43 protein-coding genes are annotated in these 41473 nt (G+C 70.7%); 27 read left to right on the top strand and 16 right to left on the bottom strand.

Annotated features, from left to right (window positions below; genetic code table 11):
• Positions 1-31 precede the first annotated feature (31 nt).
• The gene (locus tag E1218_RS14580) at positions 32-472 is read right to left on the bottom strand and encodes a MerR family transcriptional regulator (RefSeq protein ID WP_233712229.1); all 441 of its coding nucleotides are present in this window, start codon (positions 470-472) and stop codon (positions 32-34) included.
• A 69-nt stretch (positions 473-541) separates the two neighbouring features.
• Here E1218_RS14580 and E1218_RS14575 point away from each other — a divergent pair, with 69 nt between their 5' ends.
• The 4 genes from E1218_RS14575 to E1218_RS14560 all read left to right on the top strand — a co-directional run bounded on the left by E1218_RS14575 (position 542) and on the right by E1218_RS14560 (position 5082).
• Entirely contained in the window at positions 542-1705 is a 1164-nt protein-coding gene (locus E1218_RS14575; RefSeq protein ID WP_132320280.1) for an acyl-CoA dehydrogenase family protein, read from the top strand.
• 246 nt (positions 1706-1951) lie between these two features.
• Entirely contained in the window at positions 1952-3481 is a 1530-nt protein-coding gene (locus E1218_RS14570) for an acyl-CoA carboxylase subunit beta (RefSeq protein WP_132320278.1), read from the top strand.
• A 70-nt stretch (positions 3482-3551) separates the two neighbouring features.
• On the top strand, positions 3552-4325 hold the full coding sequence (locus E1218_RS14565) for an HpcH/HpaI aldolase family protein (RefSeq protein WP_132320276.1): 774 nt from the start codon (positions 3552-3554) through the stop codon (positions 4323-4325).
• Between the two features lie 61 nt (positions 4326-4386).
• Positions 4387-5082 carry a maleylpyruvate isomerase N-terminal domain-containing protein gene (locus E1218_RS14560; RefSeq protein ID WP_132320274.1) on the top strand — a complete coding sequence of 232 codons (696 nt, stop codon included), beginning with the start codon at positions 4387-4389 and terminating at the stop codon, positions 5080-5082.
• Here E1218_RS14560 and E1218_RS14555 read toward each other — a convergent pair.
• Positions 5079-6152, bottom strand: coding sequence for a CobW family GTP-binding protein (locus tag E1218_RS14555; protein WP_132320272.1), 1074 nt, complete (start codon positions 6150-6152; stop codon positions 5079-5081). The genes E1218_RS14560 and E1218_RS14555 overlap by 4 nt on opposite strands.
• 206 nt (positions 6153-6358) lie before the next feature.
• On the opposite strand from E1218_RS14555, the gene E1218_RS14550 reads away from it, so the two are divergent.
• The 6 genes from E1218_RS14550 to E1218_RS14525 all read left to right on the top strand — a co-directional run bounded on the left by E1218_RS14550 (position 6359) and on the right by E1218_RS14525 (position 11875).
• Entirely contained in the window at positions 6359-7570 is a 1212-nt protein-coding gene (locus tag E1218_RS14550) for a GNAT family N-acetyltransferase (protein ID WP_132320270.1), read from the top strand.
• Between the two features lie 17 nt (positions 7571-7587).
• Entirely contained in the window at positions 7588-8310 is a 723-nt protein-coding gene (locus E1218_RS14545) for a DUF4129 domain-containing protein (protein WP_132320268.1), read from the top strand.
• Positions 8307-8903, top strand: coding sequence for a hypothetical protein (locus E1218_RS14540; protein WP_233712228.1), 597 nt, complete (start codon positions 8307-8309; stop codon positions 8901-8903). Before E1218_RS14545 ends, E1218_RS14540 begins: the two co-directional genes overlap by 4 nt.
• 6 nt (positions 8904-8909) lie before the next feature.
• Positions 8910-9938 carry an AAA family ATPase gene (locus E1218_RS14535; protein WP_233712227.1) on the top strand — a complete coding sequence of 343 codons (1029 nt, stop codon included), beginning with the start codon at positions 8910-8912 and terminating at the stop codon, positions 9936-9938.
• Between the two features lie 19 nt (positions 9939-9957).
• Positions 9958-11259: a DUF58 domain-containing protein gene (locus E1218_RS14530; RefSeq protein WP_132320266.1), complete on the top strand. Its 1302-nt coding sequence runs from the start codon at positions 9958-9960 to the stop codon at positions 11257-11259.
• Between the two features lie 67 nt (positions 11260-11326).
• On the top strand, positions 11327-11875 hold the full coding sequence (locus E1218_RS14525; RefSeq protein ID WP_132320264.1) for a hypothetical protein: 549 nt from the start codon (positions 11327-11329) through the stop codon (positions 11873-11875).
• Here the strand turns inward: E1218_RS14525 and E1218_RS14520 are convergent.
• Complete coding sequence (locus tag E1218_RS14520) at positions 11872-12417, bottom strand: TetR/AcrR family transcriptional regulator (RefSeq protein ID WP_132320262.1); 546 nt, start codon at positions 12415-12417, stop codon at positions 11872-11874. The genes E1218_RS14525 and E1218_RS14520 overlap by 4 nt on opposite strands.
• A gap of 94 nt (positions 12418-12511) precedes the next feature.
• Between E1218_RS14520 and E1218_RS14515 the strand changes: the two genes are divergently transcribed.
• The gene (locus tag E1218_RS14515) at positions 12512-13927 is read left to right on the top strand and encodes a DHA2 family efflux MFS transporter permease subunit (protein ID WP_132320260.1); all 1416 of its coding nucleotides are present in this window, start codon (positions 12512-12514) and stop codon (positions 13925-13927) included.
• A gap of 9 nt (positions 13928-13936) precedes the next feature.
• Positions 13937-14266 (top strand): MmcQ/YjbR family DNA-binding protein, encoded by a 330-nt coding sequence (locus tag E1218_RS14510; protein WP_132320258.1) that lies wholly within the window; start codon positions 13937-13939, stop codon positions 14264-14266.
• Between the two features lie 95 nt (positions 14267-14361).
• On the opposite strand, the gene E1218_RS14505 is transcribed toward E1218_RS14510, so the two are convergent.
• Positions 14362-15609 (bottom strand): neutral zinc metallopeptidase, encoded by a 1248-nt coding sequence (locus E1218_RS14505; RefSeq protein WP_132320256.1) that lies wholly within the window; start codon positions 15607-15609, stop codon positions 14362-14364.
• Between the two features lie 87 nt (positions 15610-15696).
• Here E1218_RS14505 and E1218_RS14500 point away from each other — a divergent pair, with 87 nt between their 5' ends.
• Together E1218_RS14500 and E1218_RS37955 are read left to right on the top strand one after the other, a co-directional pair.
• Complete coding sequence (locus tag E1218_RS14500; RefSeq protein ID WP_202866014.1) at positions 15697-17388, top strand: DUF885 domain-containing protein; 1692 nt, start codon at positions 15697-15699, stop codon at positions 17386-17388.
• Positions 17385-18575 carry a Maf family nucleotide pyrophosphatase gene (locus tag E1218_RS37955; RefSeq protein ID WP_132320254.1) on the top strand — a complete coding sequence of 397 codons (1191 nt, stop codon included), beginning with the start codon at positions 17385-17387 and terminating at the stop codon, positions 18573-18575. Before E1218_RS14500 ends, E1218_RS37955 begins: the two co-directional genes overlap by 4 nt.
• Before the next feature lie 22 nt (positions 18576-18597).
• Here the strand turns inward: E1218_RS37955 and E1218_RS14490 are convergent, their stop codons facing one another.
• The 4 genes from E1218_RS14490 to E1218_RS14475 form a co-directional block, all read right to left on the bottom strand.
• Positions 18598-18957, bottom strand: coding sequence for a hypothetical protein (locus E1218_RS14490; protein WP_132320252.1), 360 nt, complete (start codon positions 18955-18957; stop codon positions 18598-18600).
• A gap of 9 nt (positions 18958-18966) precedes the next feature.
• Entirely contained in the window at positions 18967-19176 is a 210-nt protein-coding gene (locus E1218_RS14485; protein ID WP_233712226.1) for an acyl-CoA carboxylase subunit epsilon, read from the bottom strand.
• Positions 19173-20762 (bottom strand): acyl-CoA carboxylase subunit beta, encoded by a 1590-nt coding sequence (locus tag E1218_RS14480; protein ID WP_202866012.1) that lies wholly within the window; start codon positions 20760-20762, stop codon positions 19173-19175. The genes E1218_RS14485 and E1218_RS14480 overlap by 4 nt, the downstream gene beginning before the upstream one ends.
• Positions 20763-20829: 67 nt before the next feature.
• Positions 20830-21312 carry an SCP2 sterol-binding domain-containing protein gene (locus E1218_RS14475; protein WP_165949269.1) on the bottom strand — a complete coding sequence of 161 codons (483 nt, stop codon included), beginning with the start codon at positions 21310-21312 and terminating at the stop codon, positions 20830-20832.
• 221 nt (positions 21313-21533) lie between these two features.
• Here E1218_RS14475 and E1218_RS14470 point away from each other — a divergent pair, with 221 nt between their 5' ends.
• The 3 genes from E1218_RS14470 to E1218_RS14460 all read left to right on the top strand — a co-directional run bounded on the left by E1218_RS14470 (position 21534) and on the right by E1218_RS14460 (position 25691).
• The gene (locus tag E1218_RS14470) at positions 21534-22160 is read left to right on the top strand and encodes a TetR/AcrR family transcriptional regulator (protein WP_132320248.1); all 627 of its coding nucleotides are present in this window, start codon (positions 21534-21536) and stop codon (positions 22158-22160) included.
• A 97-nt stretch (positions 22161-22257) separates the two neighbouring features.
• Positions 22258-24885, top strand: a complete 2628-nt coding sequence (locus E1218_RS14465) for a phosphoenolpyruvate carboxylase (RefSeq protein WP_132320246.1) — start codon at positions 22258-22260, stop codon at positions 24883-24885.
• On the top strand, positions 24885-25691 hold the full coding sequence (locus E1218_RS14460) for a biotin--[acetyl-CoA-carboxylase] ligase (RefSeq protein WP_132320244.1): 807 nt from the start codon (positions 24885-24887) through the stop codon (positions 25689-25691). Before E1218_RS14465 ends, E1218_RS14460 begins: the two co-directional genes overlap by 1 nt.
• Here the strand turns inward: E1218_RS14460 and E1218_RS38395 are convergent.
• Together E1218_RS38395 and E1218_RS14455 are read right to left on the bottom strand one after the other, a co-directional pair.
• On the bottom strand, positions 25688-25795 hold the full coding sequence (locus tag E1218_RS38395; RefSeq protein WP_456073677.1) for an MFS transporter small subunit: 108 nt from the start codon (positions 25793-25795) through the stop codon (positions 25688-25690). The two genes, E1218_RS14460 and E1218_RS38395, sit on opposite strands and share 4 nt — an antisense overlap.
• Positions 25792-27186: an OFA family MFS transporter gene (locus tag E1218_RS14455; RefSeq protein ID WP_202866011.1), complete on the bottom strand. Its 1395-nt coding sequence runs from the start codon at positions 27184-27186 to the stop codon at positions 25792-25794. Before E1218_RS14455 ends, E1218_RS38395 begins: the two co-directional genes overlap by 4 nt.
• 168 nt (positions 27187-27354) lie before the next feature.
• On the opposite strand from E1218_RS14455, the gene E1218_RS14450 reads away from it, so the two are divergent.
• On the top strand, positions 27355-27954 hold the full coding sequence (locus E1218_RS14450; RefSeq protein ID WP_132320242.1) for a PH domain-containing protein: 600 nt from the start codon (positions 27355-27357) through the stop codon (positions 27952-27954).
• Between the two features lie 18 nt (positions 27955-27972).
• On the opposite strand, the gene E1218_RS14445 is transcribed toward E1218_RS14450, so the two are convergent.
• Complete coding sequence (locus E1218_RS14445; RefSeq protein WP_165949268.1) at positions 27973-28824, bottom strand: helix-turn-helix transcriptional regulator; 852 nt, start codon at positions 28822-28824, stop codon at positions 27973-27975.
• A 70-nt stretch (positions 28825-28894) separates the two neighbouring features.
• Here E1218_RS14445 and E1218_RS14440 point away from each other — a divergent pair, with 70 nt between their 5' ends.
• Positions 28895-29707, top strand: coding sequence for a phytanoyl-CoA dioxygenase family protein (locus E1218_RS14440; protein ID WP_132320238.1), 813 nt, complete (start codon positions 28895-28897; stop codon positions 29705-29707).
• Positions 29708-29757: 50 nt separating this feature from the next.
• Here E1218_RS14440 and E1218_RS14435 read toward each other — a convergent pair whose 3' ends face one another.
• The gene (locus E1218_RS14435) at positions 29758-30318 is read right to left on the bottom strand and encodes a GtrA family protein (RefSeq protein ID WP_132320236.1); all 561 of its coding nucleotides are present in this window, start codon (positions 30316-30318) and stop codon (positions 29758-29760) included.
• 153 nt (positions 30319-30471) lie between these two features.
• Here E1218_RS14435 and E1218_RS14430 point away from each other — a divergent pair, with 153 nt between their 5' ends.
• The 3 genes from E1218_RS14430 to E1218_RS14420 all read left to right on the top strand — a co-directional run bounded on the left by E1218_RS14430 (position 30472) and on the right by E1218_RS14420 (position 33452).
• The gene (locus tag E1218_RS14430; protein WP_233712225.1) at positions 30472-31644 is read left to right on the top strand and encodes a 5-(carboxyamino)imidazole ribonucleotide synthase; all 1173 of its coding nucleotides are present in this window, start codon (positions 30472-30474) and stop codon (positions 31642-31644) included.
• 10 nt (positions 31645-31654) lie between these two features.
• Positions 31655-32158, top strand: coding sequence for a 5-(carboxyamino)imidazole ribonucleotide mutase (purE, locus tag E1218_RS14425; RefSeq protein ID WP_132320232.1), 504 nt, complete (start codon positions 31655-31657; stop codon positions 32156-32158).
• Between the two features lie 73 nt (positions 32159-32231).
• Positions 32232-33452, top strand: a complete 1221-nt coding sequence (locus E1218_RS14420; RefSeq protein ID WP_132320230.1) for an MFS transporter — start codon at positions 32232-32234, stop codon at positions 33450-33452.
• A 41-nt stretch (positions 33453-33493) separates the two neighbouring features.
• Here E1218_RS14420 and E1218_RS14415 read toward each other — a convergent pair whose 3' ends face one another.
• On the bottom strand, positions 33494-34831 hold the full coding sequence (locus E1218_RS14415; protein WP_202866010.1) for a UDP-glucose dehydrogenase family protein: 1338 nt from the start codon (positions 34829-34831) through the stop codon (positions 33494-33496).
• Between the two features lie 135 nt (positions 34832-34966).
• On the opposite strand from E1218_RS14415, the gene E1218_RS14410 reads away from it, so the two are divergent.
• Positions 34967-36130, top strand: a complete 1164-nt coding sequence (locus E1218_RS14410; protein WP_132320228.1) for an acyl-CoA dehydrogenase family protein — start codon at positions 34967-34969, stop codon at positions 36128-36130.
• Between the two features lie 64 nt (positions 36131-36194).
• Here E1218_RS14410 and E1218_RS14405 read toward each other — a convergent pair whose 3' ends face one another.
• Positions 36195-36632, bottom strand: coding sequence for a TIGR03618 family F420-dependent PPOX class oxidoreductase (locus tag E1218_RS14405; protein WP_132320226.1), 438 nt, complete (start codon positions 36630-36632; stop codon positions 36195-36197).
• A gap of 102 nt (positions 36633-36734) precedes the next feature.
• Here E1218_RS14405 and E1218_RS14400 point away from each other — a divergent pair, with 102 nt between their 5' ends.
• Positions 36735-37952: a GNAT family N-acetyltransferase gene (locus E1218_RS14400; RefSeq protein ID WP_132320224.1), complete on the top strand. Its 1218-nt coding sequence runs from the start codon at positions 36735-36737 to the stop codon at positions 37950-37952.
• 195 nt (positions 37953-38147) lie between these two features.
• Here E1218_RS14400 and E1218_RS14395 read toward each other — a convergent pair whose 3' ends face one another.
• Entirely contained in the window at positions 38148-39119 is a 972-nt protein-coding gene (locus E1218_RS14395; RefSeq protein ID WP_132320222.1) for a glutamate-cysteine ligase family protein, read from the bottom strand.
• Between the two features lie 56 nt (positions 39120-39175).
• On the opposite strand from E1218_RS14395, the gene E1218_RS14390 reads away from it, so the two are divergent.
• Positions 39176-39649 carry a MarR family winged helix-turn-helix transcriptional regulator gene (locus tag E1218_RS14390; protein WP_132320220.1) on the top strand — a complete coding sequence of 158 codons (474 nt, stop codon included), beginning with the start codon at positions 39176-39178 and terminating at the stop codon, positions 39647-39649.
• Between the two features lie 24 nt (positions 39650-39673).
• A complete protein-coding gene (locus E1218_RS14385) occupies positions 39674-40300 on the top strand; it encodes a hypothetical protein (RefSeq protein WP_132320218.1) in 627 nt (208 codons plus the stop codon).
• Here E1218_RS14385 and E1218_RS14380 read toward each other — a convergent pair.
• Positions 40236-40820 carry an ArsR/SmtB family transcription factor gene (locus E1218_RS14380; RefSeq protein ID WP_132320216.1) on the bottom strand — a complete coding sequence of 195 codons (585 nt, stop codon included), beginning with the start codon at positions 40818-40820 and terminating at the stop codon, positions 40236-40238. The genes E1218_RS14385 and E1218_RS14380 overlap by 65 nt on opposite strands.
• A 57-nt stretch (positions 40821-40877) precedes the next feature.
• Here E1218_RS14380 and E1218_RS14375 point away from each other — a divergent pair, with 57 nt between their 5' ends.
• Positions 40878-41456: a dienelactone hydrolase family protein gene (locus E1218_RS14375; protein ID WP_132320214.1), complete on the top strand. Its 579-nt coding sequence runs from the start codon at positions 40878-40880 to the stop codon at positions 41454-41456.
• Positions 41457-41473: the final 17 nt, after the last annotated feature.

Genomic DNA, 41473 nt, shown 5'->3' with positions numbered 1-41473 from the left:
ACCCCCGCCTGGCCCACCTAGCCCTCCGCCGCTACGAATCCGCCCTGCGCCCCACGGCCTTGGCGGTCTGACGGCCGCGGCTGGGTTGGCGGTCGCGCAGGGCCTGTAGATCGGCTCGGCAGCGGGCTTCCACCTCGTTGAGTTCTCGGAGGGTTTCTTCGATGTCTCGGCGGCGTTGTTCGAGGTCGGCCCGGCGGGTGGTGATCTGGTCGAGGAGATAGACGAGCTGGCCTTCCTCGCCTGGCTCGGCGTCGTACATGTCGACGATGGTGGCGATCTCGTCGAGGGAGAAGCCGAGGCGTTTGCCGCGGAGGATCAGGCCGAGGCGGACGCGGTCGCGGGGGTGGTAGACGCGCACCGTGCCGCGGCGCTCGGGGGTGAGTAGGCCGCGGTCCTCGTAGAACCGGATCGTGCGCAGGGTGACGTCGTACTCGGCGGCCAGTTCGGCGATCGACCAGGTCTGTGCGGGCACCCGGACATTGTGCACGCACCCCAGCGTGCTTTACGTTTACGTAAGCGTCAAGTACGAGGAGTTCCAGTCATGTTCGAACTGTCCGAGGAGCACCGCGAGTTCCGCCACAGCGTGCGCGACTTCGCCGCGGCGGAGATTGCCCCGCACGCCGCCGAGTGGGACCGCAAGCACTACTTCCCGGTGGAGGTCGTGCAGAAGATGGGCCGGCTGGGGCTGTTCGGACTGACCGCCCCGGAGGAGTACGGCGGTTCCGGCGGCGACTTCACCAGCCTGTGCGTCGCGATCGAGGAGATCTCCCGCGTCGACCAGTCGATGGGGATCACCCTGGAGGCCGCGGTCGGGCTCGGGATCAACCCGATCCTGACCTTCGGAACCGACGAGCAGAAGGCGACCTGGCTGCCCGACCTGGTGGCCGGGACCAAGCTGGCCGGGTTCGGCCTGACCGAGCCGGAGTCGGGGTCGGACGCGGCCGCGACCAGGACCCGCGCGGTGCTCGACGGCGGCGAGTGGGTGATCGACGGCGCGAAGCAGTTCATCACCAACTCCGGGTCCAGCATCACATCCTGTGTGACGGTGACCGCGCGGACCGGAGAGAAGCCGGACGGCAAGGCGGAGATCTCCACGATCATCGTCCCGGCCGGTACGCCGGGCTTCGTCGCGGAGGCGGCGTACGACAAGCTCGGCTGGCACGCGAGCGACACCCACCCGCTGTCGTTCGAGAACTGCCGGGTGCCGGCGGCCAACCTGCTCGGCGAGCGCGGAAAGGGCTTCGCGCAGTTCCTGGCCACCCTCGACGACGGACGGGTCGCGATCGCGGCGGTCGCGCTCGGCTGCATCCGGGCGTGCCTGGAGATGTCGGTCCAGTACGCCGGTGAGCGGAAGACGTTCGGGATTCCGATCGGCCGCAAGCAGGGGGTCGCGTTCCAGATCGCGGACCTGAAGGTGATGGCGGACGCGGCCGAGATGCTGGTCTACCGGGCGGCCGCGCTGAAGGACGCCGGCGCGTCGAGGGCCGACTTCAAGCAGGCGGCGTCGGTGGCGAAGCTGTACGCGACCGAGTCCGCGGTGACCGCGACCCGGATCGCCACGCAGGTGTTCGGCGGCTACGGCTTCATGGAGGAGTATCCGGTGACGCGGTTCTACCGGGACGCCAAGATCCTCGAGATCGGCGAGGGGACGTCGGAGGTCCAGCGGATGCTGATCGCCCGGAGCCTCGGGCTCCCGGTGGAATGATGACCATATGACTGTGCTGATGCCACGCCTCCGGCGCGGCGGGTCATGGGGGCCCTGGCTCCCGGCCCTCCCTCGTCGCTCCAGTCGCTCTGTTGCATGCCACGCCTCCGGCGCGGCGGGTCATGGGGCCTTGGTTCCCGGCCTTCCCTCGTCGCTCCAGTCGCTTCGCTCCCTCCGCTCCTCAGTCCAGGCCGGGGGCCCGATGACCGGGCTCCCTCTGCTCCTCAGTCCAGGCCGGGAGGCCCCATGACCGGCGACCACTGGACCGAGGTCAAGGTCGCCCGTGAGGCGACGCTGGCGCCGCCGGAGAAGGCGGCGGCCAAGCTCGCGTCCCAGAACAAGCTGTACGTCCGGGACCGGATCGCGCTGCTGGTCGACGAGGGCAGCTTCGTCGAGGACGCCCAGCTGGCGAACGCGTTGAAGGCCGGCCTCCCGGCCGACGGTGTCGTCACCGGCCGCGCGCTCGTCGACGGCCGGCCCGCGCTGATCGTCGCCAACGACCCGACCGTGAAAGCCGGGTCGTGGGGTGCCCGGACGGTGGAGAAGATCGTCCGGGTCACCGAGGTGGCGATCCGCGACGAGCTGCCGGTCTTCTGGCTGATCGACTCCGCCGGCGCGCGGATCACCGACCAGGTGGAGCTGTTTCCCGGCCGTCGCGGCGCCGGGCGGATCTTCCACAACCAGGTGGCGCTGTCCGGCAAGGTGCCGCAGATCTGCTGCCTGTTCGGTCCGTCGGCCGCCGGCGGCGCGTACATCCCGGCGTTCTGCGACCTGGTGATCATGGTCGACGGCAACGCCTCGATGTACCTGGGCTCGCCGCGGATGGCCGAGATGGTGGTCGGCGAGAAGGTGACGCTGGAGGAGATGGGCGGCGCCCGGATGCACACCACGGTGTCCGGCTGCGGCGACCTGCTCGCCGCCGACGACGCCGAGGCGATCGACCTGGCCAAGCAGTACTTCTCCTACCTGCCCGGTTCCTGGCAGTCCAGGCCGCCGTCGTACGACGCCACGCCGCCGGCGCGGGATTTCACCCGGGACCTGGTGCCGGCCGAGGAGAGTATCGGGTTCGACATCCACCACGTGATCGACGCGGTGGTCGACGCGGACACGTTCTTCGAGCTCAAGCCGTCGTACGCGCCGGAGCTGGTCACCGGGTTCGGGCTGCTGGCCGGTCAGGTGGTCGGGATCGTCGCGAACCAGCCGGCCGTGAAGGGTGGGGTGCTGTTCGTCGACTCGGCGGACAAGGCGGCGCGGTTCATCTGGCTGTGCGACGCGTTCAACGTGCCGCTGGTGTATCTGTGCGACGTACCCGGCTTCATGATCGGCAGCGAGGTCGAGCGGGCCGGCATCATCCGGCACGGCGCGAAGATGATCACCGCGGTGGCTGAAGCCACAGTGGCGACCGTGTCCGTCATCGTCCGCAAGGCGTACGGCGCGGGGCTGTACGCGATGTGCGGACCGGGATTCTCACCGGACGCGTGTGTCGCCCTGCCGACGGCGAAGATCGCGGTGATGGGTCCGGAGGCGGCGATCAACGCGGTGTACTACAACAAGATCCAGGAGATCGCCGACGAGACCGAGCGGGTCGAGTACGTGTCCCGGCTGCGCGAGGAGTACGAGACCGACATCGACATCCTGCGCCTGGCCGCGGACCTGGTGATCGACGCGATCGTCGAGCCGGAGGACCTCCGCGACGACCTGATCGCCCGGCTGGCCGCCGCGCAGTCCAAGGACCGCCACTTCAGCACCCGCCGTCACGGCGTCCCGCCGGTCTGAGACGGCCCGCGCTCCGGTGCCGGCGGCGTACTAGGCTCGACAAGCGCTGTCCGCCGTCGAAGGAGGAGCTTTGGGGTCGAAGGAGTTCGCTGACCGGATCCGGGCCAGGGAGAAGCTGCTCGGGTACTGGGTGGTGCTGGACGCGCCGGTGGCGACCGAGCGGATCGCCCGGATCGGGTACGACTACGTCGTGCTGGACGGGCAGCACGGACTGATCGGGTACCAGGGGCTGCTGACCGGGTTGCTGGCCGTGGACGCCGGGGCCGCGCTCGGCAGCGGGTCGGTCGGGCTGGTGCGGGTCGAGGCCAACCACCCGACGCCGATCGGGCGTGCGCTGGACGCCGGGGCGGCCGGAGTGATCGTGCCGCTGGTGGACAGCTCCGCGGACGTCACCCGGGCGGTGCAGGCGGCGAAGTACCCACCGGCCGGCGTGCGGTCGTACGGTCCGATGCGGTCGGCGCTGCGAGTCGGTCCGGTCCCGGCGGACGCGGACGCGGCGACCGTCGTACTGGCGATGATCGAGACGCCGCTCGGGCTGAAGAACGTCGCGGAGATCTGCGCGACGCGCGGCCTGGACGGCGTGTACGTCGGCCCGTCGGATCTCGGTCTGTCGGTCGGGGCGCGGTTTCCGGGCGACCCGGAGGTCGAGGGACCGTTCGAGGAGGCGGTCGAGTTGATCGCGCGCACGGCGGAGGGCGCCGGGATAGCGGCCGGCATCCACACGCCGGACGGGGACACCGCGCAGCGACGGCTCGGCCAGGGCTACACGTACGCGACCGTTGCCTCCGACCTCACTCATCTGGAAGCCGTCGCGGCCGCCCACCTCGACCGGGCTCGCTCCTAGGAACACTCCGAGCCGTTCCCGGGTTAGGTTCGGAGAGGACCGCACACGGAGGAGGCCTGGTATGAGGGCGCCTGAGCGAGGGGCATTGCCGCTGCGGCTGGCCACGACGTTGGGCCGGACGTACGGGCGGGTGACCGAGACCGTGCATGTCCTCAGCACCGCCGACTTCGACCGGCCGACCCGCTGCGACGGACTGGCGGTCGGGCCACTCCTGGTGCATCTGCTGTACGACGCCCAGCGTGCGCTGGTCGGGTTCGCCAGCCCGGCATCCGCCGTACCCGACCGGGACTTCGTCACTTACTGGCGCGACTTCCCGCCGGGCGCGGACGGCGAGACCTACTTCGAGCGGACGGTGGCGTCGGCGTACCGCCGGCCGGGGGCACTCGTGCAGCACTGGCGTGAGCTGTCCGAGGCCGCCGTCCGCGCGGCGACGGCCGCGCTGGTGGACAAGGGCCGGAGGGTCGAAACTCAGGGACATGTTCTGCGAGCGACCGACTTCGTCGCGACCTTGGTGCTGGAGGCAACGGTCCATCACCTCGACCTGATCGTCGACCTGCCGGGCGCGCCGGAGCCGGATCCGGAGGCGCTGCAGGTGACCGCGCGGACGCTGGACGGACTGTTCGGTCCCGAGGCGTGGGACGTAATCGGCTGGGACACCACGACGTACGTGCTGAAGGCGACCGGCCGGGAGCCGTTGGACGAGGACGACCTGGACATGCTCGGCCCGTACGCCGACCGCCTGCCTCTGCTCGGTTAGAGCACGCCGGCGAACGGGTCTTCCAGATCCTGCCAGTTCATCGCCGCGAGCTCGGACTCGGTCAGTAGGCAGGCGTCCAGGATCGCCTGCAGCCGGGCCGGGTCCAGGCCCATCCCGGTCGCGACCACCGTGCACTCGGCGAGGTGCTCGGTGTCGGACCACTCGCCGAGCGTCCCGAGGGACGCGCTGTAGCCGGCGGACTCCCACCGGACCCGTTGCGTCGGCCGGTTGGCCAGCCAAACCACGCCGCGGCTCCGGACGACGCCGTCGACGATGTCCTCGAGTGCGTCGTTCAGCCGGGCCGGGTGCATCGGCCGGGTCGACCGCCACAGCACCGTGGTCACCCCGTCCCCACTCGGCTGCACTCGATCGGACGACGCCAACTCACCCGCCCAGGCCTCAGCCGCGTGGTAGTCGAACAGTCCGGTCCGCGCGACCGCGCCGGTCGGTACTCCGCCCGGATCGGCCGCGACCACCGTCGTCCGCGGGTTCAGGTGCACCAGCAGGTTGTGCAGTCGCTCGGGCGCGTTGCTGCGGTGTGCGTTGGCGAGCACGCACACGTCGGCGTACTCGATCTGCCGTGCGGTGAGCTCGGCGACGTTGCGGCGATCCGGCGGCCCGAGTGCCAGCCCGCGCTCGTCGAGCAACTCGTCGCCCGAGAGTTGCTCGACCAGCAGTACGGCGTCCACCACACAGGTGACCGTGTCGACCGCGACCTCGGGCAACGTCGTCACCAGCGCCGCAGCCAGCGGACGGGCCTCCATCGCCGGTGGAGCGGCGAGGACGACGTGGTCCCAGTGCCGGCGCGCGACCAAGGTCTCGAGCAGTGGCAGCAGCGACTCGATCAGCTCACACGCTCCGCAGTCGTCGTTCACGGTGAACTCACCCGCGTCGATCGGCCCGGACGTGTCCAGCACCCGCCAGGACAGCACGCCCCGCCCGGGCAGCTCGTCCTGGTCCACCACCACGGCCACGGTGGTGGCGTCCACCATCGCGTGCAGCACAGGCTCGCGCAGCGTCGTCGACAGGCCGACGAGCAGGGACAACGGGACTTTCGGATGGGCGGTCATGGGAGGAGTATATGAAAACGGTTTTCATCAGTCCAGAGGTGGGGGAGGACGTCTTGCCCGTCAGGCCGGGAAATTCCCGGTCTCCCGCCGCACCGTGGTGGTGAAAGATGCCGTGGGCAACGAATAGGCGGCGGGCGCGGTGGTGACCGCGCGGCCGGCCCGAAATCCCGAGCGGTGTGTCGTGGTTGTCTGATAGTCAAGGGGGTATGGCGATCGGGATCGAGCGGTTCAAGGGTGACTGGGACGAGCTGCGCGAACTCGTCGACCTGGCCTTCTCCGCGCCGTGGAGCGAGGCCCAGCTGGAGGCCGAGCGCCGGGTGTGGGAACCGGAGCGGAGCACGGTCGCGGTCGACGAGGGGCAGTTGGTCGGGCACACCGGCACGTTCTCGCTCCGGATGACCGTGCCGGGCGCGCAGATCCCGGTTGCCGGCGTCACGCTGGTCGCGGTCCGGCCGACGCACCGGCGCCGCGGCATCCTGCGTGAGCTGATGCGGGCCCAGCTGACGGATGTCCACGAGGCCGGCAGTGAGCCGATCGCGGCCCTGACCGCGAGCGAGGCGGCCATCTACGGCCGCTTCGGGTACGGGCTGGCCTCGGACCACCAAGAGATCGTCGTCCCGAAGGCGTCCCGCGAACTGCGGCCGGTCGCCGGCATCGACGACGTACGGATCAGGTACGTCGACGTGCACGACACGCTGGCCTCGTGCGCGGCGCTGCGGAACCGGCTGGCGGCGGACCGGCCGGGGATGTTCCACCACGACGACCGCTGGCAGGCTTACGTCGTCGCCGACAACGTCACCAGCGACCCGGTGAGCGGCTCCCGTCGCCGCTGCGTGGTGGCCGAGCGCGACGGCGAGCTCACCGGGTTCGCGTACTACCGGAGCAAACGGGCAGACAAGGGGTTCATCCAGGTCAACCGGGTGCACGCCGTGGACCTCGCCTCGCACGCCGCGCTCTGGCGGTACCTGCTGGAGCCGGATCTGCTCAGCGAGACGAGGTGCGCGAGCCTGCCGTCGGACGATCCGCTGCTGGAGCTGCTGCTCGATCCGCGCGCGGCCGGGCCGATCACGCGGGACGGGCTCTGGGTCCGGCCGGTGGACGTCGGCCGCGCCCTCGCCGCCCGGACGTACGCGCGGGAGTTCGACGTGGTGCTCGCGGTGACCGACGAATTCCTGCCGTGGAACGCGGGCGGCTGGCACCTCGCCGGCGGTCCGGCGGGGGCGACCTGCGAGGCGACCTCGCGTCCGGCCGACCTGACCGTCGACGTCCGCGAGCTGGGCGCGGTCTACCTGGGCCGGCCGTCGCTGGCCCGGCTCGGGGCGGCCGGGCTGGTGCAGGAGCACACCGCCGGAGCGCTCGCGGTCGCTTCGCAAGCGTTTTCCGCCAGTCGGCTTCCGTGGCTCGACACGGGCTTCTGATCGGTTAGCCTTCCGGGATGCAGCGGAGCCGCCGGGGAGCGCTGACACTGGTTGCCGTGCTGATGCTGGGGATCACGGCAGCCGGTTTCGTGGTGCTCGCCTCGGCCGGCGGGCCGGTGCGGCCGGTCAGTGAGACCACGCTGCGGGTGACCCCGCGGCCGGTGCCGCCGGCGTCTCCGGACGAGACCGTGAGCGGGCCCACCCCGGCACCGCCGCCGCCCGAACGGAACGCCGAACGGAAGCCGATGCCGGCCTGGATCCAGGCGCTCTGGCAGGCCCTGGTCTGGCTCACGATGGCGGCGCTGGCCGGGTTCCTCGGCTGGGTGATCTACAAGATCCTGCGCAAGGTCGAGCTGCCGCAGGCCGAGACCGAGGACACGGACTGGGAGCGGATGAAGGCCGACCGGCTCGCGGAGGCGGTCGACAGCGGCCTGGCCAGGATCGACACCGGCCGGGCGACCGATGCGGTGATCGCCTGCTGGGTCGCGCTGGAGGAGGCCGCCGCGTCCGCGGGGGTGGCCCGCGAGCCGTCCGAGACCCCGGCCGAGTTCACCGTCCGGGTCCTCGGTGTCGGCGGGATCTCCGAGCCGCAGCTCGTCCGCCTCGGTGAGCTCTACCGCGAGGCCCGCTACTCCACCCACGGCTCCACCGAGGAGGCCCGCGCCGAAGCCCGGTCGGCCCTGCTCCGGCTGCGGGACGAGCTGGCCGCCGCGCACTCCGGCAGCGGGGTGGCCGGATGACGACGTACCGGTGGACGCCGTTGGAGGAGTCGGAGCGGCCAGGCGACGGCGAGCAGCAGCCGCGGGCTCGGTCGCCGCTGGCGCACAAGGTGCTCATGCAGCACGTCGGTCTCTGCGTGCTGACGAGCTTGCTGCTCGTGGGAGTGTTCGCCGCGGCCGGGATGGCGCCGAAGCCGTTGTGGTTCGTGACGACGGGGCTCGCACTCGGGGTCGGGTCGCTGGCGATCCGGCTGATCATGCCGCGAGTGCTGGAGACCAGTTGGCCGGCGCGGCAGGACGAGCGGCTCGCCGCGCTGCGGACCCGTAGCAGCGACAACCGGACGCAGTTCATCGCCACCTGGCTGCTTGAGGCGAGCCGGGAGCGGCGCGCGGGTGAGGGCTCGCAGACGTTCGTACGCCGGATCCGGCCGCTGCTGCTGGAGCTGACCACCGACCGGCTGGTGCACCGCCACGGTGTCGACCCGGTGCGTGAGCCGGAGCGGGCCCGCGAGCTCACCGGCGAGCAGTTGTGGAACCTGATCAGCGGGGACGACAAGCGCACCGTGTCCTTCGCCGAGATCGAGCACGCCGTCCAGACCATCGAGAAGCTGTGAGGAACCGTGACTGACCCAGAACTGCAGCCCACCGCCTCGGCCGGTCGTGCTGAAGTCAACGAGCGGGAGTTGCAGGTTGCGGAGGTGTCGACGCTCAGCCGCGAGGTGCTCGACCGGGTGGGCGAGGCGGTGGTCGGCAAGACCGGTGCGCTGGAGCTCGTGCTGGCCGGGATCCTCGCCGGCGGCCACGTGCTGCTCGAGGACTACCCGGGTCTGGCGAAGACGCTGGCCGCCCGGTCGTTCGCCCAGGCGCTCGGGCTGGAGTTCCGGCGGGTGCAGTTCACGCCCGACCTGTTGCCGTCGGACGTGACCGGAGCGTTCGTGTACGACCAGAAGGAGTCCGAGTTCGCCTTCCGGCCCGGCCCGATCTTCACCGGGCTGCTGCTGGCCGACGAGATCAACCGGACCCCGCCGAAGACGCAGGCCGCGCTGCTGGAGTCGATGCAGGAGCACCAGGTCACCGTCGAGGGCCAGACGTTCCCGCTGCCCAGCCCGTTCCACGTGCTGGCGACCGCGAACCCGGTCGAGTACGAAGGCACCTACCCGCTTCCAGAGGCCCAGCTCGACCGCTTCATGCTCCGCATCGGCTTCGGGTACCCGAGCGCCGGGGAGGAGTGGGAGGTGCTGCGCCGCCGGATGAGCCGCCGCAAGGAGGACCAGACGGTCGAGGCCGTCACCGACGCCGCCGGCCTGCTCGCGGCCCAGCGCGCGATCGAGACCGTCACGGTCGACGACACCGTCGGTCAGTACTGCGTCGACCTCGCGGCCGCGACCCGTCGCGACTCGCAGGTGCTCGTCGGCGCCTCGCCCCGTGGATCGCTGGCGTTGTTGCTGACGGCCCGTGCGTACGCCGTGATCCAGGGCCGGGACTACGTCGTCCCCGAGGACGTGAAGGCGGTCGCCGTACCGGCGCTGGCGCACCGGATCACGGTGCGGCCCGAGCTCTGGCTGCACGAGGTCAGCGGCGCGACCGTCGTTCGCGCGGTCCTCGGGTCGGTGCCGGCGCCGCCCACCGTCGTCGGCGCCTCCCGGTGACGTCGCCGGGGGTGGAGTGATGCGCTGGCAGCCGACGCACGCGCAGATCCGGGCGGTCTGCGCGGCCGCGCTGTTGCTGCTCGTGGCGGTGCTGGCCCGGCGGCCGGACGCCGCGGTCATCGGGCTGCCGCTGGCGTTCGTCGCGGTCTGGGGGCGCTACCTCCGGCCGAAGGAGCGGCCCGAGGTACACACCGAGGTGGACACCGACGCGCTGTTCGAGGGGCAGGCCACGACGTACCGGCTGCGGGTGGCCGGGACCGTGGATCCGGACATCGACCTGATCGTGGCGGCGCTGCCGCGAGCGCAGTGGTTCCAGTACGACCCTCCGCAGGCCGCGATCGCCGAGCCGGTGATCGACGGCGCGGTCACACTCGAAGTCGGGTTGCGGTCGAAGCGGTGGGGTCTGCGTGCGCTGGAACGGCCGACGGTCGTGGCGACCTCGGTGCTCGGCGCCTATCGGATCCGGGTGACGTCGGCCGAACCGATCGCCGTGACCACCCTTCCGCTGCGCGAGGGCTTCGAGGCCGTCGACTCGGTGCCCCGCCCGGCCGGCCTGGTCGGGTTGCACCGGTCGCGGCGTCCGGGCGAGGGGACCGAGTTGGCCGGCGTACGGCCGTTCCGGACCGGTGACCGGCTGCGGCGGATCAACTGGGCCGTGTCGGCGCGGACGCGCGAGCTGCACGTGACGTCCACCTGGTCGGACCGGGACACCGAGGTGGTCATCCTGCTCGACACCGGTGGCGAGATCGGTGTCAGCGAAGGGATCGACGGACGGTCGTCGAGCCTGGACACCGGCGTACGGGCGGCCGCCTCGATCGCCGAGCACTACCTGCGCCACGGCGACCGGGTCCGCCTGATCGACACCGGGAACCTGGTCCGCGGCGTCCGTTCCGGCAGCGGCCGGGGACACCTGCGGCGGATCCTCGACACGTTGGTCTACGCAGATCGCCACGGCCGCCAGCAGGACGAGCAGCACCTCGTGCGGCGCAACCGGATCAAGTCCGACAGCCTCGTCGTCGTCCTCAGTCCACTGCTCCGCCGGCAGATTCTCGGGTACGTCGTCACGCTCGTGCACTCGGGGTGCACGGTGATCGCCGTCGACACGCTGCCCCCGGACATCACCGCGGTGATCGACCTCGACGAGCACGACGCCGTCGCCTGGCCACTCGCCTGGCGACTGCGCATGCTCGAGCGCCGCCGTGAGCTCGACCGCCTCGGCGACCTCGGTGTGCCCACCGTCCGCTGGCAGGGCGCCGGGACCCTCGACGAGGTGCTGCGGGACGCCTCCCGGCTCGCCGCCGCACCGAGGATCCGCTCATGAACGAGGTTGTCATCGAGCACGGTGGCCCGCGGGTCCCGTCGGCGCCCGGAGCGAAGCGAGGAGGTCGATGAGCCCGTCCGAGAGGATCACCCTCTGGTTGGCGCAACTGCGGGCCTCGGGACTCGCCGCGCGGCTGGCCCGGCTCGTCATCGCCGTCGCGGGCGGGCTGGCGCTGCTGGTGTCCGCGGTGCAGCCGTGGGATCAGCTCGACCTGATCCCGCTGGTCGCCGTCCCGATGCTGGTGGCGACGATCGTGTTACCGGACTCGCTGGCGGGGGTGATCTTCCTCGTCGCGATGGCCGGCGGGTGGCTGATGCGCGCGCCCGGTGGGATCGGCTGGAGCGTCGTGCTGCTCGGGATCGCGTTGCTGGTGGTGCATCTGGCGACCGCGTTCAGTGCACAACTCCCGTCGTACGCGCTCGTGCACAAGCAGGCTTTGCGCCGGTGGCTGGTGCCCGCGGCGATCGCGGTCGCGATCGTCCCGGTCGTCGCGATCGCCGCCGCGCTGATCCGGGGGGCCGACGTTCCCGGCTCCATGCCGGTCACCGCGATCGCCCTCGTCCTCGCCACTGCGACCATCTGGTTCGCCGCCGACGAGAAACCTCGCGGCGACTAGGGCGTGCCCAGGGTCGCCGAGATCTCTTCGGACCAGGGAAGCGGAACGGCCGACGGGCCGACGACCTGCATGGCGGACATGACCGTCAGCAGCATGCCGGTGGCGAGGAACTCGCGGGCCTCCGCCGGTGAGGCGCCGGTGAGGTCGCGGACCAGCCGGTAGATGCCGCCGAAGCGTTCGCGGACCAGGTCGCCGATGGCGGGCTCGCCGCTGGCGGAGAAGCCGTGCAGCAGGACCAGCAGAAGCTCCCGCTCGGCCAGGAACTGCTCGTAGCGGCTGCCCAGGCTCGCGAGCGTCGGCTCCTCGGCCGCGGCGTCGCGGAAGGTCTGCTCGACCCGGTCGCACACCGATTGCAACGCGGCCAGGAACAACTGCTGCTTGGTGCCGAACAGGCGGATCACGTACGGCTGCGAGACCCCGGCCAGCCGCGCGATCTCGTCCGTCTTCGTGCCCGCGTACCCGGACGCGCCGAACGCCTGCACCGCCGCCCGCAGGACCTCCTCGCCGCGCTTCGCCGCGGTCAGCCGAACCCTCGCACCCATGCGTCTCCTTCCGGGTCGCTTGACATGTTATCAGTCGATGCATACTTTGGTCTCACGCGCTTGTTATCAGTGAATTACAACTAGGAGTCCGACGATGACATCGACCGCTCTCGACGAGAGGCTCGACCCACCCGCGTCACCGGCTCGGAGGGCCGGGCTCGGCGCCGTACTGACCGCGGTGGGCATCCCCACCTTCATGGTCACGCTGGACAATCTGGTCGTCACGAACGCGCTGCCGGTGATCAAGGCCGAGCTCGGCGCGTCGCTGTCCGACCTGCAGTGGTTCGTGAACGCGTACACGCTGGCGTTCGCGGCCCTGCTGCTGACCGCGGCCGCGATCGGCGACCGGCTCGGCCGCCGGCGGGTCTTCCTCGCCGGGATCGTCGCCTTCACCGCGGCCTCGGCGGCCTGTGCGTTGGCGACCGAGCCGTGGATGCTGATCGGCGCCCGCGCGGTCCAGGGTGTCGGCGCGGCGGCCGTGATGCCGTTGTCGCTGACGTTGCTGGCCGGCGCCGTACCCGACAGGCTGCGCAGCGCCGCGATCGGCGCCTGGGGAGGCATCTCCGGTCTGGGGGTCGCGGTCGGTCCGGTCGTCGGTGGTGCCGTGGTCGACGGTCTCAACTGGCAGTGGATCTTCTGGCTCAACGTGCCGATCGGCGTCGTCGCCGTACTGCTCGCCGCGCGCGTGCTGGGCGAGTCCCGTGGACCGGCGAAGCGGCTGGACCTGGCCGGGCTGGTGCTTGCGACGGCCGGCGTACTGTCGATCGTCTGGGGCGTCGTGCACGGTGCCGAAGACGGCTGGACGTCAGGTGGCGTGCTCGGGTCGCTGATCGCCGGTGTGGTCCTGCTGGCCGCGTTCCTCGGGTGGGAGCGCCGTACGGCGGCTCCGATGCTGCCGCTGCGGTTGTTCTCGGTCCGCGCGTTCAGCGTCGTGAACATCACCTCGTTCACGTTCTCGGTCGGCGTGTTCGGCGCGGTGTTCCTGCTGGCGCAGTTCTTCCAGGTGGTGCAGGGGTACAGTCCGCTGGAGTCCGGCGTACGGACGATGCCGTGGACGTTGGCGCCGATGGTGGTCGCCCCGCTCGCCGGGATGGTCGTGGACCGGGTCGGCCCGCGTGCGCTGATCGCGACCGGACAGGTGTTCCTGGCGGCGGCGCTCGGCTGGATGGCCCTGGTCACCACGGCGACGACGCAGTACTCCGAACTGGTTCTGCCGTTCATCCTGGCCGGTGTCGGGATGGGGCTGACCTTCGCCCCGGCGGCGAGTGTCGTGATGGCCAGCGCACCCGACGCCGACCGCGGGGTCGCCTCCGGCACCAACAACACGATCCGCGAGGTCGGCGTCGCGATGGGCGTCGCCGTCCTGGCCTCGGTCTTCGCCTCGGCCGGCTCCTACGACTCCCCGGCCAGCTACGCCGACGGTCTCGTCCCCGCCGTCTGGACCGGCGCCGCCGTCGTCGCCGCCGGTGCCGTCGTCGCCCTGCTCCTCCCTGGCCGCCGGCGCGCTTAAGGTGTGGGGGTGCTCGGAGCCGACGACGTACGACGGATCGCGCTGTCCTTCCCAGGGACGGTGGAGAAGAAGCGGTGGGGACACCCGACGTTCGACGTGGCCGGGCGGATGTTCGTCACCGTGCCCGACGACCAGACGTCGTTCGCGGTGCGCTGCCCGCGGCTGGAGCGCGACGAGCTGATCGCGGCGGAACCCGAGAAGTTCTGGGTTCCGCCGCACGAGGCGGGCTCCAACTGGGTGCGGGCTCGCCTGGCAGCTCTGGAGGACAGCGACGAGCTTCACGACATCCTGTACGACTCGTGGCGACAGGTGGCGCCGGCTGATCTGGTGGATAGCTGATCCCACGCGTGTGCTCGGCGGACTGGTCGACGTCAGCCGGGGACGTGGCGACTGGCCGTTCGAGCAGATGCTTGTGCTGGGGGAGCGGCGGGGGATCAGCTGACGTTGCTGGGGGATGCCGTGAAGGTGTTGCAGCTGGCCGGGTTGCCGGTTCTGAAGGACCGGCCCATGAAGCGCGCCTGGCTCGCCTTGCTGCCGTGGGTGCCTTCGTTCGGTTTGTCGCCGGCGGTGACGACCCACTTGTTCCACACCTGCAGCATCAGCCCGTTGATCGGGTAGCTGCGCCGGTTGACCGCGAGGAAGACACCGGCGAAGCAGTTCGCCTGGAGCTCGGTACGGCGGTTCATCCGCAGCCGGTCGCCGTACGACTCGGCGTCGTACTCCAGGTCGTGGGCGGCCTCGAGGATGCCGGTGAGCTCCTGGACGTGGTGGCCGTACTCGTGGGCGATCGAACGCGAGTACCACATCCGCGAGTACGCCTTGGACTCCGCGTCGGGGTACTCGAGGTACGTCTTCACGAACACGTCGACCTTCATGTACATCGTCTGGTTCGACGGGCAGTAGAACGGCACCGAGACCGGGCCGTTGCCGCACGGCGTGCTGGTGCTGGTCCCGGCCCAGTACGTCATCTTCGGCGGCACGAACCTGTAGCCCGCCCTGGCGACCAGCGGCGCCCAGCCGCGGTCGAGGCAGGGCTTGATCGCGGCCCAGTACGCGGCCGCGTTCCGGTTGTTGGTCGGGCGGACCCGCGGTTCGCGGCAGTTGGTCGCGGCCATCTGGCCCGCCCCGTACAGCCGGTTCTTGGCGACCACGTCGATGGCCTTCGGCTCCGGGGCCTGGGTGGCCGTGCCGGTCGGCTCGTCGGTGGGTTCCGACGTGGGCTCGGAGGTCGGGTCCGACGTCGTGGTCGGAGTCGGCGTGTAGCGGCCGGAGCTGACCGGCGGGGTGTAGTCGTCGGACCCGCTGCTGACCTGGTTCCAGACGAACAGCCCGGCCACCGCGGCCGCGAGCAGGCCGAGCACCAGCACGGCGGGTGCCTTGGACTTCTTCTTCGGCCGCTGCGGCTGCCATCCGGGCTGGAAGCCCGGACCACCAGGACCACCGGGACCACCGGGCCCGGGGGGTCCGAAGCTGGGCCCCCAGCCGAAGCCCGGTCCGTGCTGGGGCGCGACCGACGCCGGTCCGTACTGCGGCTGGCCGACGTACTGCGGCGGCCCGCCGTACTGCACCGGCGGCGGACCGTAAGTACTGGCAGGAGGACCTTGCGGAGGCGGGCCCGGCTGCTGATACGGCGGGTACGGCGGGTTCTGGCCCTGCGAACCGCCGAACGGTGTCTGGCTCAACCCCGTTCCTTTCAGTGGACAGCGACCGCCACAGTATCGGCGCAAACAGGTCAGCCGAGCGGGGGCCCTGCGGGGTAGGGTCGGCGGGTGACCGATGCCACCACGACGAACAGCCCGATAGACCAGCTCTCCGAGCGATACCTCGAGGAGTACGTCGCACTGTCGCCGACCGCGGCGACGTTCATGGGGATCGAGGGCCACGACCATGAACTGCCGGACTACACCCCGTCCGGGTTCGAGGCGCTCATCGACCTGACCCGGCGGTCGCTCGCCGAGGCACGGGCGACCGTGACCGGCAGCCCCCGCGAGGAGGTCGCCAAGGACGCGTTCCTGGAGCGGCTCGGACTGGAGCTGGAGACGTACGAGGCCGGCGTCCCGCAGCACCAGCTGAACGCGCTCGCCTCCGTCCCGGCGGAGATCCGGCAGGTGTTCGACCTGATGCCGACCGCGACCGAGCAGGACTGGGAGACCATCGCGATCCGGCTCAACCAGGTCGGGACGACGCTGGACGGCTACCGCGAGACCCTGCTCGAGCAGGCCGCGCAGGGCCGGGTGTCCGCCGTACGGCAGGTGAAGGACCTGGCCGACCGGATCGCCAGCTGGACCGGTGCCGACGGCGACGACTTCTTCGCCGGGCTGGCCGCGCAGGCGCCGGACAGTCCGGTGAAGGCGACCGTCGAGGCCGCGGCCGCGTCGGCGCGGAAGGCGTACGAGCAGTTCGGCGGCTGGCTGACCGCCGAGATCGCGCCGCAGGCGCCGGAGCGGGACGCGTGCGGTCGCGAGGTCTACGAGCTTGCCTCCCGCAACTTCCTCGGCGCGGCCGTCGACCTCGAGGAGACCTACGCCTGGGGCTGGGAGGAACTGGCCCGGATCGAGGCCGACATGCAGTCGATCGCGGCCGGGCTGAACGCCGGTGACCGCTCGATCGAGGCCACCGCGGCGATCCTGGACGAAGACCCGGCGCGCAAGGTCCACGGCAAGGAGGCGTTCCGCGACTGGATGCAGGAGCTGTCCGACGCCGCCGTCGCCGAGCTGGGCGGCACGCACTTCGACATCCCGGCCGAGATCCGCACCCTGCAGTGCATGATCGCGCCGACCTCGGACGGCTCGATCTACTACACGCCGCCGAGCGAGGACCTGACCACGCGGCCGGGCCGGATGTGGTGGGCGGTGCCGAACGGCGTCGAGGACTTCGCCACCTGGCGTGAGGTCACCACCGTCTACCACGAGGGCGTCCCCGGGCATCACCTCCAGTGCGCGCAGACGATGCTGCGCACCGACCTGCTGAACCGCTGGCAGCGGATCGCCTGCTGGGTCTCCGGCCACGGCGAGGGCTGGGCCCTGTACGCCGAGCGCCTGATGGAGGAGCTGGGATACCTCGAGGACCCGGGAGCGCGGTTCGGCATGCTGGACGCGCAGGGGTTCCGGGCGGCCCGGGTGATCGTCGACATCGGCATGCACCTGGAGCTGGAGATCCCGCGGGACAACGCGTTCGGCTGGCGTCCCGGTGAGCGCTGGAACGCCGACCTCGGGTTCGAGTTCCTCCGGGCGCACTGCCGGATGGAGACCGAGTTCCTGAAGGCCGAGCTGAACCGCTACCTGGGCTGGCCCGGGCAGGCGCCGTCGTACAAGGTGGGCGAGCGGATCTGGCTGCAGGCGCGCGACGAGGCCAAGCAGCGCAAGGGATCCGCGTTCGACCTGCGCACCTTCCACTCCGACGCGCTGAACCTCGGCTCGATCGGGCTCGACCCGCTGCGTCGCGCCCTCGCGAAGCTGTGAGCGTCCGGTTCGTGCTGGCGTCGGCGTCGCCGGCGCGGCTGAAGACGCTGCGCGGGGCCGGCGTCGAGCCGGAGGTGATCGTCTCCGGCGTCGACGAGGACAACGTCACCGCGGAAAGCCCGGGCGAGCTGGCCCGCGTCCTCGCCACCCTGAAGGCGCGCGCCGTGGTCGCCGAGCTGACCGAGCACGCGGCCGTGCTCGGCTGCGACTCGGTGCTCGAGCTGGACGGCGAGCCCTTCGGCAAGCCCGGCACGCCGGAGATCGCGCGCGAACGACTGCGGTCCATGCGCGGCCGGACCGGCGTACTGCACACCGGGCACTGCCTGATCGACACCACGTCGAAGCGGGAGCTCCGCGAGCTCGAGTCGACCACCGTCCGGTTCGCCGACCTGACCGACGAGGAGATCGACGCGTACGTCGCCACCGGCGAGCCGCTCGTGGTCGCCGGGTCGTTCACCGTCGACGGCCTCGGCGGTCCGTTCGTGACCGGGATCGAGGGCGACTACCACAACGTCGTCGGGGTCTCCCTGCCGTTGCTCCGCCGGATGCTCGCCGAGGTCGGCATCTCCTGGCCGGCGCTGTGGAAGTCCTCCCCGAGAGTCTCCTACGACGAGACCGAGGCCGCCCGGTACGACGACACCCGCGGAGGCCTGGCCCGAGCCCAGGCCGCGGCCGAGGCGGTGGATTCCCTGCTGCCCAAGGGCGGACGGGTGCTCGAGCTTGCCGTCGGCACCGGGATCGTCGGGGCCGAGCTGGTTGCCCGTGGCAACTTGGTGCACGGTGTCGACCTGTCCACCGCGATGCTCGAGCACGCCAGGATCCGGTTGCCAGGGCACGTCGCCGCGGCCGACGCGGCCCGGCTGCCGATCGCCGACCGGCGCTGCGACGCCGTCGTCGCCGTCTGGCTGCTGCACCTGCTGGACGACAGCGAGCCGGTGGTCGCCGAGGTGGCCCGCATTCTCCGCCCGGACGGCGTCTTCGTCACCACCACCGAGAAGACCGACGCCGGCCGGTACGCCGACGGCCGCGGCCCGAACGAGTCCCGCTCCCAGGACGCCCTGTCCCACCTCGTCGCGACCGCCGCCCGCCACCGCCTGGCCCTCGACGCGGCCACCACCTTCGCCGGCCCACGACGAACGTCCGGCGAGACCCCGATCTACCCGGTAGTCCGCTTCCGCCGTACCTGACCCGACCCGCACGGCCGAACGACTAGGCGGTCAGGCCGGACTTCTTGTCGAGGAGTTGAAGGAGGTCGTGGGCGGCCAGTTCGACGGCCTTGTGGCGCCACTCGGAGGCGCGGTAGACCGAGGCGATCAGGGCGGAGCGGTGGATCCGGCGGAAGTCGCCGACGACGAAGCCGTAACGGGCCTTGGTCTCGTCCGCCGGGCCGACGGTGAGGCCGAGGTGCCAGGCGGCGTACTCCTCCCAGCTGTGGTTCGCCAGATAGGTGTTCTGGTCGTCCGCCCGGGGCTGCACCTCACCCCAGTCGCTGTCCAGCACGTACTGCCGGCCGTCGATCAGTCGTTTCGCGTGCTCGACGGCCGCGGGGTTGACCTCGTACTTGGCCATGGCCAAGTGTTACGGGTAGGCGGACGCCCGCCAACGACCCGGGCCCGGGTGGAAGGGCTGCCGGGCGTGCCGCCAGTACGTCGCCCAGTCGGACGCCCGGTCCGGTTCGGCCGGTACGGCGGCCGCCGCGGAGCGGGCCGCGAGCACCGCGACCAGCGCGGCGAGCTCCTCCGGAGTCGGCTCGCCCTTGACGACCTGCAACCTCGGCTGCTCGTTCACAGTGGGATGTTCCCATGCTTCTTCGGCGGCAGGGTGTCGCGTTTGGTGCGGAGCAGGCGGAGCGCCCGGACGATCTCCGCGCGGGTCTCGCTCGGCTTGACGACCGCGTCGATGTACCCGCGCTCGGCCGCGACGTACGGGTTCGCCAGGTGGTCCTCGTACTCGGTGATCAGCTGCTTGCGGCGGGTCTCTGAATCACCACCGGCGTCCGCGACTGCAGCCAGTTCCCGGCGGTAGAGGATATTCACCGCGCCCTGCGCGCCCATCACCGCGATCTGGGCGGTGGGCCAGGCGATGTTCATGTCCGCGCCCAGGTGCTTCGACCCCATCACGTCGTACGCACCGCCGTACGCCTTGCGGGTGATCACGGTGATCATCGGCACGGTCGCCTCGGCGTACGCGTAGATCAGCTTGGCGCCGCGGCGGATGATGCCGTTCCACTCCTGGTCGGTGCCGGGCAGGAAGCCGGGGACGTCGACGAAGGTCAGGATCGGCAGGTTGAACGCGTCGCAGGTCCGGACGAACCGGGCGGCCTTCTCGGACGCGTCGATGTCCAGCGTGCCGGCGAACTGCAGCGGCTGGTTCGCGACCACCCCGACCGGGCGGCCCTCGACCCGGCCGAACCCGACGATCATGTTCGGCGCGAACAGCGCCTGCACCTCGAGGAAGTCGCCCTCGTCCAGCACCGCCTCGATCGCGGTGTGCATGTCGTACGGCTGGTTCGGCGAGTCCGGGATCAGCGTGTCCAGGGCCAGATCGGTCTCGGTCACCTCCAGGTCCGCGTCGGCCTCGTAGACCGGCGGGTCCTCCAGGTTGTTCTGCGGCAGGTGACCGACCAGCGACTTCACCCACTCGATCGCGTCCTCCTCGTCGCTGCCGAGGTAGTGCGCGTTCCCGGACTTGGTGTTGTGCGTCCGGGCGCCGCCGAGCTCCTCCTGGGTGACGTCCTCGCCGGTGACGGTCTTGATCACGTCCGGCCCGGTGATGAACATGTACGACGACTCGTCCACCATCACGGTGAAGTCGGTGACCGCGGGGGAGTAGACCGCGCCGCCCGCGCACGGGCCCATGATGAGGGAGATCTGCGGGATCACCCCGGAGGCACGGACGTTGCGGCGGAAGATCTCGCCGTACAGGCCGAGGCTGACCACGCCCTCCTGGATCCGGGCGCCGCCGGAGTCGTTGATGCCGATCAGCGGGCAGCCGATCTTCATCGCCAGGTCCATCACCTTGACGATCTTCTCGCCGAACACCTCGCCGAGGCTGCCGCCGAAGACGGTGAAGTCCTGCGCGAACACACACACCTGCCGGCCGTCGATGGTACCGAAACCGGTGACCACGCCGTCGCCGTACGGGCGGTTGGCGTCCAGGCCGAAGGCGGTCGACCGGTGCCGGGCGAACTCGTCCAGCTCGGAGAAGGAGCCCTCGTCCAGCAGCAGCGCGATCCGCTCCCGGGCGGTCTTCTTCCCGCGCGCGTGCTGCTTCTCCACCGCGCGCTCCGACCCGGCGTGCACGGCCTCGTCGAGCCGCTGCTCGAGGTCCGCGATCTTCCCGGCGGTGGTGTGGATGTTCACGGTCTCTCCCATAATCGGGCAGCCTAACCGGGTGCACCCCGCGGCGTGCTGTGACATCCACCGCAACACGGGGTCACCGTCAGTTGGGACCGACCACGAAGATCTTGGCCAGCCGGGCGGCCAGGGCGAGGTCGCCGCGGACCGAGAGGCGTTGCTTGAGCACGGCGAGGACCGGGTCCTCGGTGCCGGTGACCACCCGCAGGAGGGTGGCCGGATCGGTGCGGACCGAGATGTCGGCGGCGTCGGGTTCCTCGTCGAGGAGGGTGCAGCGCCCGTCGCCGACCCGGATCCAGAACGCGTCCACGTCGCCGGCCGGACCGGACCCGCCCGCCCCCGTGACCTGCCAGGCGACGACGGCGTCGAACCCGGCGGCGCGGGCGGGTCGGAGGTACTCCGGCATCCGGCGGAAGATCTCGCGCAACGCGATCTCCCGCACTCCCCCGATGAGCCGATGCCGAAGCTCCCGCTCCGACGTCCGGTCGACCAGCCGGGCCAGTTCGCACGCGTCCAGCGAGGTCAGCCCGACGGACTCCAGCCAGCCGGCACCGCCTCGCCCCGTCATGAGGCCTCCCGGCCCGGACCGAACAGCGGAGGGAACGCAGCGACTGGAGCGACGAGGGAAGGCCGGGGGCCACAGCCCGATGGCGTACCGCGCCGGAGGCGCGGCATCCGTAGGGTCATGGCGACCTCCCCGAAGGTGTCGGAACCCGGACCGTAGGCGCATGCCGGAGCGGGTTCCTACCAGACCGTAGGAACTTCCTACGATCTGGTAGGTTTTGTCAAGTGGTGGAGGACGGAGGACCGCGTCGCCGCGCGGCCCATCTGGGCCCCGAGCGCCGGCGCCCGATGATCCTGGACGCCGCCCTCGAGGTCTTCTCCGAGAAGGGCTACGCCGGTACGACGATGCAGTCCGTGGCGGACGCCGCCGGTGTCACCAAACCGGTCGTCTACGACTGTTTCGCCAACCGCGACGAACTCCTGCTGGCGCTGCTCGCCCGCGAGGAGCAGCACCTGGTCATCTCCATCGTCGCCGCGCTGCCGGCCGACCCGAGTGTCGGCACCCCCGAGCAGCATGTGCTCGACGGCCTGACCGCCTTCCTCACGACCGCCGCGCAGCACCCGCGGTCCTGGCGGATCGTCTTCGGCGCCCAGTACGGCGCTGCGCCGGTGGTCGCCGACCGGGTCCGGGCGGCCCGTGCCTTCCTGGTCGAAGGCCTGAGACTGACCCTGATGAAGTCCCTGCCCGGCGTCACCGACCCGGACGCGAACCTGCCCGTCCTGGCCGAGTTGCTCGCCTCGATGACCGAGGCCAGCGCCCGCATGCTCGTTGTCGACGGCACCGAGCGGACTCCCGCCGAGCTGGCCGCGGTCGTGTCCCGGGTGGTCGGTGGCGGCTTCGGCAACGTCTGAGGCTTACCGAGAAGTAGCTGATCGTGCGGTCACGATCGGGCTTCCAGCAGGCGGACTATGCGGCGGACGCGTGCGGCCGCCGATAGGGTGGGCGAACGTGACCGAGACCGGTAGTGAGACCCGTACCCGCGCGCGGTTCGAGGTGCCCGAGGCACTGCGGGCCGACGTGCGCCTGCTCGGCGAGATCCTCGGCAAGGTTCTGGTGGAGTACGCCGGCCAGGCGCTGCTCGACGACGTCGAGAAACTCCGCGAGCTCACCATCGCCGGTGACGGCGCCGCGGCCGAGCAACTGGTTGCCTCGTGGCCGCACGAGCGGGCCGAGGACGTCGCCCGGGCGTTCACCTGCTACTTCCACCTGACGAACCTCAGCGAGGAGCTGCACCGGGCCCGCGTGCTGCGCGAGCGCGACCGCGCCGGCAGCGCCGCGGTGGTGTCCGAGCTGGCCCAGGCGGTCGAGCAGATCTCCCGGGAGAGCGGCGAGCAGCAGGCCCGCGCCCTGCTGAACGGGCTGGAGTTCCGCCCGGTGCTGACCGCACACCCGACCGAGGCCCGGCGCCGCGCCGTGCTGGCCACCATCCGGCGGATCTCGTCGCTGCTGGAGGAGCGGACCGATCCGCGGGCCGGCGACAGCGAGCTGGCGGAGAACCAGCGCCGCCTGATCGAGCAGGTCGACATCCTCTGGCGTACGTCGCAGCTGCGCACCAGCCGCCCGTCACCGCTGGACGAGGTCCGGTCCGCGATGGCGGTGTTCGAGGAGACCCTGTTCGATGTCGTCGGCAACGTCTATCGCCGGCTCGACGACGCTTTGGCCGGCGACGCGGCGGGTACGAAACTGCCGGTGGTGGCGCCGTTCGTCCGGCTCGGCTCCTGGATCGGCGGCGACCGCGACGGCAACCCGAACGTCACGGCCGCGATCACGCGCGAAGCCATGCAGATCCAGGCCGATCACGTCCTGCGCGCCCTCGAGCAGGCCACGGACGCGCTCGGCCGCGCGCTGACGCTGGACGCGGCGACCACACCGCCGTCCGCGCCGGTCCGCCGCATCCTCGAGGACGCTCGCGCGGTCAACCCCGACCTGATCGCGGACATCGAGACCCGCTCGCCGTCCGAGCCGCACCGCCAGCTCCTGCTGCTGGCGGCACGCCGGCTGGCCGCAACGCGGGCACGGGACGCCGACTTCGGGTACCCGCGGGCAGCTGACTTCCTGCACGAGCTGAAGGTCCTGCAGGACTCGTTGGTGACCGCAGGCGCTCCCCGGCAGGCGTACGGCGAGCTGCAGCAGCTCATCTGGCAGGTGAACTCTTTCGGCTTCCACCTGGCCGAGCTGGAGGTCCGTCAGCACTCGTCCGTGCACACCAAGGCGCTGGAAGAGGTGCTGAGCGGTGGTGAGCTCTCCGACCAGACCGAGGAGGTGCTCGCGACGCTGCGGGTGATCGGCCAGATCCAGCAGCGCTTCGGCCCCGAGGCCTGCCGCCGGTACGTCGTCTCGTTCACCCGCAGCGCCGGTGATCTCGCAGCGGTCTACGAGCTCGCGGACGCCGCCATGGACGGCCGTCCGATCGAGCTGGACGTCGTACCGCTGTTCGAGACCGGTGAAGACCTGCAGAACTCGGTGGAGGTGCTGGACAACGCGATCCAGCTCACCCGGGTCCGGCACCGGCTGACCGCCAACGACCGGCGCTTCGAGGTCATGCTCGGGTACTCCGACTCCGCCAAGGACGTCGGGCCCGTGTCGGCGACACTCGCGCTGTACGACGCGCAGGCGCGGATCACCGCGTGGGCGCAGCGCAACGCGATCCGGCTGACCCTGTTCCACGGCCGTGGTGGTGCGCTGGGTCGTGGCGGTGGTCCGGCGAACCGCGCCGTACTCGCGCAGGCTCCGGGCTCGGTGGCCGGTCGCTTCAAGCTCACCGAGCAGGGGGAGGCGATCCCGGCCCGGTACGGCAACGCGGCGATCGCGCAGCGGCACATCGAGCAGGTGACCGCGGCGACGCTGCTCGCGTCCACTCCGGCGGTGGAAGAGCGGGCGGCCGCGGCGGCGAACCGGTTCTCGGTCGTGGAGAAGACGCTCGACGAGGCCGCACGGACGGCGTACCACCGGCTGGTGAAGGCGGACGGGTTCGCGGAGTGGTTCGGCCGGGTCACTCCGCTGGAGGAGCTCGGACAGCTGCCGCTCGGATCGCGTCCGGCCCGTCGTGGTGTGGCGGTCTCGTCGCTGGAGGACCTGCGGGCGATCCCATGGGTGTTCGCGTGGTCGCAGGCCCGCGTGAACGCGCCCGGCTGGTACGGCCTCGGCTCGGCGCTGGCCGCGGTCGGGGACATCGCCGTACTGCGTGACGCGAATCAGAACTGGCCGCTGTTCCAGGTGATGCTGGAGAACGCCGAGATGTCGCTGGCGAAGACCGACCGGCGCATTCTCGGCCGCTACCTCGAGCTGGGCGACCGTCAGGACCTGACGCAGCTGATGCTGGACGAGCACGCGCTGACGACCGAGTGGGTGCTCAAGGTGCTCGACCAGGACCGTCTGCTCGCCGGACGCCGCGTGCTGGGCCGTGCGGTCGAGTTGCGCAACCCGTACGTCGACGCCCTCAGCTACCTGCAGTTGCGGGCACTGCGCACGCTGCGGACCGACGACTCGTTGGACGAGGAGCAGATCATCCGGACCAGGCGACTGCTGCTGCTGACCGTGTCCGGTGTCGCTGCCGGCCTGCAGAACACCGGCTGATGTTCAGCGACCTGGAGCGGCCGCCCCTCGACGCACGCTTCCTGCGGGGGCGGCTGGTGCGGCCTGGCTCGCTGTGGACGCAGATCGACGTACTGGACGACACCGAGTCGACCAACGCCGTCGTTGCGGCTGCCGCGCTTGCGGGCGCGTCCGAGGGACTGGTGGTCACTGCGGAGCATCAGTCGTCGGGGCGAGGGCGGCTCGGGCGCACCTGGACCACACCGCCGCGTTCTGCCCTGCTCACCTCCGTGCTGCTGCGTCCGACCGCTGTGGCCGCCGCTCGTCTGCCTTGGCTGGGTTTGCTCGTGCCGTTGGCCGTCGCGGCCGCCGTTCGGCGGGTGGGGGAGATCCCGGCCCGGGTGAAGTGGCCGAACGACGTACTCGTGGAGGACCGCAAGCTGGCCGGCATCCTGCTCGAGCGCGTGGACGGACCGGCCGCGGTGGTCGGCTTCGGGATCAACGTGACCCTGCGGGAGTCCGAGAAGCCGCATCCGGGCGCCACGTCACTTGCCCTCGAGAAGGCCGCCACGACCGACCGGGTGACGGTCCTCGCCGCCGTGCTGCGAGAGCTCGCGACGCGCTACCAGACCTGGGCCGATGCCGACGGGGATCCGGCCACGATCCTGCCGGAGTACCGCGAGCTGTCCGCGACGCTCGGCCGGCTCGTCCGGGTGGAACTGCCCGACGGCACCTTCCTCGAGGGCAGGGCACGCGACCTGGACAACGACGGGCGGTTGCTCGTGGACACCCCCGGCGGCGCACGACCGCTGGCCGCGGGGGATGTCACCCACCTCCGGACGAGCTAACTGGTGAAGATCTTCGCCGCGGTGATCAGCGTCTGCACGACGCCGTAGCCGAGCAGTACGGCGACCAGCAGCCAGGAGATCACCAGGCGTGGGGTCTGGTTCATTTCGCCGCCTCCATCGCCGGCTCGGACCGCTCGTGGAACCGCTCCGCGACCGGGCGGATCAGCAGGTTGGCGACGAAGCCGACGGCCAGGACGCCGACCATCGTGAACAGCGCCGGCCGGTACGCCTCGGCCGTCAGCGTGCCCGGCTTGCCCTCCCGGTCGAGGAACCCGTTGATGATCAGCGGGCCGGCGATCCCGGCCGCGGACCACGCGGTCAGCAGCCGGCCGTGGATCGCGCCGACCTGGTAGGTCCCGAAGAGATCCCGCAGGTACGCCGGTACCGTCGCGAACCCGCCGCCGTAGAACGACAGGATCACCGCCGCCAGCAGGACGAAGATCGCCGTGCTGGTGTGGCCGACCGTGGCCAGCAGGAAGTAGGCGACGATGCCGACGCCCAGGTACACCGCGTAGATGGGCTTGCGGCCGATCACGTCAGACGTGCTCGACCAGCCGAACCGGCCGGCCATGTTGAAGATCGACAGCAGGCCGACGAAGCCGGCCGCCGCGGCCACCGCGACCGACGACGTGCCGTCGCCGCCGCGGAAGAAGTCCTGGATCATCGGGCTGGCCTGCTCGAGGATGCCGATGCCCGCGGTCACGTTGCAGAACAGCACCACCCACAGGCACCAGAACTGTGGGGTCCTGATCGCGTTCGCGGCGGACACGTGGCTGGTTGTGACGAGGGCCCTCTGCCGCACCGACGCCGGGTCGAAACCGTCCGGCGTCCAGTCGTCGGCGGGCACCCGGACGGTGAACACGCCGAACATCATGATCACGAAGTAGCCGATGCCGAGGGTGAGGAACAACGCCACCAGGGCACCGCCGCCGGCCACCGACGCGCTGTTGCCGGGATCGTAGTTGTCGTCGTACAGGCTGAGCAGTTGACGCGACAGCGGGCTGGCGACCAGCGCGCCGCCGCCGAAGCCCATGATCGCCAGGCCGGTGGCCAGGCCGGGCCGGTCCGGAAACCACTTGATCAGCGTCGACACCGGGGAGATGTAGCCGATGCCCAGGCCGATGCCGCCGATGACGCCGTACCCGAGGTAGGCGAGCCAGAGCTGGCCGGTGCCGATGCCGAGGGCACCGACCAGGAAGCCGGTGGCCCAGAAGCAGGCGGACACGAACATCGCCTTCCGCGGACCGTTGCGCTCCACCCAGGTGCCGCCGACCGCGGCCGACAGCCCGAGCATCACGATCGCGATGCTGAAGATGACCCCGATCGCGGTCTGGCTGGTGTCGAAGTGCTTCACCAGCGACGTCTTGTACACGCTCGTCGCGTAGGCCTGGCCGATGCACAGATGCACGGCGAGTGCGGCCGGGGGGATCAGCCAGCGGCTGTAGCCCGGTGGAGCGACCGTGTGCTCCCGATCGAGTACCGACAGAATCGCCATTTCGGCTCCTTGTCCCGGCCCCCCGACAGTTACCCCTCGCGCATACTGGCGCACTGTATGCATTTTGTGAAGAGTTCAACCATATGTGGGCCCGGGCCGGCAGCCGCCGTCCACAGGTCTCCGTGTCGGGGCAGGACAACCGAACCCGGGAACTGTGACACTGGGGGCATGGCGATCTCGGCGAAGTTGTTGGGCGAGGACGAGTACGTCGTCGTCAGCACCCGGACGCACTGGAAGGCGCTGATCTTCCCGGTGTTCGTGCTGCTCGTGGTGGCGGGCGCGGGTGGTTTCCTGGCCGCGGTCGTGCCGTCCGGCAGCCTGCAGACGCCGGGCCGGATCGCGATCCTCGCGGTCGGGGTGGTGCTGCTGCTGACGTTCGCGGCCAAACCGTTCCTGAACTGGTTCTTCTCGACCTACACGCTGACCAACCGCCGCCTCATCACCCGGCACGGCATCCTCACCCGGACCGGCCGGGACATCCCGCTGATGCGGATCAACGACGTCTCCTACGAGCACGGCCTGATCGACCGCATCCTCGGCTGCGGCACGCTGCACATCGAGTCCGCCGGCGAACGCGGTCAGGTCGTCCTGCCCGACGTACCGCAGGTCGAGCACGTCCACCTGCAGATGTCCGACCTGCTGTTCGGCGGCCCCGAGGGCCGGCCCGGTGACGGCGTCCTCGACGACGAGGAGCCGCCCGACCACCTGCGCCGGCGCACGCGGCCCGAGCCGGATTCCGAGACCCTGTTCAGCTCCGACGACAAGTAGCCGACGTCCGGGTCGTGGTCAGGTGACGCCGGGAGCCGGGCGGCCGGTCGCGCGGTAGGCCGTCGGGGTGGTGCGGGTGAGTTGGCGGAACGTCCGGGCGAAGTGCTGGCTGGAGCTGAAGCCGAGGGTGTGCGCGATGGCGGTGACGGTCAGGTCGGTGGACTCGAGGAGCTGGCGCGCGCGGTCGATGCGGCGCTCGTTGAGGTAGCGGTGCGGCGGCTGGCCGAGGTGGCCGGCGAACAGTTCGGCCAGGTACGACGGGGCCAGGCCGACCCGGTCGGCGAGCCGGCGGAGGGTCCACCGTTCCTCGAACTCCTGATCCAGCAGCCGTTTCACCGTGCGCACGGCGGGATGCATCGCGAGTTGCGGAGCCGCGGTCGGTGCCATCGCCCGGCTGACCGCCAGCACCAGGTGGTCGACCGCGAGGCTCAGTCCGGTCTCGGCGTACTCGTAGCGCGTGGTCAGCTCGCGGACCAGGTGCGCGAACGCGTACGCGAGCTCCCCGGCCTCGCGGTGTACGACGGTTGCCGGCCATACCGCGGCCAGCGACGGGTGTCGCCGTACGACGGGATCGAGATCGACCGCGGCGAAGTAGAAGTGGTGATTGCCGGACCGCGCGGCCAGGTGGTGCCGGAGCTTCGGCGGTACGGCGAACAGGTGGCCGGGCTGGAGCAGGTAGCTTTGCTCGCCGGCCACCCACCGGGTGACGCCGTGCAACTGCAGGTAGATCTCCCACACCGGGTGCTCGTGCGGCTCGATCAGGAACCGCTCCGGGACCCACTGCTCGCCCGCGTGCACGAGGCCGCTCACCGGGTCGTGCAAGTCCGCGTGGAAGCCGGCGCGAAGGCCGTCCGGTCGGCTCAGAGACACCTGAAGATTGTGTCCAGTCGCCTGAACATCGGCAACGCCACGACCGTCACCCGTTCCTAGGGTCAACGGCATGCAGCCAGGAGCAGCTGACATCGCCTTCTACCGGGAGTACGGCTACTGGATCTCGCCGGTGATCCTGCCGGCCGACGTGCTCGACGCGGCCGAGCGTGGGATGGAGCGGTTCTACGCCGGCGACCATGACCACAAGCTCCCCGACCTGCCGTCGACGCGCGGGTGGCAGCCGTCCGACGGCGACGTGCTCCGGAAGAACGACTACGCGTCGCTGCGGGTCGACGAGTTGGCGGCGCTGGTCCGGCACCCAGCGATCGGTGCGACCGCGGCCGCGCTGTCCGGAGCCGAAGGGATCCGGCTCTGGCACGACCAGCTCCTTCGCAAGCCCGTCGACCGCCCGGGCGGGTCGGCCCGGGTCGGCTGGCACACGGACCGGCAGTACTGGCAGTCGTGCACGTCGGACAACATGCTGACCGCCTGGGTCGGCTTCCACGACGTCGACGAGGTCAACGGCGCGGTCTCGTTCCTGCCCGGCAGCCATCGGTGGGACGTCTCCGGGCTGGACTTCTTCTCCCAGGACAGCGAGGCCCTGGATGCCGCGCTGGTCGCCCAGGGCTTCGATCCGACGCCGGTCATACCCCGGATACGTCGCGGGCAGGTCAGCTTCCACCACTGCCGCACGGTCCACGGCAGCTCCGCCAACCGCGGTGCCGAACCCCGCCGGTCCCTCGCCATCCACCTGCAGCCCATCGACAACCGCCACCGCCCCGGCGCGACGCACCCCAACGACACCCTCGTGCGCACCGACCCGACCGGCACCCCCGACTACACCGACCCCACCATTCAGCCAGTCCTCTGGCCCTCAACGTAGAACGGCGCCGACCCGGTGGGGTGGCGCCGTTCTCGGGCGTTCGGCTAGCGCTAGCGGACGGCTGGTAGGTCGCCGGTGGTTTCGCCGTCGAGGGCTGCGGGGGAGTCGGGGGCCGGGGTACGTTCGGCCTCCTCGAGCTCGATCTCCTCCTTGAAGACGAACTTCCGGTAGGACCAGAAGCGGAAGAGCGTGCCCAGCCCCAGGCCGATGACGTTCGCGGAGATGTTGTCCGCCAGCCAGCTGTGCAGGTCCAGCACGTAGCGGGAGAAGCCGAGGCAGGCGGCCGCGATCAGCAGGCCGATCCCGTTCAGGACGAAGAACAGCACGTACTCACGGTGCAGCCCGGAGCGCTCGCGGTGCCGCCAGGTCCAGTGCCGGTTGCCCAGGTACGTCGCGATCGTCGCGGCGGTCACCGAGATGAACTTCGCGGTCAGCGGCTTGTGGTGCAGCATGCCGACCCCGGAGTCGGCGATGACGAGGGGGTTGTTGAACACCAGCCAGTTGTAGATCGGAAGGTCGACGGCCATACCGAGCAGACCGACCAGACCGAACTTGGCCACTTCGTGCACAAGGTGCTCGACCTGGCGATACAGCGTGGTGACAAGCTTCAACGGTCTCCGGAACCTTCTGTGATCACACCGCGACGGGAGGGCAGCTTCCCACGGTACCCGGCGATCGGCCCGCGGCCGAAATTCCCGCGCGTCCCCAGCGCGCCACCGTGGTCGCTGCGGGCGGGGTGAGGTATGGACATTAGGCTCCTGCCTGTGAAGTTCTCTCGGAAGGACCTCCCCGTCGGTACGCCGGTGGTCGGGATGGTCGGCGGCGGGCAGTTGGCCCGGATGACCCAGGAGACCGCGGTCGCGCTCGGCATCCAGCTCCGGGTGCTGGCCGAGGGCCCGGCGGTGTCCGCGGCCCAGGCCGTCGCGGACGCGCCCGTGGGCGACTACAAGGACCCGGAGACCGTACGGCGGTTCGCCGCCGAGTGCGACGTGGTCACCTTCGACCACGAGCACGTTCCGACGGACCTGCTGCAGTCGCTGGAGGCGGACGGGATCACGGTCCACCCTGGACCGGACGCACTGGTGCACGCCCAGGACAAGGCGGTCATGCGCCGCCGGCTGGACACCTTCGACGCGCCCTCGCCGGCCCACCAGGTGGTCGAGACGCCGGCCGACGTCGAGGACTTCGCCAAGCGGGTCGGCGGCTTCCCGGTGATCCTGAAGACCACCCGCGGCGGGTACGACGGCAAGGGCGTCTGGTTCGTCGACGGCCCGGACGACGCGGCGATCGGGACGGCTTTCGCGAGCGGCGTACCGATCCTGGCCGAGGAGAAGGTCGACTTCGTCCGCGAACTGTCCGCGATCGTGGCCCGCTCGCCGCACGGCCAGGCGGTCGCCTACCCGATCGTGGAGTCGGTGCAGAAGGACGGCATCTGCGTCGAGGTCAGCGCGCCCGCGCCCGGTCTCGCGCCGGAGAAGGCGGCGCAGGCCCAGCAGACCGCGTTGACGATCGCCGGCGAGCTCGGCGTGGTCGGCATCCTCGCGGTCGAGATGTTCGAGGCCCGCGACGGCCGCCTGCTGGTCAACGAGCTCGCGATGCGCCCGCACAACACCGGTCACTGGTCGATCGACGGCGCGATCACCTCGCAGTTCGAGAACCACCTTCGCGCCGTGCTCGACCTGCCCCTCGGGTCGCCGGCCGCGCGAGCGCCGTACACGGTGATGGTGAACGTGCTCGGCGGCGACGTCGACGACATGCACCGCGGGCTGCTGCACTGCCTGGCCCGCGACCCGGCGCTGAAGGTGCACTTGTACGGCAAGTCCGTGAAGCCCGGCCGCAAGGTCGGCCACGTCACCGCGTACGGCGACGACCTCGAGGACGTCCGCGAACGCGCCCGGCACGCGGCCGCGTACCTGACCGGCGCCATCGACGAGTAGGGACTGCGGCATGACTGTTGGAATCGTGATGGGGTCGGACAGCGACTGGCCGACGATGAAGGCCGCGGCCGAGGTGTGCGTTGAGTTCGACGTGCCCTTTGAGGCAGATGTGGTGTCGGCGCACCGGATGCCGGCCGAGATGATCGACTACGGACGGTCAGCGCACGAGCGGGGTCTCAAGGTTCTGATCGCGGGCGCCGGCGGTGCCGCGCACCTGCCCGGCATGCTGGCGTCGGTGACTCCGCTGCCGGTGATCGGCGTACCGGTGCCGTTGAAGTACCTGGACGGGATGGACTCGCTGCTGTCCATCGTGCAGATGCCGGCCGGGGTGCCGGTGGCGACGGTGTCGATCGGGAACGCGCGGAACGCGGGGCTGCTCGCGGTCCGGATCCTGGCCGCGTCGGACGCCGGGCTGCGCGACCGGATGATCGCCTTCCAGGAGTCGCTGGCCGATGTGGCCCGGGCCAAGGGCAGCACGGTCCGTGACGGCGCCGCAGAGCTCCGTAAAGGCTGATCGCAGCCGGTTTCCACAACCTGCAGCCGGGTAGCCGTGTGATCCCCACCGATGTCGTCTAAGGTCATCGATCGTGACTCCGCCCGCTGAATCGGATACGCAGCGCATCCCGGTCCGCTACTGGATCTGGCTCTTCGGTGCTGCCGTGTCCCTGCTCGGCGACCTGACGATGACGTTCGCCATCGGCTGGTCCGCCAGCCAGCACGGCGGCCGGGTCGCCGGGTTGGTGCTGCTCCTCGCCGCCGCCCCCCGGGCCGCCCTGCTGCTGGTCGGCGGCGCGGTCGGCGACCGGTTCGGCGTCCCGCGCGTCCTGCTGGTCAGTTGCGTGGCGATGTTCACCGTGACCGCCGCGCTGGTCCCGGCCACGCTGGCCGCCGGCGAGCCGGTCTGGCTGCTGCTCGCCCTCGCGCTCGTGGTCGGCGTGATCGACGCGTTCTTCCTGCCGTCGTCCCGCTCGATGCCGCGACTCCTCGTCCCGCCGGAGCAGGTGCCCCGGGCCCTGGCCAGCTTCCAGGTCACCGGAGTCGTCTTCGCGGTCACCGGTACGGCGGTCGGCGGCGTACTCGTCAGCTGGGCCGGCCTCACCGCCGCCGCCGGCTTCGACGCCCTCACCTTCGCCGTCATGATCCTCGTCCTCATCCTCCTGCGGAAGACTGTCGCACCCCACGGCTCGAAGACCGCCGGCATGTTCCGCTCCATCGCCGACGGCGTCCGGATGGCGTTCCGGCTGCCCCTGACCCGGGCACTCCTGATCACCATGACCGTGGCGGCGGGTCTGCTGATGCCGATGGATGCGCTGCTGCTGCCACTGCTGGCCCGCCATCACGAGTGGGACGCGCAGACGGCCGGTCTGCTGATCGCAACCCGAAGCCTCGGAGTCGGTCTGGTGTCCATCCGGATCCTCATGAAGGGTGCCTTCAGCCGGCCAGGCATCGTCGCGATGACCGGCCTGCTACTCGCCGCCATCGGATTCGTGGGGTTGTCCGTGGTGACCCCGTTGCCGCTCGCGATCGCGGCCGCGATCCTCAGCGGCGTCGGCGTCGGCACCTTCACCGGCCACGTGCTGCCCCTGCTGATGAACTCCGTCGAACGCGACTACCAGTCGCGCCTCCAGTCGGTCATCGTTCTCTGCCAGAGCCTCGCTCTGGTGGTCATGAACCCGGTCCTGGGCAGCTTGGCGGACCTCGACGGCTTCGGCATCACCGGTGTGTGCTTCGGTATCGGAATCGCTACTGCCGGGATCGGGCTGATCGCACTCAGCCGCCCGGTCATCCGCAACGCCACCGTCGATTGAGCCGCGCGGAACCTGCGCTTCCGGGCGGCTCGGGATCTGTCTCAGGGCTTACCGGGCGCGCGGTAGGTCCAGCCGGCGGCACGCCAGGTGTCGGCGTCCAGGAGGAGGCGGGCGTCGACCAGGGCGGGGATGGCGACTACCTCCTTCAGGGTGGTCGGGTCGAGCTCGCGGAACTCCGGCCACTCGGTCAGGTGGAGGACGGCGTGGGCGCCCTCGCAGGCCTCGAGTGCCGAGCCGGCGTACCGCAGCGTCGGGCGCACCTTCCGGGCGTTCTCCATCGCCTCCGGGTCGTAGACGGTCACGTTCGCGCCGTGCAGCTGGATCCGGCCGGCCACGTCGAGCGCGGGCGAGTCGCGGACGTCGTCCGTCCCGGCCTTGAACGCGGCCCCGAGGACGGTGACGTTCCGGCCGACCCACTCCGCCCCGAGCACCTCGTGGGTCAGGTCGACGATCCGGGCCCGGCGGTGCTGGTTGATGTCGTCCACCTCACGCAGCAGCGTGATCACCTCCTCGACCCCGAGCTCCCCGGCCCGGTGCATGAACGCGCGCAGGTCCTTCGGCAGGCAGCCGCCGCCGTACCCGGGGCCGGCGTTCAGCATGCCGCGGCCGATCCGCCGGTCGTACCCGAGCGCGTCGGCCAGCTGGGTGACGTCCGCGCCGGTCGCGTCGGCCATCTCGGCGAGCGCGTTGATGAACGAGATCTTGGTGGCCAGGAAGGCGTTCGCGCCGCCCTTCACCAGTTCCGCGGTCGGCCGGTTGCAGACGACCACCGGCGTACCCTCGGCGATCGGGGTGGCGAAGACCTCGCGCAGCCTGGCCTCCGCGGCTGCCGATTGCACGCCGAAGACCAGCCGGTCCGGGCGCAGGGTGTCGTCGACCCCGTGCGCCTCCCGGAGGAACTCGGGCTGCCAGGCGATCTCGACCGCCGTACCGGCCGGGGCCTCGGCGTGGAAACGCTGCTCGACGAGTTTCGACGTACCGACCGGGACCGTGGACCGGCCGACCACCAGGACCGGCCTGGTCAGCAGCGGGGCGAGCATGTCCACGACCGAGTTGACCTGGGCCAGGTCGGCCGCCTCGCTGCCCTCGAGCTGGGGGGTGCCGACGCAGATGAAGTGCACGTCCGCCCAGTCCGCGATCTCGCGGTAGTCCTTGGTGAACCGCAGCCGGCCGGAGTCGACGTGCTTCTTCAGCAGCGGGTCCAGGCCGGGTTCGTACAGCGGCGCCTTGCCGTCGTTCAGCAGCTTCAGCCGGTGCTCGTCGATCTCGACACCGATCACGTCGAAACCGAACTCGGCCATCCCCGCGGCGGTGTTCGCGCCGAGGTAGTTGGTACCGATCACCGCGATCCGCAGTGGGCGGGAGGTCGCTTCACTCATGTCGGGGACTCTACCCATCCTGGTTATCAGCCGGTGACCGGCTCATGTCCACCGCTCCACCAAGCTGTGCGCTGTTGGTCACTTTCGGCGTACGACGCCCTCCGCTCACGGGTTGTTCGTCGTACAGTGCGACTCGTGAGTAACTCATTCGAGCTGTACGCGCTGTCCGAGGAGCACCAGGCGATCCGGGAGGCCGTCCGCGACGTCTGCGATGCCAAGGTCGCCCCGCACGCCGGTGACGTGGACGAGCTGGCCGAGTTCCCGAAGGCGTCGTACGACGCGCTGAAGGCGTCCGACTTCCACGCGCCGCACATCCCGGAGGAGTACGGCGGCGCCGGGGCGGACGCGCTCGCGACCGTGATCGTGATCGAGGAGGTCGCCCGCACCTGCGCGTCGACCTCGCTGATCCCGGCGGTCAACAAGCTCGGATCGCTGCCGCTGCTGCTGTCCGCGGCGGACGAGGTCAAGCAGCGCTACCTGCCGCCGGTGGCCGCGGGCGACGCGATGTTCTCGTACTGCCTGTCGGAGCCCGAGGCCGGCTCGGACGCCGCGTCGATGAAGACCCGGGCGGTGCTCGACGGCGACCACTACGTGCTGAACGGCGTGAAGCGCTGGATCACGAACGCCGGCGTCAGCGACTTCTACACCGTCTTCGCGGTCACCGACCCGGACGCGCGGTCGAAGGGAATCAGCGCGTTCGTGGTGGAGAAGGCCGACGAGGGTGTCTCGTTCGGCGCGCCGGAGAAAAAGCTCGGCATCAAGGGCTCCCCGACCCGCGAGGTGTACCTCGACAACGTCCGGATCCCCGCCGCCCGACTGGTCGGCGCCCCGGGCACCGGTTTCGGCACCGCGATGGCGACCCTGGATCACACCCGGGTGACGATCGCCGCGCAGGCGCTCGGCATCGCGCAGGGCGCGCTGGATTACGCGCTCGGGTACGTGCAGGAGCGCAAGCAGTTCGGCAAGGCGATCGCGGAGTTCCAGGGGCTGCAGTTCATGCTCGCCGACATGGGCATGAAGATCGAGGCCGCCCGCCAGCTCACCTACGCCGCCGCCGCCCGCTCGGAACGTGGCGACTCCGACCTGACCTACTTCGGCGCCGCCGCCAAGTGCTTCGCCTCCGACGTCGCGATGGCCGTCACCACCGACGCCGTCCAGCTCCTCGGCGGCTACGGCTACACCCACGACTACCCGGTCGAACGCATGATGCGCGACGCCAAGATCACCCAGATCTACGAAGGCACCAACCAGGTCCAGCGCATCGTCATGGCCCGCCAACTCCTCAAGGGCCTCGGCTGACCGGTCAGAAGTCGATCCAGGCGGCGAGCAGCCGCGACGACCTGGTTGTGAGCCGCCTGCGGCTTCAGGAGCCGTAGATCCGGTCGGGCCGCACGAAGACGGCTGCGCGGCGCTCGGCCGCCATCACCCGGTCGTACTCGTCCCAGTCGTCGTGGGTTCCGCCGGCGGCGGTGAAGATCTCGCGCAGCATCAGCCGGAGCCGCTCGGCGTCGACGCCCGGATGCGTGTCGTCGGGCCCGATGATCGCGCCCTGCCCTTCGACCGCCGCCCACCTCCATCCCGAGCGCACCGTCATGGTGATCTGCCGACGTACCCGGAGGTTGCGCAGCTTGACCTTTCCGTAGGTCACGAACGCGACGACGGGCTCGCCGTCGATCGGGTGGTCCAGAACGCCGAGGTTGACCACGGACGACTGGATGGTGTGGTCGGCGCGCACCGTCGACACGACGGCAAGTCCCTGCTCCGCCCGGGCGAGGGCGGCGAACTCGTTCAAGGTGATCACGCAGACATCACATCCGGTACTGCGCCACGGTGCCAGTCCTCGCCGTACCTTTGTGATCCCGGACCACCGGTTGTTGTCGGCGGGCCGTGTCAGGATGCGGGAATGACCGGATACGACATTCGTACGGCGGTGGCCGCGGACTACGACGAGTTTCTCGCGCTGTTCGGCGGCGCCATGATGTTCGAGATGCGCCCGGACGATCTGGGCCGGCAGATGTTCGAGCCGGACCGTGCCCTGGTCGCGGTCGACAACGACGAGATCATCGGCACGACCAGAGCGCTGACCCGGGACCTGTCCGTGCCGGGTGCGGTGGTGCCGGCCGCGCACGTGACCGCGGTCGGGGTCAAGCCGATCCATCGGCGGCGTGGGGTGATGGCCGGCCTGATCAGCCGGCAGTTGCGCGAGGTGCCGGAGGCGATCGCGGTGCTGTGGGCGAGCGAGCCCGGCATCTACGGCCGGTTCGGGTACGGCGCTGCCGCGTTCGACGTGTCGTACGAGGTCGATCTGCACCGGGTCGGTCCGCGGGCCGTGCGGACGCGGCCGGGCGAGCTGGGCGAGCTGCCCGCCGACGACGCCGGGAAGCAGTTGGCGCCGCTGCTGCGCAGCTTGCAGGAACACCGGCCGGGCGTTTCCGGGCGCTCCGAGCTCGGCTGGCAGAAGCACCTGCAGGACAAGCCGGACAGCCGCGACGGGAAGACCGCGCGCCGGATCCTGGTGCATCGCGACGAGACCGGCACCATCGACGGCTACGCGCTCTACCGCGGCAAGCTGAACTGGGAGTCGAGCGGTCCGGCCAACGAGGTATCGCTGGAGGAGCTGGTGGCGCTCGAGCCGACGGCGTACCGGGTGCTGTGGCATCACCTGCTGACGATGGACCTGTCCGCCAAGCTCGGGTACGGGTACGCCGCGCTGGACGAGCCGGTGCAGCAGCTAGTGACCACTCCGACCGCGCTGGGCCGGCGGGTGACCGAGTCGCTCTGGGTTCGGGTGACGGACGTCGCCCGCGCGCTCGGTGACCGGCGGTACGCCGTTCCGGTCGACGTCGTCCTGGAGGTGACCGACGAGCTGATCCCGGCGAACTCGGGCCGCTACCGGCTGACGGCCGACGGTCCGCACACGCCGGCCCGCTGCGAACGGACCGAAAATCCGGCCGACCTGGTCCTGTCCGTCACGGAGCTCGGTGCGGCGTACCTCGGCGGCAGGCGGCTCGCCGAGTTCGCCGCGACCGGCCGGGTCATCGAGCACACTTCGGGTGCCCTGGCCACGGCCGGTGCGGCCTTCGGCTGGCCGGTCCTGCCGGTCAGCATCGAGATCTTCTGACGAACGGTTCGTTGTCAGCGCGGTGATGCTGATGTACTCGGCCGCGTTGCCGCGTACGCGGATCGCGACCCCGAGATCCTCCGGCTGACGGCACAGAGGTCGTGGCCGGGCTGCTCGCTCGCGTGCACCAGCCGATGGCGCGTCGATCCCCGGCCAGCAGCCCGGTGAGCGGATCGGTGACGAACAGGATGTCGTTCATGCGACCAGGATCAGGTCGGGAACCAGCTCGCGACCGCGAGCGGCGGTGGCCGGATCGCCGGCCGCGGCCGAACGCCAGTGTTCAGCCAGCTGCGCACATTCCGGCTCGAGTGCCCGCAGAGCCTGCCGACGGCGGTCGTCGTCGTACACCAGACTCGTCAGGGCGCTGACGACCGGGCCGATCGCGGCCGGCTCCTGGACGTCGAGGAAGCGGACCTCGAGGTACGTCGACCGCGGCCGCACCGGCGGGAACATCGTGGTCAGGTGCTCGGCCGGTCCGCCGGTGGTGAAGACGGCCGCACCGGCGGCGAACGCCGTGTACGCCGCGACCGGGTCGTCACCGGACGACAGCCGGTCGTCGAAGCCGGTCCGGGCCGGGTCGGCGTCGAGCCAGGTGGTGAGCCGGCCCTCGCGGCCCGTGCTCCGGGCGAACGCCGCCGCCAGGAACGGGCCGGCGAGGTTGAGGACCCGCCACTGCTCGGCGCCGGCTCGGCCGGGCCACCAGTCGAGGCACACCTGGGTGGAGGCGGTCCGCCGCATCATCCGCCGACCGGCCGGGCCGATCGAGTCGAAGTGCCGGTGCATCGCGACGTACCGCGGGGTGGTGAGTTGCAGCGGGACCTCGTGCTCGGGTCGCGGGTCGACCGGGAGCGCGTACGTGCTGATGTGGGCCGCGGTCAGGTGGCCCTGGAGGTCGTCGGTCAACGTCCGGACCTGTGCGGCCGGATCGGGCGAGCACGGCAGGCTCAGCTCGAGCTGGCCGCCGGGCTCGAAGCTGACGTACGGCGCGACCAGGGCGGACGCGGCCGCCGCGCGGACCCGCTCGATCGGTACGGCGGCCCCGGTCGTGCTGTCCGCGACCAGGAGCTCCTGCTCGACGGCGACCCGGACGGTACGGCGACGGCCCTGCGCGAACAGGTCGGCGACGAGCGGCCGGAGAGCGGCGTGCCCCAGCTCCTTGGGATTCATCAGACCTCCTGATACTGTAAGGATACCTGTCGAAATATTGAAAGGAATCCTTACGGATGTCAAGAGGCGAACTGCCCCGGCTCGACCGGAAGCCGTTCATCGCCCTGGTCGATCGGGCCAACCGGGCGCTGCAGGCGGACATGGTCCGAACCGGGCACCGCGACGGCCATCCGGAGCTGAAACCGGCCCACAACCTGGTCTTCGGAACGCTCAGCCGCAACGGTTCCCGGGCGGCCGACATGGCCGCGCGCGCGGGCATCACCCGGCAGTCGATGGGTGAGGTGATCCGGGAGATGGTCGGCCTCGACATTCTGGAGATGCGTCCCGATCCCGAGGACGGCCGCGCCAAGCTGGTCACGTATTCCGACCGCGGCATCGCGGTCGCGGCGGACGGCTACAACCATCTCAAGGACCTGGAGGAACGCTTCGCCGCGGAGTTCGGGGAGGACGACTACAACACCGCCCGCGACGTCCTCGCCCGGATCGCGGACCTTCTCGACCGCTGGTTCGAGGAGCAGGCGGCGAGCTAGCACTGCTCACGGGGGGAGATCCCGATGACAACAGGAGAGTTGACAAGGCCGGGCCAGGAAATCACCGCCGGTCCGATCAAACTGGTCGCCCTGGGTGGTCTCTGCGGCCTGGCCTGGGCGGCCGGACTGCGCGGCTTCATGGCGCAGGTCGCCGGTGACGAGTCGGGGGTCACCTGGGTCGGCACCTTCGTCTGGATCCTGCTGCCCGGCGTGCTCACCGGCGGTCTGCTGGGGTGGGCCGAGCATCTCCGCCGGACCGGCGGGCGGCCGCACCGGCGATGGCTGCTCCTGTCGCCGTTGCTGTTCACCGCACTGCTGGCCCCCGATCCACTCGGCGTGCTGGAGAGCGGTCTCGGCGGTGGCGCGATCGGAGTGCCGCTCTACGGCATCCTCGGCGGCTATGCGATCGCCGGGCGCGGCCGGCGGGTGCCGAGGCTGATCGCGGGCCTGCTGGCGCTGAGCGTCGTCCCGGTCTGGGCGTTGACCGTCGGATTGTTCGCCCCGCACCTCACCCTGGACACTCCGGCCGGGCTCTGGGTCGCCCTGTACTACTACTCGTTCATGGCGCTCCTGATGCTGGCCTGCACTATTCCCCTTCGGCCGGTGGCGGCAGGGTCGGATAGTCGAGGATCGGGTAGAGGCCGACGGTGAAACCGTAGGTGGTGTCACCGGCGCGGGGGAGCCGGTCGAAGTCGTGGACCAGGCGGTCGACCTGCTGCCAGAACTCCGCGGCGCGTTCCTCCGGGATGCGGGCGTGCCGGATGAACGACCGCAGTTGGCCCGCGTCGTACGCCGGGGTCGACTCCTTCGCGGCGACCTCGAAGTCGTTGAAGTCCGGGGGCAGCGGTACGCCGTCCGGGCCTGAGCGGCCCAGGCCGACGTAGAACATCCGTGCGGCCCGGCCGTAGAAGCGTTCCTCGATCGCCCGCACCCGGCGGGTCCGGACCACGCGCAGGATGCCGGCGTCGGTGAGCACCTTCACGTGGTGGGCCACGGTGCTCTTCGGCCGCTTGACCGCGGTCGCCAGCTCGGTCACGGTCGCGGCCCGCTCGTGCAGCAGGCCGAGGATCGTCGTCCGCAGCGGGTCGCTGATCGCGCGGACCTGCTCGGCGGTGGTGAGCTCGATGGTCTCCTCGAGCTCGTAGTCCGGCACCGGAGTATTGATCGACATGGTCGGATTAGACTAGCATCGCGGAACGTTCGAGATATTTGGATCATTGGAGCGATCATGGCCGAGGTTGTGCTGTACCACCACGCGCAGGGACTCACCGACGGGGTGAAGTCCTTCGCCGACGAACTTCGGCAGGCCGGACACACCGTCCACCTGCCCGACCTGTACGACGGACATACCTTCGCCACCCTGGACGAGGGCATGGACTACGCGCGGACCACCGGTTTCGCGACCGTCACCGAGCGCGGGCTCCGCGCGGTCCAGGAGCTTCCGGAAGCGATCGTCTACGCGGGCTTCTCGCTCGGAGTGATGGCGGCGCAGCAGTTGGCCCAGACGCGTCCCGGTGCGCGCGGCGCGTTGTTCTACTACTCCTGCGTGCCGGTCGAGGAGTTCGGCACGTGGCCCGACGGTGTGCCGGTCCAGATCCATGGCATGGACGAGGACCCCTTCTTCACCGAGGAAGGCGGTGACCTCGACGCCGCCCGTGCGCTGGTCGCGTCGGCCGGCCAGGCCGAGTTGTTCCTCTACACGGGCAAGGAGCACCTGTTCGCGGACTCGTCGCTGCCGGGGTACGACGCGGAGGCGGCGGCGCTGACGACGAGGCGCACCCTGGACTTCCTGGCGAAGGTGTCCTGACGAGAGGCCGGCCCGGT

This window comes from Kribbella turkmenica (assembly GCF_004348725.1).
Taxonomy (GTDB): Bacteria; Actinomycetota; Actinomycetes; order Propionibacteriales; family Kribbellaceae; genus Kribbella; species Kribbella turkmenica.
This window is presented reverse-complemented; position numbering and strand designations above follow the sequence as displayed.

Bases quoted from the DNA above. Each gene is read 5' to 3' on its own strand.
- E1218_RS14440 (WP_132320238.1), top strand. From the start codon at position 28,895: ATGCAGCCAGGAGCAGCTGACATCGCCTTCTACCGGGAGTACGGCTAC.
- E1218_RS14520 (WP_132320262.1), bottom strand. From the start codon at position 12,417: ATGGGTGCGAGGGTTCGGCTGACCGCGGCGAAGCGCGGCGAGGAGGTC.
- E1218_RS14455 (WP_202866011.1), bottom strand. From the start codon at position 27,186: ATGGCGATTCTGTCGGTACTCGATCGGGAGCACACGGTCGCTCCACCG.
- E1218_RS14390 (WP_132320220.1), top strand. From the start codon at position 39,176: ATGTCAAGAGGCGAACTGCCCCGGCTCGACCGGAAGCCGTTCATCGCC.
- E1218_RS14375 (WP_132320214.1), top strand. From the start codon at position 40,878: ATGGCCGAGGTTGTGCTGTACCACCACGCGCAGGGACTCACCGACGGG.
- E1218_RS14480 (WP_202866012.1), bottom strand. From the start codon at position 20,762: ATGGGAGAGACCGTGAACATCCACACCACCGCCGGGAAGATCGCGGAC.
- E1218_RS14475 (WP_165949269.1), bottom strand. From the start codon at position 21,312: ATGACGGGGCGAGGCGGTGCCGGCTGGCTGGAGTCCGTCGGGCTGACC.
- E1218_RS14460 (WP_132320244.1), top strand. From the start codon at position 24,885: ATGTTCAGCGACCTGGAGCGGCCGCCCCTCGACGCACGCTTCCTGCGG.
- E1218_RS14380 (WP_132320216.1), bottom strand. From the start codon at position 40,820: ATGTCGATCAATACTCCGGTGCCGGACTACGAGCTCGAGGAGACCATC.
- E1218_RS14450 (WP_132320242.1), top strand. From the start codon at position 27,355: ATGGCGATCTCGGCGAAGTTGTTGGGCGAGGACGAGTACGTCGTCGTC.
- E1218_RS14555 (WP_132320272.1), bottom strand. From the start codon at position 6,152: ATGACCGCCCATCCGAAAGTCCCGTTGTCCCTGCTCGTCGGCCTGTCG.
- E1218_RS14575 (WP_132320280.1), top strand. From the start codon at position 542: ATGTTCGAACTGTCCGAGGAGCACCGCGAGTTCCGCCACAGCGTGCGC.
- E1218_RS38395 (WP_456073677.1), bottom strand. From the start codon at position 25,795: ATGAACCAGACCCCACGCCTGGTGATCTCCTGGCTGCTGGTCGCCGTA.
- purE (WP_132320232.1), top strand. From the start codon at position 31,655: ATGACTGTTGGAATCGTGATGGGGTCGGACAGCGACTGGCCGACGATG.
- E1218_RS14525 (WP_132320264.1), top strand. From the start codon at position 11,327: ATGAGCCCGTCCGAGAGGATCACCCTCTGGTTGGCGCAACTGCGGGCC.
- E1218_RS14540 (WP_233712228.1), top strand. From the start codon at position 8,307: ATGACGACGTACCGGTGGACGCCGTTGGAGGAGTCGGAGCGGCCAGGC.
- E1218_RS14415 (WP_202866010.1), bottom strand. From the start codon at position 34,831: ATGAGTGAAGCGACCTCCCGCCCACTGCGGATCGCGGTGATCGGTACC.
- E1218_RS14395 (WP_132320222.1), bottom strand. From the start codon at position 39,119: ATGAATCCCAAGGAGCTGGGGCACGCCGCTCTCCGGCCGCTCGTCGCC.
- E1218_RS14545 (WP_132320268.1), top strand. From the start codon at position 7,588: ATGCAGCGGAGCCGCCGGGGAGCGCTGACACTGGTTGCCGTGCTGATG.
- E1218_RS14515 (WP_132320260.1), top strand. From the start codon at position 12,512: ATGACATCGACCGCTCTCGACGAGAGGCTCGACCCACCCGCGTCACCG.
- E1218_RS14560 (WP_132320274.1), top strand. From the start codon at position 4,387: ATGAGGGCGCCTGAGCGAGGGGCATTGCCGCTGCGGCTGGCCACGACG.
- E1218_RS14385 (WP_132320218.1), top strand. From the start codon at position 39,674: ATGACAACAGGAGAGTTGACAAGGCCGGGCCAGGAAATCACCGCCGGT.
- E1218_RS14400 (WP_132320224.1), top strand. From the start codon at position 36,735: ATGACCGGATACGACATTCGTACGGCGGTGGCCGCGGACTACGACGAG.
- E1218_RS14530 (WP_132320266.1), top strand. From the start codon at position 9,958: ATGCGCTGGCAGCCGACGCACGCGCAGATCCGGGCGGTCTGCGCGGCC.
- E1218_RS14570 (WP_132320278.1), top strand. From the start codon at position 1,952: ATGACCGGCGACCACTGGACCGAGGTCAAGGTCGCCCGTGAGGCGACG.
- E1218_RS14550 (WP_132320270.1), top strand. From the start codon at position 6,359: ATGGCGATCGGGATCGAGCGGTTCAAGGGTGACTGGGACGAGCTGCGC.
- E1218_RS14490 (WP_132320252.1), bottom strand. From the start codon at position 18,957: ATGGCCAAGTACGAGGTCAACCCCGCGGCCGTCGAGCACGCGAAACGA.